53 protein-coding genes, 1 tRNA gene, 1 other RNA gene and 1 pseudogene (2 of these 56 cut by a window edge) are annotated in these 57,019 nt (G+C 71.2%); 48 read left to right on the top strand and 8 right to left on the bottom strand.

Annotated features, from left to right (window positions below; all coding sequences use genetic code 11):
- Positions 1–87: the end of a M56 family metallopeptidase gene (locus tag LIV37_RS26370; RefSeq protein WP_121824489.1), read on the top strand. The gene continues 861 nt to the left of window position 1, outside the view; the window shows 87 of its 948 coding nt (coding positions 862–948); the start codon falls outside the window, past its left edge; its stop codon occupies positions 85–87.
- An 88-nt stretch (positions 88–175) separates the two neighbouring features.
- Here the strand turns inward: LIV37_RS26370 and LIV37_RS26375 are convergent, their stop codons facing one another.
- On the bottom strand, positions 176–631 hold the full coding sequence (locus LIV37_RS26375) for a tellurite resistance TerB family protein (RefSeq protein WP_020870143.1): 456 nt from the start codon (positions 629–631) through the stop codon (positions 176–178).
- Between the two features lie 315 nt (positions 632–946).
- On the opposite strand from LIV37_RS26375, the gene LIV37_RS26380 reads away from it, so the two are divergent.
- The 10 genes from LIV37_RS26380 (at position 947) to LIV37_RS26425 (ending at position 14,094) form a co-directional block, all read left to right on the top strand.
- Positions 947–2,041 carry an acyltransferase family protein gene (locus LIV37_RS26380; protein ID WP_020870144.1) on the top strand — a complete coding sequence of 365 codons (1,095 nt, stop codon included), beginning with the start codon at positions 947–949 and terminating at the stop codon, positions 2,039–2,041.
- Positions 2,042–2,191: 150 nt separating this feature from the next.
- Positions 2,192–4,627 carry a terpene synthase family protein gene (locus LIV37_RS26385; protein WP_121824488.1) on the top strand — a complete coding sequence of 812 codons (2,436 nt, stop codon included), beginning with the start codon at positions 2,192–2,194 and terminating at the stop codon, positions 4,625–4,627.
- A 182-nt stretch (positions 4,628–4,809) separates the two neighbouring features.
- On the top strand, positions 4,810–5,109 hold the full coding sequence (locus LIV37_RS26390; protein WP_020870146.1) for a hypothetical protein: 300 nt from the start codon (positions 4,810–4,812) through the stop codon (positions 5,107–5,109).
- Positions 5,106–6,653, top strand: a complete 1,548-nt coding sequence (locus LIV37_RS26395) for a sodium:solute symporter family protein (protein WP_020870147.1) — start codon at positions 5,106–5,108, stop codon at positions 6,651–6,653. Before LIV37_RS26390 ends, LIV37_RS26395 begins: the two co-directional genes overlap by 4 nt.
- A complete protein-coding gene (locus tag LIV37_RS26400; protein ID WP_020870148.1) occupies positions 6,650–8,074 on the top strand; it encodes an amidase in 1,425 nt (474 codons plus the stop codon). Before LIV37_RS26395 ends, LIV37_RS26400 begins: the two co-directional genes overlap by 4 nt.
- A gap of 80 nt (positions 8,075–8,154) precedes the next feature.
- On the top strand, positions 8,155–9,492 hold the full coding sequence (locus LIV37_RS26405; RefSeq protein ID WP_148717797.1) for a PucR family transcriptional regulator: 1,338 nt from the start codon (positions 8,155–8,157) through the stop codon (positions 9,490–9,492).
- A gap of 546 nt (positions 9,493–10,038) precedes the next feature.
- The gene (locus LIV37_RS26410; protein WP_020870150.1) at positions 10,039–11,307 is read left to right on the top strand and encodes an NAD(P)/FAD-dependent oxidoreductase; all 1,269 of its coding nucleotides are present in this window, start codon (positions 10,039–10,041) and stop codon (positions 11,305–11,307) included.
- Positions 11,308–11,401: 94 nt separating this feature from the next.
- Complete coding sequence (locus LIV37_RS26415) at positions 11,402–11,860, top strand: SRPBCC family protein (RefSeq protein WP_020870151.1); 459 nt, start codon at positions 11,402–11,404, stop codon at positions 11,858–11,860.
- 181 nt (positions 11,861–12,041) lie between these two features.
- A complete protein-coding gene (locus tag LIV37_RS26420) occupies positions 12,042–12,821 on the top strand; it encodes an IclR family transcriptional regulator (protein WP_121824486.1) in 780 nt (259 codons plus the stop codon).
- Positions 12,822–13,035: 214 nt separating this feature from the next.
- On the top strand, positions 13,036–14,094 hold the full coding sequence (locus LIV37_RS26425; protein ID WP_167525795.1) for a PP2C family protein-serine/threonine phosphatase: 1,059 nt from the start codon (positions 13,036–13,038) through the stop codon (positions 14,092–14,094).
- A 64-nt stretch (positions 14,095–14,158) separates the two neighbouring features.
- On the opposite strand, the gene gdhA is transcribed toward LIV37_RS26425, so the two are convergent.
- Positions 14,159–15,505 (bottom strand): NADP-specific glutamate dehydrogenase, encoded by a 1,347-nt coding sequence (gene gdhA, locus LIV37_RS26430; RefSeq protein ID WP_020870154.1) that lies wholly within the window; start codon positions 15,503–15,505, stop codon positions 14,159–14,161.
- Between the two features lie 368 nt (positions 15,506–15,873).
- Here gdhA and LIV37_RS26435 point away from each other — a divergent pair, with 368 nt between their 5' ends.
- The gene (locus tag LIV37_RS26435; protein ID WP_020870155.1) at positions 15,874–16,650 is read left to right on the top strand and encodes an ABC transporter ATP-binding protein; all 777 of its coding nucleotides are present in this window, start codon (positions 15,874–15,876) and stop codon (positions 16,648–16,650) included.
- Positions 16,647–19,184, top strand: coding sequence for an FtsX-like permease family protein (locus tag LIV37_RS26440; protein WP_121824485.1), 2,538 nt, complete (start codon positions 16,647–16,649; stop codon positions 19,182–19,184). The genes LIV37_RS26435 and LIV37_RS26440 overlap by 4 nt, the downstream gene beginning before the upstream one ends.
- A gap of 171 nt (positions 19,185–19,355) precedes the next feature.
- Here the strand turns inward: LIV37_RS26440 and LIV37_RS26445 are convergent, their stop codons facing one another.
- A complete protein-coding gene (locus tag LIV37_RS26445) occupies positions 19,356–20,033 on the bottom strand; it encodes a response regulator transcription factor (RefSeq protein WP_020870158.1) in 678 nt (225 codons plus the stop codon).
- Positions 20,021–21,187, bottom strand: coding sequence for a sensor histidine kinase (locus tag LIV37_RS26450; RefSeq protein ID WP_020870159.1), 1,167 nt, complete (start codon positions 21,185–21,187; stop codon positions 20,021–20,023). The genes LIV37_RS26445 and LIV37_RS26450 overlap by 13 nt, the downstream gene beginning before the upstream one ends.
- Before the next feature lie 231 nt (positions 21,188–21,418).
- Here LIV37_RS26450 and LIV37_RS26455 point away from each other — a divergent pair, with 231 nt between their 5' ends.
- Positions 21,419–21,586 carry a hypothetical protein gene (locus tag LIV37_RS26455; protein ID WP_020870160.1) on the top strand — a complete coding sequence of 56 codons (168 nt, stop codon included), beginning with the start codon at positions 21,419–21,421 and terminating at the stop codon, positions 21,584–21,586.
- 17 nt (positions 21,587–21,603) lie between these two features.
- Here the strand turns inward: LIV37_RS26455 and LIV37_RS26460 are convergent, their stop codons facing one another.
- Entirely contained in the window at positions 21,604–21,834 is a 231-nt protein-coding gene (locus LIV37_RS26460) for a hypothetical protein (RefSeq protein WP_148717796.1), read from the bottom strand.
- Between the two features lie 291 nt (positions 21,835–22,125).
- Entirely contained in the window at positions 22,126–22,689 is a 564-nt protein-coding gene (locus LIV37_RS26465) for a helix-turn-helix domain-containing protein (RefSeq protein ID WP_020870162.1), read from the bottom strand.
- 61 nt (positions 22,690–22,750) lie between these two features.
- On the opposite strand from LIV37_RS26465, the gene LIV37_RS26470 reads away from it, so the two are divergent.
- The 4 genes from LIV37_RS26470 to LIV37_RS26485 all read left to right on the top strand — a co-directional run bounded on the left by LIV37_RS26470 (position 22,751) and on the right by LIV37_RS26485 (position 26,395).
- The gene (locus LIV37_RS26470) at positions 22,751–23,698 is read left to right on the top strand and encodes an alpha/beta hydrolase (protein WP_020870163.1); all 948 of its coding nucleotides are present in this window, start codon (positions 22,751–22,753) and stop codon (positions 23,696–23,698) included.
- A gap of 175 nt (positions 23,699–23,873) precedes the next feature.
- Complete coding sequence (locus LIV37_RS26475; protein WP_020870164.1) at positions 23,874–24,674, top strand: CPBP family intramembrane glutamic endopeptidase; 801 nt, start codon at positions 23,874–23,876, stop codon at positions 24,672–24,674.
- 369 nt (positions 24,675–25,043) lie between these two features.
- Entirely contained in the window at positions 25,044–25,496 is a 453-nt protein-coding gene (locus LIV37_RS26480) for a GntR family transcriptional regulator (protein ID WP_020870165.1), read from the top strand.
- Positions 25,493–26,395, top strand: a complete 903-nt coding sequence (locus LIV37_RS26485; RefSeq protein WP_121824484.1) for a phosphotransferase enzyme family protein — start codon at positions 25,493–25,495, stop codon at positions 26,393–26,395. The genes LIV37_RS26480 and LIV37_RS26485 overlap by 4 nt, the downstream gene beginning before the upstream one ends.
- A gap of 5 nt (positions 26,396–26,400) precedes the next feature.
- Here the strand turns inward: LIV37_RS26485 and LIV37_RS26490 are convergent, their stop codons facing one another.
- Positions 26,401–27,774: an NsdA family TPR-like regulatory protein gene (locus LIV37_RS26490; RefSeq protein WP_020870167.1), complete on the bottom strand. Its 1,374-nt coding sequence runs from the start codon at positions 27,772–27,774 to the stop codon at positions 26,401–26,403.
- Between the two features lie 737 nt (positions 27,775–28,511).
- Here LIV37_RS26490 and LIV37_RS26495 point away from each other — a divergent pair.
- The 18 genes and pseudogenes from LIV37_RS26495 (at position 28,512) to LIV37_RS26580 (ending at position 43,438) form a co-directional block, all read left to right on the top strand.
- Positions 28,512–28,811 carry a hypothetical protein gene (locus LIV37_RS26495; protein WP_121824483.1) on the top strand — a complete coding sequence of 100 codons (300 nt, stop codon included), beginning with the start codon at positions 28,512–28,514 and terminating at the stop codon, positions 28,809–28,811.
- A complete protein-coding gene (locus tag LIV37_RS26500; protein WP_020870169.1) occupies positions 28,808–29,137 on the top strand; it encodes a hypothetical protein in 330 nt (109 codons plus the stop codon). Before LIV37_RS26495 ends, LIV37_RS26500 begins: the two co-directional genes overlap by 4 nt.
- On the top strand, positions 29,134–30,081 hold the full coding sequence (locus LIV37_RS26505) for a hypothetical protein (RefSeq protein WP_243146162.1): 948 nt from the start codon (positions 29,134–29,136) through the stop codon (positions 30,079–30,081). Before LIV37_RS26500 ends, LIV37_RS26505 begins: the two co-directional genes overlap by 4 nt.
- Positions 30,081–30,464, top strand: coding sequence for an RRQRL motif-containing zinc-binding protein (locus LIV37_RS26510; RefSeq protein ID WP_121825257.1), 384 nt, complete (start codon positions 30,081–30,083; stop codon positions 30,462–30,464). The genes LIV37_RS26505 and LIV37_RS26510 overlap by 1 nt, the downstream gene beginning before the upstream one ends.
- Positions 30,465–30,489: 25 nt before the next feature.
- The gene (locus tag LIV37_RS26515) at positions 30,490–31,566 is read left to right on the top strand and encodes a hypothetical protein (protein WP_121824482.1); all 1,077 of its coding nucleotides are present in this window, start codon (positions 30,490–30,492) and stop codon (positions 31,564–31,566) included.
- A gap of 230 nt (positions 31,567–31,796) precedes the next feature.
- Positions 31,797–32,048 carry a hypothetical protein gene (locus tag LIV37_RS26520; RefSeq protein WP_020870173.1) on the top strand — a complete coding sequence of 84 codons (252 nt, stop codon included), beginning with the start codon at positions 31,797–31,799 and terminating at the stop codon, positions 32,046–32,048.
- An 87-nt stretch (positions 32,049–32,135) separates the two neighbouring features.
- On the top strand, positions 32,136–33,725 hold the full coding sequence (locus tag LIV37_RS26525; protein WP_254807117.1) for a hypothetical protein: 1,590 nt from the start codon (positions 32,136–32,138) through the stop codon (positions 33,723–33,725).
- Position 33,726: 1 nt separating this feature from the next.
- The gene (locus LIV37_RS26530) at positions 33,727–35,844 is read left to right on the top strand and encodes a hypothetical protein (RefSeq protein ID WP_020870174.1); all 2,118 of its coding nucleotides are present in this window, start codon (positions 33,727–33,729) and stop codon (positions 35,842–35,844) included.
- 222 nt (positions 35,845–36,066) lie between these two features.
- The gene (locus tag LIV37_RS26535) at positions 36,067–36,381 is read left to right on the top strand and encodes a hypothetical protein (RefSeq protein WP_020870175.1); all 315 of its coding nucleotides are present in this window, start codon (positions 36,067–36,069) and stop codon (positions 36,379–36,381) included.
- Positions 36,382–36,395: 14 nt separating this feature from the next.
- On the top strand, positions 36,396–37,190 hold the full coding sequence (locus tag LIV37_RS26540) for a deazapurine DNA modification protein DpdA family protein (protein ID WP_020870176.1): 795 nt from the start codon (positions 36,396–36,398) through the stop codon (positions 37,188–37,190).
- Between the two features lie 23 nt (positions 37,191–37,213).
- Entirely contained in the window at positions 37,214–37,660 is a 447-nt protein-coding gene (gene ssb, locus LIV37_RS26545; protein ID WP_020870177.1) for a single-stranded DNA-binding protein, read from the top strand.
- Positions 37,661–37,750: 90 nt separating this feature from the next.
- A pseudogene (locus LIV37_RS26550) lies at positions 37,751–38,272 on the top strand (DNA cytosine methyltransferase); the annotation flags it as partial.
- A 132-nt stretch (positions 38,273–38,404) separates the two neighbouring features.
- Positions 38,405–39,028, top strand: a complete 624-nt coding sequence (locus LIV37_RS26555) for a hypothetical protein (RefSeq protein WP_251983420.1) — start codon at positions 38,405–38,407, stop codon at positions 39,026–39,028.
- A gap of 89 nt (positions 39,029–39,117) precedes the next feature.
- Positions 39,118–40,041 (top strand): bifunctional DNA primase/polymerase, encoded by a 924-nt coding sequence (locus tag LIV37_RS26560; protein WP_020870179.1) that lies wholly within the window; start codon positions 39,118–39,120, stop codon positions 40,039–40,041.
- Complete coding sequence (locus LIV37_RS26565) at positions 40,038–40,412, top strand: hypothetical protein (RefSeq protein WP_020870180.1); 375 nt, start codon at positions 40,038–40,040, stop codon at positions 40,410–40,412. The genes LIV37_RS26560 and LIV37_RS26565 overlap by 4 nt, the downstream gene beginning before the upstream one ends.
- Positions 40,409–41,668, top strand: a complete 1,260-nt coding sequence (locus LIV37_RS26570) for a DUF3631 domain-containing protein (RefSeq protein WP_020870181.1) — start codon at positions 40,409–40,411, stop codon at positions 41,666–41,668. The genes LIV37_RS26565 and LIV37_RS26570 overlap by 4 nt, the downstream gene beginning before the upstream one ends.
- 184 nt (positions 41,669–41,852) lie before the next feature.
- Positions 41,853–42,071 carry an excisionase family DNA-binding protein gene (locus LIV37_RS26575; RefSeq protein WP_020870182.1) on the top strand — a complete coding sequence of 73 codons (219 nt, stop codon included), beginning with the start codon at positions 41,853–41,855 and terminating at the stop codon, positions 42,069–42,071.
- 80 nt (positions 42,072–42,151) lie between these two features.
- The gene (locus LIV37_RS26580) at positions 42,152–43,438 is read left to right on the top strand and encodes a tyrosine-type recombinase/integrase (RefSeq protein WP_020870183.1); all 1,287 of its coding nucleotides are present in this window, start codon (positions 42,152–42,154) and stop codon (positions 43,436–43,438) included.
- A 62-nt stretch (positions 43,439–43,500) separates the two neighbouring features.
- Here the strand turns inward: LIV37_RS26580 and LIV37_RS26585 are convergent.
- A tRNA-Ser gene (locus tag LIV37_RS26585) sits at positions 43,501–43,588 on the bottom strand.
- 475 nt (positions 43,589–44,063) lie between these two features.
- On the opposite strand from LIV37_RS26585, the gene LIV37_RS26590 reads away from it, so the two are divergent.
- The 12 genes from LIV37_RS26590 to LIV37_RS26645 form a co-directional block, all read left to right on the top strand.
- The gene (locus LIV37_RS26590; RefSeq protein WP_121824480.1) at positions 44,064–44,720 is read left to right on the top strand and encodes a CDP-alcohol phosphatidyltransferase family protein; all 657 of its coding nucleotides are present in this window, start codon (positions 44,064–44,066) and stop codon (positions 44,718–44,720) included.
- A complete protein-coding gene (locus LIV37_RS26595; RefSeq protein WP_020870185.1) occupies positions 44,717–45,565 on the top strand; it encodes a phosphatidate cytidylyltransferase in 849 nt (282 codons plus the stop codon). Before LIV37_RS26590 ends, LIV37_RS26595 begins: the two co-directional genes overlap by 4 nt.
- Entirely contained in the window at positions 45,562–46,893 is a 1,332-nt protein-coding gene (locus tag LIV37_RS26600) for a lysophospholipid acyltransferase family protein (protein ID WP_020870186.1), read from the top strand. The genes LIV37_RS26595 and LIV37_RS26600 overlap by 4 nt, the downstream gene beginning before the upstream one ends.
- Before the next feature lie 235 nt (positions 46,894–47,128).
- Positions 47,129–48,562, top strand: a complete 1,434-nt coding sequence (locus LIV37_RS26605; RefSeq protein WP_020870187.1) for an MFS transporter — start codon at positions 47,129–47,131, stop codon at positions 48,560–48,562.
- A gap of 192 nt (positions 48,563–48,754) precedes the next feature.
- Positions 48,755–48,851: signal recognition particle sRNA small type (ffs, locus tag LIV37_RS26610), an RNA gene on the top strand.
- 74 nt (positions 48,852–48,925) lie between these two features.
- Positions 48,926–51,589 (top strand): DNA polymerase III subunit gamma and tau, encoded by a 2,664-nt coding sequence (locus LIV37_RS26615; protein ID WP_121825253.1) that lies wholly within the window; start codon positions 48,926–48,928, stop codon positions 51,587–51,589.
- A gap of 128 nt (positions 51,590–51,717) precedes the next feature.
- Positions 51,718–52,053, top strand: a complete 336-nt coding sequence (locus LIV37_RS26620; RefSeq protein WP_020870188.1) for a YbaB/EbfC family nucleoid-associated protein — start codon at positions 51,718–51,720, stop codon at positions 52,051–52,053.
- Positions 52,054–52,275: 222 nt separating this feature from the next.
- Positions 52,276–52,875, top strand: coding sequence for a recombination mediator RecR (recR, locus tag LIV37_RS26625; RefSeq protein ID WP_020870189.1), 600 nt, complete (start codon positions 52,276–52,278; stop codon positions 52,873–52,875).
- Positions 52,868–53,536 carry a DUF5063 domain-containing protein gene (locus LIV37_RS26630; RefSeq protein WP_020870190.1) on the top strand — a complete coding sequence of 223 codons (669 nt, stop codon included), beginning with the start codon at positions 52,868–52,870 and terminating at the stop codon, positions 53,534–53,536. Before recR ends, LIV37_RS26630 begins: the two co-directional genes overlap by 8 nt.
- Before the next feature lie 369 nt (positions 53,537–53,905).
- Entirely contained in the window at positions 53,906–55,186 is a 1,281-nt protein-coding gene (locus tag LIV37_RS26635) for an aspartate kinase (RefSeq protein WP_020870191.1), read from the top strand.
- Positions 55,183–56,274 carry an aspartate-semialdehyde dehydrogenase gene (locus LIV37_RS26640; RefSeq protein WP_020870192.1) on the top strand — a complete coding sequence of 364 codons (1,092 nt, stop codon included), beginning with the start codon at positions 55,183–55,185 and terminating at the stop codon, positions 56,272–56,274. Before LIV37_RS26635 ends, LIV37_RS26640 begins: the two co-directional genes overlap by 4 nt.
- A 418-nt stretch (positions 56,275–56,692) precedes the next feature.
- Positions 56,693–57,019, top strand: the 5' portion of a protein-coding gene (locus LIV37_RS26645; RefSeq protein WP_037956857.1) for a SigE family RNA polymerase sigma factor. It continues 249 nt past the right edge of the window; 327 of the gene's 576 nt are visible here — the first part of the coding sequence; the start codon lies at positions 56,693–56,695; the stop codon falls past the right edge of the window.

Here is a 57,019-nt window from a genome sequence, read left to right on the forward strand (position 1 = left end):
GCGGTGGGCACCGCCGCGTCCGCGCTGTCCTCGGCGAACGCGGCGGTCGCCCTGGTCCTCGTCCTGCACGCCGCGACCCCGCTGTAGCTCCAGGCCGCGCCCTTACGGTTGGCGGGGCGGCCGTAAGGCAGCGGCTCGCGCCTTACGGTTTGCGCCCTACGGCTTTCGCCTCGCCTTACAGGTCGAACTCGGCCGGCGGGAGCTCCAGCGTGAAGCACGCCTCGCGGACCATGGCCTGCTCGGTCTTGTCGAAGTCGCCGTCCGCGCCACCGATGACGATGCCGATCTGGATCACGGCGCGTGCCTCGGCGGGCTTCTTCTTGGCCTTGGCGACCTCTTGCATCACGCTCACCTTGCCGAAGTCGAAGTCCGCGGTGAGCTTGTTGACGTAGTCGTTGAAGCGGCGCTGCAGATCGTCGGCCGGGAAGTTCTGCAGCACCTCGTTGGAGGCGATCAGCTGGGCGACGCGCTGCCGCTCGGACGGGTCGACCGAGCCGTCCGCCGCCGCCACCAGGGCACACATCGCCATGCTCGCGTCGCGGAAGGCGCCGCTCTTCAAGTCGTTCTTCTTCGAGACGAGCTGAGTCTGCATCGTCTGGGCGGACTCCCTGATGCGGTCCCACAGGGCCATGGCCACTCACACTCCATAGGGTCGTTAGGATCTACAGTTGTGTAGAAGCTAGCAGGCTGGGTCGGTCAAGGCCGGGCGGATCGGCCCCTCTTCATCACTCTGTGAACTGATCGGAGAGGTAAAGAAGTTCCCAAGTTGAGGAGGTGACGGATGCGCTGGGCTGGGCGTAAACCCTTGTACGCGAGAGCTGAGCCTTTTGGGGCGCGAACTCGGGAGCGCCACTATGGTGCGTGGAATGTTCCACTCCACAACCCTCCGCCGAAATCTGGAAAGAGGCTGGATTTTCCCCGCAGGTTCCACGGGAGGGCGTATGTGATGAACGTCTCGCACTTACTGCCGACACGGCCCGCGCGGCGCGCACCGGCGGCCCCGCCCCCCAAGGCGGCACCGGCTCCGCCCTCCGCGCCGAAACAACGTGACGCGTTCTTCGACAACGCCAAATATCTGGCGATCGTGCTGGTCGCGATGGGGCATGCGTGGGAGCCCCTGCGAGGCGGCAGCAGAGCGGCAGCCGCGCTCTATATGACCGTCTACACGTTCCATATGCCGGCGTTCATTCTCATCTCCGGGTACTTCTCGCGGAATTTCGATCTCCGGCCGGACCGGCTCAAACGGCTGATCACGGGGGTCGCCGTGCCGTACGTCCTCTTCGAGGTCGCGTACACCTTCTTCAAACGGTGGGCGGACGACGATCCGTCCTATCCGGTCAGTCTGCTCGACCCCTGGTATCTGACCTGGTTTCTGATCGCGCTCTTCGTCTGGCGGCTGACCACGCCGCTGTGGCGGATCGCGCGGTGGCCGGTGGCGCTGGCCCTCACCATCGCCGCGCTCGCCGCCTGTTCACCGAACATCGGTGACGACCTCGATCTGCAGCGGGTGCTGCAGTTCCTGCCCTTCTTCGTGCTGGGGCTGCACCTGCGGCCCGAGCACTTCCGGATGATGCGGCGGCGCGAGGTCAGATGGCTGTCGGTGCCGGTGGTCGCGGCCGCCGTGGTCTTCGCCTACTGGGCCGTGCCGCGGATGAACCCGGCGTGGTTCTACCGCCGGGACAGCGCGCAGGAACTCGGTGCGCCCTGGTGGGTCGGGACGGTCATGACGTTCGCCCTCTTCGGCTGCTCCATGGTGCTCACCGTGTGCTTCCTCGCCTGGGTGCCCCGGCGCCGGATGTGGTTCACGGTGCTCGGCGCCGGGACGCTGTACGGCTATCTGCTGCACGGCTTCCTCGCCAAGGGCTCCCGCTTCTGGGACTGGTACGACCACCCGTGGCTGCACCGGCCGCTGGGGGAGATCGCGGTGACGGCGGTGGCGGTGGCCGTGGTGACGGCCTTGTGCGCGCCGCCCGTACAGCGGGCGTTCCGGTTCGCGATGGAGCCGCGGATGGAGTGGGCCTTCCGGAGACGCGACGGATGATCGGCGGGCGCCGGTCACGGGAGTGCACTTGTGTGACTAATTGGGTCTTCGGATAGGCCGGTCGCGGTATGGGTAGCCCGTAGCCGACCCCGGTCCGTAGCCGGACGACGACTACGGGCCACCGTCGCACGGAGAGGTGCCGGCCCAGCAGTGACACAGCCCTTTCAACTCCCAGACTTCTACATGCCGTATCCGGCGCGGCTGAACCCCCATGTCCAGGCGGCACGGGAGCACTCCACCCGGTGGGCCCGCGAGATGGGCATGCTCGAGGGCTCGGGGATCTGGGAGCAGGACGATCTCGACGCCCACGACTACGCTCTGCTGTGCGCGTACACCCACCCCGACTGCTCCGACGCGGAGCTCTCGCTGGTCACGGACTGGTATGTGTGGGTGTTCTTCTTCGACGACCACTTCCTGGAGACGTTCAAGCGCTCCCAGGACCGTGCGGCCGGTAAGGCGTATCTCGACCGGCTGCCCGCCTTCATGCCGATGGACCCGGCCGCCCGGACCCCCGAGCCCACCAACCCGGTAGAGGCGGGGCTCGCGGATCTGTGGGCGCGGACGGTGCCCTCGATGTCGGCGGACTGGCGGGCACGGTTCCGGGAGAGCACCGAGAACCTGCTCAACGAATCGCTCTGGGAACTCTCGAACATCAACATCCACCGGGTCCCCAATCCGGTCGAGTACATCGAGATGCGCCGTAAGGTCGGCGGCGCGCCTTGGTCGGCCGGGCTGGTGGAGCACGCCGTGGGGGCCGAGGTACCGGCGGTGATCGCCGGTTCGCGGCCGATGCGGGTGCTGCGGGACGCCTTCGCGGACGCGGTGCACCTGCGCAACGACCTGTTCTCGTACCAGCGGGAGATCGAGGACGAGGGCGAGCTCAGCAATGGCGTCCTGGTCCTGGAGACGTTCCTGTGCTGCACCACCCAGGAGGCGGCCGACTCCGTCAATGAGCTGCTCACCTCACGGCTGCAGCAGTTCGAGGACACCGCCCTCACCGAACTCGGGCCGCTCTTCGCCGAGCACGGCCTGGACCCGGCGGCCTGCGCGGGGGTCCTCGGCTACGTCAAGGGGCTCCAGGACTGGCAGTCCGGCGGCCATGAGTGGCATATGCGCTCCAGCCGGTACATGAACGGCGCGCACGGTGCGGTCGGCCCGGATGGCGCGGACGGTGCGAACGGCACGCAGGGGGCGAGCGGCCCGGACGGTGCGAACAGCCCGGTCGGCCCGGAGGGTGCGAGCGGTGCGGAGGCTGCGAGCGGCGCGGACAAGGCCCCGGCGTGGTCGCCCTTCGCGCTCAGCGGCCTCGGCACCTCCGCGGCCAGCCTGCCGCTGACCACGGGCCGGGCGGAGGCGGCCCGTACCCGCAGGTTCAGCCATGTCCCGTTCCAGAGGACCGGGCCCTCCCTGCTGCCGGACTTCTTCATGCCGTTCGCCCTCCGGCTCAATCAGCATCTGCCCACCGCCCGCGACCACCTCGCCGACTGGGCACATCGGATGGGCATCCTCGGACCGCGGCCCGGCATCCCCGGTCCGCACGTCTGGGACGAGCGGCGGATGCTCGCCGCCGACCTGCCGCTGTGCGCGGCCGGCATCCACCCGGACGGCTCCCCGGACGAACTCGATCTGACGTCGGGCTGGCTGGCCTGGGGCACCTACGCGGACGACTACTACCCGGCGGTATTCGGCCGCACCCACGACCTGGCCGGGGCCCGGGTCTGCAACGCCCGGCTCCGGGCGTTCATGCCGCTCGACGCGGGCCCCACCCCGGCCCCGGCCAACGCGCTTGAGCGGTCGCTGGCCGACCTGTGGAGCCGTACGGCGGGCCCGATGGAGGACTCGGCACGCCGTGAACTCCGCAAGGCCATAGAGGACATGACCGCCAGCTGGCTGTGGGAGCTGGCCAACCACACGAAGAACCGGATCCCCGACCCGGTCGACTACATCGAGATGCGCAGGCGCACCTTCGGCTCCGACCTCACCATGAGCCTGTGCCGACTGGCGCGCGGCCGGCGGGTGCCGCCCGAGATCTACCGCAGCGGCCCGGTCCGGTCGCTGGAGAACGCCGCCATGGACTACGCGACGCTGCTGAACGACGTCTTCTCGTACCAGAAGGAGATCGAGTTCGAGGGCGAGGTCCACAACGGCGTCCTCGTCGTCCAGAACTTCTTCGACTGCGACTATCCGACCGGGGTCGCCGTGGTGAACGATCTGATGACGTCCCGGATGCGGCAGTTCCAGCATGTCGCGGAGCATGAGTTCCCGGTGCTGTACGACGACTTCGGCCTGGAGCCGGAGGCCCGGAGGGCGATGGACGGCTATGTGGAGGAGCTGCGCGACTGGATGTCCGGAATCCTGAACTGGCACCGCGAGGTACCGCGCTACCGGGAAGAGGAGCTGATCCGCGCCCACCGGCGGCCGGTGGGGGCAGGCGCCGGGGCCGTGCCCGTGACGGGCGCCGAAACGGGGACCGGGACCGGAGCCGGGGCGGCGCGGCCGGTGGCCCCGTGGCACGGGCCCACCGGGCTCGGCACCTCGGCCGCGCGGGTTCCGGTGCCCGCCGGAGCCGCCGGATCACATCCGTAAGGACCTCCGTAAGGGCCCGGGAAGCACCGTAAGGACTTCGGGAACGAGACCTCGGCCCGGCCGCCCCGCCTTTGTCCGCCGGGACAAGGCGGGGCGGCCGCTTGTTGGCCGTCCGGCACGATGCCCGGCGCACGGGGCGGCCTGTTGAATGCCGCGCAGTCCCCTCGCGCCCTGGAGGTACCGTGTCGGCCGCAGCTGAAGATCCCGGCAGCCCGGGCCCCGGCCCGGACCCCGGCGTCGCCCCCGCTTCCGCCTCCGCCTCCGCCGGGAGAAGAACGCTCCTCCTGCTGCCCGCCATCCCCGCGCTGGCCCTCCTCGCCTCCGTATGGCTGCCGTTCGTCAACGCCGAGCGGCTCTGGTTCGGGATGCCGTCGCTGTACGTCTGGATCTGCGCCTGGGTGCTCGCGCTCACCCCCGCACTCGCCGCCGTCGAATGGGGCCTGTGGCGCCCCCGCGAGCGGGCGGGCGGTGAGCGGCGGTGAGCGTCGTCCTCGCGGTCTCCCTGCTGGGCATGTGCGCCCTCGCCCTGTGCGGTTTCCTGGGCCGGACCGGCCGCACCACCGATCTCGCCGAATGGGCCGTGGGGCAGCGGAACTTCGGCACCCTCGCGATGTGGTTCCTGCAAGCGGGCGAGGTGTTCACCACCTTCAGCTTCCTCGGCGTCGCCGGGGTCGCGTACGCGGGCGGCAACGCGGCCACGTACGCGATGGTCTACCTGGCCCTGGCCTTCCTCCTGCTCTACTTCATCCAGCCCAGGCTGTGGCGGCTGGGCGAGCGGCACGGCTATCTGACCCAGGCCGACTACTTCACCCAGCGGTACGGCAGCCCGCTGTACGGCAAGGTCGTCGCCGTCATCGGCCTGGTCTTCCTGATCCCGTACCTCCAGCTCCAGATCACCGGGCTGGGCATGGTCGTCGGGCTGGTCACCGGCAGTACGGCCTCCGGGCGGCTGAGCATGGTGCTGGCCTCCGTGCTGACGGCGGCGTTCGTGCTGTGGTCGGGCATCCGGGGGCTCAAGAACAGCGCGTACTTCAAGGACGTGCTGACCCTCGGCGTCATGCTCGTCCTGGCCATCGCCGTCCCGCTGCACTACACCGGCGGTCTGGGCGAGGTGTTCCGGCAGGTGCACGAGGTCCAGCCGCAGATGCTGACCGTGCACTCCGGGGAGCGCGACCGGATGTGGTGGACGACCAGCGTGCTGACCTCGGCGCTCGCGGGCGGGCTGATGGCCACGCCGCACCACTGGCCGCCGCTGATGGCGGCGGGCGGGCCGAGGGCCATCCGCACCAACAACGTCTTCATGCCGCTCTACCAGATCGCGCTGATGGTCCCGATCACCATCGGGTTCACCGGGATGCTGGTGGCCCGGCCGGGCGGGGACGGGGCCGGGGACCCGGACGGGATTCTGCTGACGCTCGCCCAGGGCGCCCTGCCGGGCTGGGCCACCGGGCTGGTCGTGGTCGCCGCGGCGGCGTCCGCGATGGTGCCGGCCGGGGCGATGTGCGTCGGCATCTCGACCCTGGTGGCGCGGAACCTGCTGCCCGCCCGCCGGGAGGCGGCCCGGATGGTGGTCAACCACAGCGTGGTCGTCCTGGCCATCGGGCTCGCGCTCACCCTCGGCATCCTGCGGCCGGGGCTGCTGGCCGACCTCCAGCTGCTCACGGTGAGCGGCTTCATCCAGATCGTGCCGGGGCTGCTGGCGGCGATCGGCCGCCGGCGGCTGCTGACCGCCCCGGGGGCGCTGGCGGGCCTGGTGACCGGTGAGGCGGTGGTGACCTGGCTGACCCTGGCCGAGGTGGAGACCCACCATGTGAACGCGGGCCTGGTCGCGCTGGCGGTCAATGTGCTGGTGGCGGCCGCCGTGACGGCGCTCTTCCGCCGCCCGGCCGCTTCCCCAACCATGGATTCCGCCCCTGGGGCCCATGAGGACGGTGGGCTCCGTAAGGACAGCGGGCCCCGCGAGGACCCTGGTCCGAAGACCCGGACCAGCGCAGCGATGACCATCGAGGAAGGCGAGCGACCGTGACGACGACGGATGACGATCTCTGCTTCAGGACCGCACTGGACCTCAGCGCGCTGCTGCGCTCCCGCGAGCTGTCCGCGCGCGAGCTGCTCGAGGCCCATCTGGCCCGTATCGAACGGGTCAACCCGGCCGTCAACGCGATCGTCACCCTCGTCGCGGACCGCGCCCGCGAGGCCGCCCGGCAGGCCGATGAGCGGATCGCGGCGGGTGAGGAGCCCGGGCCGCTGCACGGGCTGCCCATCGCCCACAAGGACCTCCACAACACCGCGGGCATCCGCACCAGCCATGGCTCGCCGCTCGCCGACGGCGTGCCCGACCAGGACGATCTGCTGATCGAGCGGATACGGGCCGCCGGGGCGATCACCCTCGGCAAGACCAACGTGCCCGAGTTCGGGGCCGGTTCGCACACCTTCAACCCCATATTCGGCGCCACCCACAACCCGCACGACCTGGGCCGCAGCGCGGGCGGCAGCAGCGGGGGCGCGGCGGCCGCGCTGGCCTCCGGCATGGTCCCGATCGCGGACGGCAGCGACACCGGCGGCTCGCTGCGCAACCCGGCCTCGTTCTGCAATGTCGTCGGGCTGCGCCCATCGCCCGGGCGCGTCCCCAACTGGCCCTCCCTCACCGCCTGGGGCACCCTCGGCGTCAAGGGGCCGATGGCCCGTACCGTGGCCGACACCGCCCTGCTGCTGTCCGCCATCGCCGGGCCCGACGCGCGGTCGCCGATCGCCCTGGAGGAGCCCGGCGCCCGCTTCGCCCGCCCCCTGGACCGCGATCTGACGGGGCTGCGGGTGGCCTGGTCGCCGGATCTCGGGGGACTGGTGCCGGTCGAGCCCGAGGTGGCCGCGGTGGTCGAGTCGGCGGCGGAGGTCTTCACCGGCCTCGGCTGTGCCGTGGAGCGGGCCTGCCCGGACCTGACCGAGGCCGAGGAGGTCTTCCGTACGCTGCGCGCCTCGGCCTTCGAGGTCGCCTTCGGCGCGCTCATGGACCGCCACCCCGACGGGCTGAAGCGGGCGATCCGGGAGAACGCCGAGGAGGGGCGCAAGCTCACCGGGCCGGACGTCGGCCGCGCGGAGGTGCTGCACACCCTGCTCTACCACCGCGTCCGGGAGTTCTTCGGCCGCTATGACGTGCTGCTGCTGCCGGTGAGCCAGGTGGCGCCGTTCGACGTGGGTATCGAGTACCCGACCGAGATCGCCGGGGTGGCCATGGACGACTATCTGGACTGGATGCGCTCGGCGTATCTGATCAGCTCGACCGGCAGCCCCGCGCTGTCCGTACCGGCCGGGTTCACGCCCGGCGGGCTCCCCGTCGGGGTGCAGATCGTCGGGCCGCACCGGGCGGACTTCGCGGTCCTCCAGGTCGGCCACGCCTTCGAGCGGGCCACCGGGCACTGGCGGCGGCGCCCGGCGGGGATCGAGTAGCGCACACCCCTGGATAATCCGTGCCTTCGAGCATCAGAGTGAACGGGTCCGGGTAGTGCCCCCGGGGACCATTGGCGCTGATGAGCGGAGGAGCCTTGTACGACGACTCCTCGTACGACGACGCCTCGTACGACGACGCCTCGTACGACGACGCCTCGGACGGGCTGCTTTCGCTGGCCACCAGGGCCGCCGGGCTGGCCGGCGGCCCGGTCACCATTGAGGACGACGCGTCCGAGCTGATCACCTACTCCCCCGGCCAGGAGAACTCCGACGACGCGCGCATCGCCACGATCCTCAGCCGCCGGGTGCCCGACCGGTACCGCACCCTGCTGCGCACCGAGCATCTGGACGAGCGGCTGGCGGGCTCCTCCGGCCCGTTCTACGCGGATCTGCGCGGTGCCGGGATCCTGCCGCGCGCGATCATGCCGATCCGGGCCGGTGACACGGCCATCGGCTCCATCTGGGCGATCGTGCCCTCCTCGCCGTCCCCGGAGCAGCGGGCCGCTCTGGAGGAGTCGGCCGCGTTGCTCGCGCCCCTGCTCGCCCGGCAGGCCGAACGGCGGCTGGCCGCGGACGCGCGGCGGACCGCCGCCGTACGGGCGCTGCTCCGCGGCGGGGACGAGGCCGTCGAGACGGCCCGTGAGCTTCCGCTGGGGCCGGGACCGCTGGCCGTGGTCGCCGTACGCCCGCTGCCGTCGGCGCTCGCGCCCGGCCCCGGTCCGTACGACGGTCGGTGTCACGGCGCGTACGACAACCCGTACGCCAACCCTTACGACGATTCGTACGCCGGTTTGTGCGCGGGCCCGGGCGGCCCGCCCGGCGATCCGCTGCGCCGGGCCCTCGCCGACCTCGACCGCAGGCTCTCCGCGTTCCAGCCCGGTGGGCTCAGCGCGGAGATCGACGGTGTGGGCTATGCCGTGGTGCCGGTCGGCGACGAACAGCGGCTGCTGCGGGCCGTGGGGGAGCTGCCGGAGGTGGCGGCCGGCGTCGGCCGCACCGTCCCGGGGCCCGGTCGGCTCGGCCGCTCACGCGCCGACGCCGAACTGGTGGTCCGGCTGCTCACCCGGCTCGGCGCGACGCGGGAACGCACCGCCCATATCCGCGACGTCCAGCTGGACGCCCTGCTCATGCGGACCGTGGACCTGGCCGTCGAGGCGGGCCACGATCCGCTGGGCGCGCTCGCGGAGCTGGAGGAGTACGACCGCAGGCGCGGCACTTCACTGCTGGACAGCGTGGACCGCTATCTGGCTGCCGGAGAGGACGCCCGGCTGGCGGCCCGTCAGCTGCACGTCCACCCCAACACCCTGCGCTACCGGCTGCGGCGGGCGCAGGAGATCACCGGGCTCGATCTGAGCGACCCCGCCGCCGCGTTCGACATCCGGCTGAGGCTGCGGCTGCGCGCGCTGCGTCTGCCGTAGGCCCTGACCAGCGGAGCTCATGGAGTGTGAGGGAGCGTCCGACGGATCTTGACGCCTGCGGCGGGCTGCTTTCCCCTCCCCGCCCCTTCCCTCAACTGGGGCTCCGCCCCAGACCCCGGGGTAGGTCCAGGGGCGGAGCCCCTGCCACGGGGCGGAGCCGCATATCGATGTTGTGGGAAGGGGCGGGAGGGGGAAAGATCCACCGGCCGGCGCCTGGGCCATGACCGGCCGGCCCGGCCGCTCCACGGCGGACCGTCTGCCTCCGGCGCTCCACGGCGGACCGTCTGCCTCCGGCGCTCCACGGCGGACCGTCTGCCTCCGGCGCTCCACGGTGGACCGTCTGTCCCTGGCGCCCGGCGGACCCGTCAGCCCCCGGCGCCCGGCGGACCGTCAGCCCCCGGCGACAAGACTCCGTTGCTCCTGGCGGCAAGCCTCCGTTTGTCCCCGGCGACAAGGCCGGGCCGTGCGCTCTCGGCCTCCGGGCCAGTGCGGTGCCCGGCCCCCTCCCCCGATGATGGCGTTTCACCCATGGGAAGGAGCGCATCCGTGCCCACTGCCACCGGTCCGTCCCGCCCACCGCGCAGCGCCGTCGTCATCGGCGCGGGCATGGTCGGCCTCGCCACCGCCTGGTCGCTGCGGAACCACGGCGTCGAGGTCACCGTCGTGGAACGGCGCCACCCCGCGGCCGGGGCGTCCTGGGGGAACGCCGGCTGGCTGTCCCCGGCCCTGACGCTGCCGCTGCCCGAACCGGCGGCGCTCCGCTACGGGCTGCGCAGCCTGGTCTCCCCCGAGTCGCCCGTCTACATCCCGCCCCGGCCCGACCCCCGGCTCGCCCGCTTCCTGCTCACCTTCACCCGGAACTGCACCCCGCGCCGCTGGCGGGTCCTGGCCGCCACCTTCGCCACGCTGAACCGCCATGCGCTGGACGCGTACGACGCGCTCGCGGCGGACGGCGTCGCCGAGCCGACCCGGCCCGCCGAACCCTGTCTGATCGCGTTCCGCACCCCGGCCGAGCGCGCCGCGATGGTCGAGGAGTTGGAGCACGCCCGCGCGGCCGGTTTCACGATCGCGTACGAGCGGATCGACGGGGACCGGGCCCGTGCGCTGGAGCCCGCGCTGGGCGACGGCATCGGCGCGGCCGTGGAACTCCACGGCCAGCGCTATCTCAACCCCGGGAACTTCGTCCGCGCCCTCGCCGACGCGGTGCGCAAGCGTGGCGGCGAGATCCTGGAGCGGACGGAGGTGTCCGGTATCCGGGACCTCGGGCGAGCGGGCGTGGCCGTCACCACCTCGGGAGGCGAACTCCGCGCGGACGTCGCCGTCGTGGCCACCGGCGCCTGGCTGGATCCGCTGGTCCGCCCGTTCGGGGTCCGGGTGCCGGTCCAGGCCGGACGCGGCTACAGCTTCAGCGTCCCGGCCGAGGGCGCCCCCACCCGTCCCACCTATCTGGCCGCCCAGAAGGTCGTCTGCACCCCGCTGGGCGAGGGCCGGGTGCGGGTCGCCGGAATGATGGAGCTGGCCCCCGCGGACCGGCCGGTGGACCCGCGCCGCATACGGGCGATCATCGCGGCGGCCCGTCCGCTGCTACGGGGCATCGACTGGGAGGCCCGTACGGACACCTGGGTCGGCGCCCGTCCCTGCACCCCGGACGGACTGCCGCTGATCGGCCCGACCGGCTCGCCGCGCATCTACGTCAACGGCGGCCACGGCATGTGGGGCGTGGCCCTCGGCCCGCTCAGCGGACGGCTGCTGGCCGACGCCATCGCCACCGGCACCTCCCCGGCCGAACTGGCCCCGCTGCACCCGCTGCGCTGAGCGGATCCTCGCTCCCCGCCCGCTCATGTTTCGGCTCGGCGGTCCCGGAAACCCGCCGTGGTGCGCGACGCGACAACGTCGAGAGGAGTCACCGATGAGCACCGTGCGGGAGTCCGTCGAGGTTGGGGTTCCGCTCCACACCGCGTACAACCAGTGGACCCAGTTCACCGAGTTCCCGAGGTTCATGGAAGGCGTGGACCAGGTCACCCAGGTGGACGATCGCCATAACCACTGGGCGACCTCCATTGCCGGTGTGCACCGGGAGTTCGACACCGAGATCGTGGATCAGCTTCCCGATGAGCGCATCGCCTGGCGCACCACCTCCGGTGATGTCCAGCAGCAGGGTCTGGTCACCTTCGAGCCGGTGGACGAGCGCCACACCCGGGTCAATCTGGCCCTGGTCTTCGAGCCGAGCGGGATGGCGGAGAAGGCCGCGGACATGACCGGGACGCTCGACCGGCGGGTGAAGGGGGACCTGCGGAGGTTCAAGGACTTCATCGAGCACCGTGGTGAGGCGGAAGGTGCCTGGCGCGGCCGGATCTCCCCCGGCTGACCGCACCGCACCGAACCGAACCGATCCATAAGCCCGCGAGGGCACGTCCGCGAGGACGAATCCGCAAGTCCGTGAGGGCGCCGACCGCACCGGTCGGCGCCCTCACGCGCGTCTCCGTGGAGATCGGATCCAGCGAGATCAGATCTTGCTCATCCGGTCATACCGGGAGCAAGCTGGAGGTATGGGTGCTCAAACGGTGCCTACGCTGATCTCATCCGTTCAGCGGGCTTTCCGGCTGATGGAGGCAGTGGGCGCGCACGAGGGCGGTGCGCCGGCCAAGCGGCTCGCCCGGGAGACCGGGTTGCCGCTGGCGACCACGTACCACCTGCTGCGGACGATGGCCCACGAAGGCTATCTGTCCCGGCTGGACGACGGCGGCTTCGTGATCGGGGACAAGCTGCGCGCCCTCGAGTCCGGCAGCCGTGAGCAGGCGATGCTCGCCCGGGTCCGGCCCGCCCTGGCCGCGCTGCGCGACGAGCTCTCCGCCGCCGCGTATCTCACCTTCTACGACGAGGGCGAGATCCGGGTCGCGGACATCGTCGATGGCCCGCAGGCGCCCCGGGTCGATCTGTGGGTGGGGTGCGAGGACGCCGGGCACGCCACCGCGCTGGGCAAGTGCGTGCTGCGCGAGCTGGACGACGAGGCCCGCCACGACTATCTCTCCCGCCATCCGCTCGTCGATCTCACCCCGCGCACCGTCACCCGCTCCGACGACCTGCTGCGCCGCCTGGACTCCCCGACTGGAAGTCCCCTGGTCGCGGACCTGGAGGAGTACGCCCTGGGCACGGTCTGCTTCGCGGTGCCGGTCTACTACGGGGACCGGCTCGGCTCGCTCGGGATCTCGCTGCGGGCGGACCGGCTGGCCCGGCTGGCGGAGCTGGATCCGCACCGTGAGCTGTTCCGGACCCGCCTGGTGCCGACGGCGAGCCGGGTGAGCAGGAACCTCTCGCTCACTATCTGAAAACGCGGGCCTTGCCGAATCTATCGAATCGCTGTTTCTCTGGATGAAGCGGACATCCCCGGCGCCATCCCTGGCGTCGCCCGTCATCACCCCCCGGCACCACCCCGGCACCCCCGGTATCACTTGCCCCCGTGGAGAGAGAGCAGCGAAGCAGGTCATGTTCCCGGCCCGACTCCGCCCGTACGACCCGGACCAACCGGACAGCACTGGGCTCATGGCCCCCGCGGTCCCCGTCATCATCATCTGTGGTGTGGCCCTGCTCGCCCTCGTGACCTCGGAGGGGCTGGCCTGGCTGCCACTGCTCGCCGTCGGGCCGGCGCTCGCCGCCGCCCATTGCGGACCGCATGGAGTGATCCGGATCGGGGTGCTCGCCGTGGCGGTGGGCGCGCTGCTGGGCACCCAGGGCGACGAATCGGTGCGCACCCAGGCGATCATGCTGGCCACGCCCGCCGCCGTGGCCCTGGCGAGCTGTGGGGCCAGCGCCCTGCGCAGACGCCGTGAGCAGGTCCTCGCCGCCGTCCGCTCGGTCGCCGAGGCCGCCCAGAACGCCCTGCTCACACCGGTGCCCGCCCGGGTCGGCCAGTTCCAGGTGGCGGTCCGCTACAGCGCCGCCGCCGCGGAGGCACGGGTGGGGGGCGACCTCTATGCCCTGCTGCCCACCCCGCACGGAGTGCGGCTGATCGTCGGCGACGTACGCGGCAAGGGGCTGCCCGCGGTGAGCACCGCCGCCCTGGTGCTCGGCGTCTTCCGCGAGGCCGCCTACGACGAGCCGAACCTGCTCGACGTCGTCGCCAGGATCGAGCGCAGCCTGTCCCGCAACCTGGCGCCCGACGACTTCGTCACCGCCGTGGTCGCCGGATACCCCAGTGAGGGCCGTATGGAACTCGTCAACTGCGGACACGCCCCGCCGCTGCTGGTCGGCGAGACCGGGATCATCGCCGTCGAGCCCACCCGCCCGGCCCCGCCGCTCGGCCTGGCCTCCCTGGGCGGCGAACTGCCGAGCCTCCAGGTGGTGCCGTTCGCCGAGGGCGACCAACTGCTGCTCTACACCGACGGGGTCATCGAGGCGCGGGACCGCGGCCGGGAGTACTTCCCGCTGCTGGAACGGGTGCCGCGGCACATCTGCGACGAGCCGTCCCGCACCCTCGCCTCGCTCCACGACGAACTGCTGTCCCATGTGGGCGGCCGGCTCCACGACGACGCGGCGCTGCTGCTGCTCCGCAAGCCGGTGCTGGGCGCGGTGCGCAGGGCGGTGGACCTGCCGTCGGCGTGAGCGGATGTGCCGTCGGCGTGACCCCTGGTCCGTATGACCCGCTCAGCGCCTCCGGCGGATCGGCTCAGACGACGCCCTGGGCGGCCATCGCCTCCGCCACCCGCACGAATCCGGCGGCGTTCGCGCCCAGGGCGTAGTCGTCGGGGGAGCAGCCGTAGCGGTCGGCGGTGGCCCGGCACAGGGTGTGCACCTCGGTCATGACGGCGGCGAGGCGGGCCTCGGTCTGGGCGAAGGTCCAGCGCTCGCGGGAGGCGTTCTGCTGCATCTCCAGCGCGGAGGTGGCCACACCGCCCGCGTTGGCGGCCTTACCGGGGCCGAAGAGCACATCGGCCTCCCGGAAGATCTCGATCGCCGCCGGGGTGCAGGGCATGTTGGCGCCCTCGGCCACGGCCATCACACCGTTCTTGACCAGGGCGATCGCGCTCTGCTCGGTCAGCTCGTTCTGGGTCGCGCAGGGCAGGGCGACCTCGCAGGGCAGCTCGAAGACCGAGCCGCGGCCGGAGAAGACGGCGCCCGGCTTGGCGTCGGCATAGGCGGAGATCCGCTGCCGCCGGACCTCCTTGATCTCCTTGAGCAGCGCGAGGTCGATACCGTCCGGGTCGACCACATGGCCGGAGGAGTCGGAGCAGGCCACCACCCGGCCGCCGAGGGCGTGGACCTTCTCGACGGCGTAGCGGGCCACATTGCCGGAGCCGGAGACGACGACCGTAAGGCCGTCGAAATCCTTCTTACGGGTGCGCAGCATCTCCTGGACGAAGTGGACGGTGCCGTACCCCGTGGCCTCGGTACGCGCGGGTGAACCGCCCCAGGCGACCGGCTTACCGGTCAGCACACCGGCCTCGAAGCGATTGGTCAGCCGCTTGTACTGGCCGAAGAGGTAGCCGATTTCGCGGGCACCCACCCCGATGTCCCCGGCCGGTACGTCGGTGTGCTCGCCCAGATGGCGGTGGAGTTCGGTCATGAAGGACTGGCAGAACCGCATGACCTCGCCGTCCGAGCGCCCCTTGGGGTCGAAGTCCGCACCGCCCTTGCCGCCGCCGATGGCGAGGCCCGTCAGCGCGTTCTTGAAGATCTGCTCGAAGCCGAGGAACTTCACGATGCCCAGATCGACGCTGGGGTGGAAGCGCAGGCCGCCCTTGTAGGGGCCGAGCGCGCTGTTGAACTCCACCCGGAAGCCGCGGTTGACCTGGACCTCGCCGTCGTCGTCCACCCATGGCACCCGGAAGACGAGCTGCCGCTCCGGCTCGCACAGCCGCTCCAGGATCCGGGCCTCCAGATACTCCGGATGCGCGCCGAGCACGGGGGCGAGGGCCGGCAGCACCTCGCGCGCCGCCTGGTGGAACTCGGACTCCCCGGGGTTGCGGTGCACGATCTGCGCGTAGACGGCCTCGATACGGGCGGTGACGTTCATAGGTGCGTGATGCCTCTCTGTGGGCTTCTGTCTCATATGCCGGTCCTGCGGGGGTCCAGGATCTTGTCCCCGGCGGGGTTCACCATGGCGGCGCGCCCGGGGAGTCGTCCGCGAACCGGGAAGACCGGGGAGCGGGGTGGCGGAGACCGGGGGACAGACCGGGGCAGGGCCGGGGAAGGGCCGGGGGAGAACCGGGGAAGACCTGCGGAGATCGAGAGGTGGTGGAGCCAGCTCCACCCCCGGGCCGGAGTCCCGTACCCCTCCCGGTACGGGACCGCGCTCTCTCCCGCCCGACCGCGCCCGTTTCTAGCGTTCTTCGTGACCGGCGGACCCGTTTGATCCGCCCGGCGTGACGGAGGGGCGGAGAGATGAACCGGCACTGGCGCGGCCGTACGGCGGCCATCGCGGAGCGGACGGGGACCTGGCACCACGCGCTGACCCTGGACGGGGTCACCCGGGAGTACCAGCCGGGGCCCGTGGCGCTGCACCCCATCCATCTGACGGTGCCGCGCGGACGGTTCCTCGCGGTGATGGGCCCCTCGGGATGCGGGAAGTCGACCCTGCTGCAGTGCGCCGCCGGGCTGGACCGGCCGACGGCGGGCACGGTGCGCATCGGCGGCACGGAACTGTCCTCGCTGACCGAGGCGGCCCTGACCCGGCTGCGGCGGGAGCGGATCGGCTTCGTCTTCCAGGCGCACCACCTGGTGCCGTCGCTGAGCGTGGCGGAGAACGTCTCCCTGCCGCTGATGCTCGGCGGCCACAGCGTCGACGGCCGGGACCTGCGGGCCCTCGCCGCGGTCGGGCTGGCGGACCGGGGCGGCGCCATGCCGTACGAACTGTCCGGTGGGCAGAGCCAGCGGGTGGCGATCGCCCGCGCGCTGGTCACCTCGCCCGACATCGTCTTCGCCGACGAGCCGACCGGGGCGCTCGACCCCGCCGCCGCCGAGGAGGTGCTGACACTGCTGCGGCAGGCCGTCGACCGTGACGGCCATACGGTCGTCATGGTCACCCACGACCCGTTCGCCGCCGCCTGGGCCGACGAGGCGCTGTTCCTGATGCGGGGAAAGCTGGCCTGGCGGCAGGAGCGGCCGGAGGCGGCCGACATCCGCCGCGTCCTCAAGGACCTGGGAGGGCGGACGGTATGAAGGTGGCCGCCCTGTTGGCCGCGCGCGCCACTCGTGCCCACCGTAAGGCGTGGATCGCGGTCTTCGCCGCGCTCGCCCTCACCTCCCTGCTGCTCGGCGCCTTCGGGCTGACCCTCGTCTCGGCCTGGAGCGCGCATCCACGGGTGGAGCGGTACGCCGCTGCCGATCTCGTCGTGGCCGGCGACCAGACCACCCGCTTCAGCGCGACGTCCCTGGGCGAGCGCGAGACCGCGAGCGCCGGGCTCACCGAGCGGGTCCGGATCCCCCGGACGGCGCTGAGCGCGGTGCGAGGGGTGCCCGGGGTGCGGACGGCCGTCCCCGACGTGGAATTCCCGGTGGGCCTCGCGGACCGGTCCGCCACCGGCCACCCCTGGGAGACCGCCCGCCTGGCGCCGTACGCGCTGCGGACGGGACGCGCCCCGGAGCGGGCGGACGAGGTGGTGGTGGGCGCCGGGGCGGGTCGCCCCGGCGGGCGGCTGACGCTGCGTGTGGGCGGCCGGGACGCGGCGTACACCGTCGTGGGCGTCGCCGACGGCCCCCGTACGGCCGTGTGGTTCACCGGCGCCGAGGCTCGGCGCCTGTCCGGAAACCCGGAAGCCCTGGACGCCATCGGGGTCGTCGCCCGACCCGGCACGGACCGGGCGGAGCTGGCCGGGCGAGTGCGGAAGGCCCTGGACACGGCCGGTGTCACCGACGTCGGGCACCGCGCGGACGGCGACCCGGCCGCCGTGCGCGTCCTGACCGGAAGCGAGCGCGGCGAGGCCGAGTTCCTGGCCGCCGCGCCCGCCCGTGGCGAACTGCTGGCGGCGCTCGGCTCCGTGGCCGGAGCCGTCGTCCTCGTGGCGCTGCTCGTCGTGTCCTCGACCATCGTCCAGGCGCTGCGGCAGCGCTCCCACGAACTGGGCCTGTTGCGGGCGGTCGGCGCCACACCCTGGCAGTTGCGCGGTGCGGTGGGCCGGGAGGTGGGGCGGGTCGCGGCCTGGGCGGCGCTGGTGGGCGCGGCCGGGGCGGTCCCCGCGTACCTGGGGCTGCGCGCGCTGCTGGCCGCGCGGGGCGCGCTGCCCACCGGGCTCGAGCTGACGCTGCCCCCGCTGCTGTGGCCCGCGCCCCTGGTCACCGCAGCCGTCACCGTCCTGGTGGCCGGGACCGCGGCGCTCGTCGGCTGCTCCAGGACCGCCGCGGCGCGCCCGGCGGAGGTGCTGCGCGAACGGGCGCCCGGCAGGGCGCGGGGCATCACCGGGCTGGTGCTGCTGGGCGTGGGCGCGAGTTCGGCCGGAACGGCCGCCCTTCAGCAGGGCGCGACCGCGGCGGCCGCGGCCGGTGCGGCGGCGGTGACGATGGTGATCGCCTGTGCGGTGCTGGGGCCGTGGATCGCCGAGGGGGCGATGCGGCTGCTCGGCGCCCCACTGCGGCTGTTCGGCCCCGGCGGCCGCCTCGCGGCCGCCAACTGCGCCGCGTCCGCCCACCGGCTGGGCGCGGCGATCACCCCGATCGTGCTGGTCACCGCCTTCGCCGCGGTCCAGCTCTCCGGGGGCGCAACGATGACCCACGCGGGGGACGCCCAGGCCCGCCAGGTGCTGCGCGCCGACTTGGCGGTGCGCGCGGACGGCGGCCTTACGGCCGGTGCGGTGGAGCGGATCCGCGAGCTCCCCGGGGTGCGGGCGGCGACGGAGGCCGTCCCCGGCACGGTGCTGCTGGCGCGGAGCCAACTCGGCTCGCCCGAACTCGAACGGCTGCCCGTCTTCGGCGTCACCCCGGAGCGGCTGACGCGCACCCTCGACCCGGGCGTGCGGAACGGGGACCTCGCCCGGCTGCGGCCCGGCACGATCGCCGTCGGCGCCGACCGGGCCGACGCCCTCGGCGCCCGGCCCGGCTCCACGGTGACCCTGCGGTTCGGGGACGGCCAGGAAGCGCGGCTGCGGGTCGTGGCGACGTACGAACGCGCCATCGCGCTCGGGGACTTCCTCCTCTCCCGCGATGAGCTCCTGCGCCACACATCGATGCCCGACGCGGGGCGGATCCTCGTCGCGACCGCGCCCGATGCCGACCGTAAGGTGCTCACCAAGGCGCTGGCGCGGGCGGTTCCCGGGGCCCGGGTGGAGCGGGACCCGGCGCCGGTAAGGGGCGAGGCGGCGGGCCAGGCGCTGGCCGAGGTGGTGTCGGTGGCGGTGGTCGCGGCCATCGGCGCCTTCACGGTGATCGCCGTCCTCAGCACCCTCGCCCTCATCGCCACCGGACGCCGCCCCGAACTGCGCCTGCTGCGGCTCGCGGGCGCGGGCCGCCGCCAACTGCGCCGGATGCTGCGCCTGGAGGCGGCGGCCACGGTGGTGACCGGCCTGGTGGTGGGTGCGGCCGTGGCATCCGTACCGCTCCTGGCCTTCAGCGCGGCCACGGCGGGCACGCTGCCGTACCTGCCGCCGGTGCAGGCGGTGGCGATCGTCTCGGTGGTCGTGACCACGGCGGCGGCGGGCTCACTGCCACCGGTATGGCCAACGCTGCGGGGACGGTACGTTCCCAGCCCCTCCGGCGACTGATTTTCAGCCCCTCCGGCAGTTAACCTTCAGCCCCTCCGGCGATTGAGGAGCGGAGCCCCGGCGGGGTGAGGGGGCGGAGCCCCCTCTTTCGGGAAGGGGCGGGGCGGGGAAAGCCACGGCTCACGCGGCCGCGAACGCCGCCGGGGCCGAGGCCCCGCACCGGGCTCGGCCCTACCGCCTGTCCGCCGACTCCCCCGTGCCCGCCGCGCCCTTGTTGAGATACGCGAGGACCGCCAGCACCCGCCGGTGCCCGCTGTCGCTCGGCGGCAGGCCCAGCTTGGCGAAGACATTGCCGATGTGCTTGCTGACCGCGCGATCCGAGACCACCAGCGTCCGGGCGATGGTGGCGTTGTCCCGGCCCTCCGCCATCAGGTGCAGCACTTCGCGTTCGCGCGGCGTCAAGGAGTCCACCGGATCGTCCCGGCGCCGGGTCATCAGCTCCTTGACCACCTCCGGGTCCAGCGCCGTACCGCCCGCGACCACCCGTTCCAGCGCGTCCAGGAACTCCTCGACCCGCCCCACCCGGTCCTTCAGCAGATAGCCGAGCCCGCTCGCGCCGTCGGCCAGCAACTCGGCCGCGTAGGTCTCCTCGACGTACTGCGAGAGCACAAGTACCGGCAGGCCGGGCATCTCCCGCCGTGCCGCGAGCGCCGCGCGCAGCCCCTCGTCGCGGAAGCCCGGCGGCATGCGGACGTCGAGCACGGCCGCGTCCGGGCGGTGTTCGAGGAGGGCGGGCAGCACCTCGGGGCCGCTGGAGGCGACGGCCACCACCTCGTGACCGGCGGAGTTCAGCAGCAGGACCATGCCCTCCCTCAGCAGAGCGTTGTCCTCGGCGATCACCACACGCACGGCAGCTCCACTTCGATCAGCGTCGGCCCCCCGACGGGGCTGGTCATCTCCACGGTCCCGTCGAGCGCCGCGACCCGGCGCCGCATGCCGAGCAGCCCGCTGCCGCCCGAGGGATCGGCCCCGCCCCGCCCCTCGTCCCGTACCGAGACCCTCAACCTATCGGGCATCCGGACGAGGCCGACCGACGCCTGCCGCGCCCCGCTGTGCTTGGCCGCGTTGGTCAGCGCCTCCGCGATCACGAAGTACGCGGCCGCCTCGACCGCCGCCGGGGCGCGGGGCCCGTCCTCCACCCCGTCGTCCCGTACGGACACCTCGAGCCCGCTGCCCGCCGCGAGCGCCCGTACGGCGCCCACGAGTCCGCGGTCGGTGAGGATCGGCGGATGGATGCCGCGCACGACATGGCGCAGCTCGGTGAGGGCCTCCTCCGCCTGGTCCTGCGCGTCCGCCAGCAGCTTGTGCGCCGCGTCGGGGTCCTTCTCGTACGCGCGCCGGGCCAGCCCCACCCGCATCGAGAGCGCCACCAGGCGCGCCTGCGCACCGTCGTGCAGGTCCCGCTCGATGCGCCGCAGTTCCGCCCCGTGCGCGGCGACGGCGCCCGCCCGGGTCTCGGACAGCTCCTCCACCCGCTCGGCGAGCCGGGCACTGCGCAGCGCCTCCGGCGACGGCAGCAGCAGCGCCCGCGACCACGCCGCGTCGAGGTCTACGAGCCGCTCGACCAACGGCAGCACCACGGCCCGTTGCTTCAGCAGCCCGCACCACACCCCGTCGAAGAGCAGCCCGATCACCCAGACCGGCATCGCACCGCAGGCCAGCAGCCAGCCGTAACCCGCGTGGGCCACCAGCCAGCGCAGATCGCGGTACGTGGCCGGATCCCCGACCGCCGCCCGCGCCCGCGTGAACGCCTCCCCGTTCAGCGGCCGGTACGCCTCGGGCACCGGCTCCCCGGTCCAGGCACCCACCAGCCGACGCTTGTACCCGGCCGTCCTGCGCAGCAGCAGCACCGACTCGGGCAGCACCCCCGCCCCCACGACGGTGGCCATCGCCACGGCGGCGAAGATCACCACCCCGATGGACAAGTACGAGGCCAGGGCCAGCCCGGCCGCTCGCAGCAACTCGACCGAGGCCCACCCCGCCCGCCGCACCGTCTCCCGCATGGCCGTCAGGCTAAGCGACGGGCTGGGCCCACGGGAGCGGAGTGCGCCGTCCGGTAGGTGAATCGGTAGGGGTGTAGTCCGCTACACCCCGGATCCGGGGGCGCGGCCCATCGAGGCGGCGGCGCGAACCCGGAATCGTAGACCTCAGCAAACGAACCCCCGAACCCCCCGAACCCGCGAACCCCAGACCACCCACCGGCCCGCCAAGGGCCCCTCCGAAAGGAACCCCTCATGAAGTCCCTGCTCTGGCTGGTCCTGGCCATCGCCGCCATCGTCAACGTCGCCTCCAGCTTCGCCTTCGACGGCGTCGAGCAGATCCTGGTCAGCAGCGTCACGGGCCTCGCCGCGATCACCACCGCCACGGCCCTCTACCTGACCCGCGACCGCCGCACCGCCTGAACGGGTGCACCCGGCACCTATCTCACCTCGGACATCCCCCGCCACCACCGACTGTCCGGAGCGTCCACGCGAACGGTCCTGGCCCTCGCCGTGATCCTGGCGTCGAGGGCCCAGACGAGCACCCGCAGCTCGCGCGCGCTCTTCTTGGGCAGGGCGTGGAGCGCGGTCTCGAGGAAGTCGCGAAAAGATCCGGGATCGCAGCCACACTCGTACAGCTCGCACCGAGGCCCCCAGGAAGCGTCGGTCACACCTCTGAGGGGACCGTGGGCCAGGGCCCTCCAGTGCCAGAAGGCTTCCTCGATCGCCTCGGGCCAGAAGCGGGTGCGCTCGAGCCGACGCAGATCGGCGGCGCAGGCCCCCGAGAGCCGGTCGATCGGCGGATACCGCCGACGCCTCAGGAGACGGACCGGAATGTCGCCCCGCAGGGCTGATGGGCGCCTACGCGGCATGGCCCTTTCGACAGTTGGTCATGCGGATCAACGTACCGTCCCCGAAGGGCGGCCGACCAAGCGTTTTTCGGGGGTACGCGCCCGGGCGGCTCAGGCCCCGGCCGCCCCCGCGTCGGCGTCGGTCCCGGCGGGATCGTCGGGTACGAGCACGAAGCTGATGATGTGGCGGGTGCGGCCGTCACCCGGAGTGGTCTGGGCGCGGCGGGCCACGGCGGCTTCGATTTCTTCGACGAGTTCGGCGAATTCCTCGTCGGTCAGCCATACCGCGCCCTGCCGGTAGACGACACCTTCGCGGGCCGGATCGGCGTCGTCGCGGGAGAGATAGCGGTCGAAGTCGGCCATCAGGGCTCCGGTGAACACGGTGAACGCCTGCCGGTGATCGTCCTTGGTCATGGCGGTACGGGCGTCGGCGTCCACGACGGCCTTGTCCTGGCGTACCCGGTAGCTGCGTTCGACGGTGCCGCGAACCTGCCTTTCGTGGACCACTTCCAGGATGCCCGCCTGGGTGAGAGTCGCGATGTGCCGGTACATCGTGGCCGGCGGAACGTCGGGCAGCCGGTCGCGCAGCTGTGCGGTGGTCAGCTCGTCGGCCCCGACCAGGGCTTGCAGGATGCGCATCCGGACGGGGTGGAGGAGAAGGTTCGCGGTTGGCATGACTTCAATGCTCTCACATCTGATAACGTTCTCGTAGTTGAGAACAATGAGAGGCGGAGCCTTGCCCGAGATCGACATGACGGTCACCGCGGAGGACGGGACCCCCTTGGCCGGCACCCTGACCCTGCCCGCCGGCCCCGGCCCGCACCCCGCCGTCCTGCTCCTGCACGGCTCCGGCCCCCTGGACCGCGAAGGCAACACCCGTAAGGTCCAGATGAACCTCGGCCGACCACTGGCCGCCGCCCTCGCGGCGGAGGGTCTCGCCGTGCTGCGCTACGACCGGCGCGGCGCCGGTGCCACCCCCGGCGCCTGGCGGGCGACCGGCTTCACCGACAACTACAAGGACGCGGCCGCCGCCCTGCGCGCCCTGGCCGAGCACCCCGCCGTACGCCCCGACACCGTCGGCGTCATCGGCCACAGCGAAGGCGCCCTGCATGCCATGAGCCTCGCCGCGCGCCAAGACGTGGGGGCGGTTGTGCTGCTGGCCGGTTATGCCCGCCCGGGCGAGGAGGCCCTGCGCTGGCAGGCCCGCTCGATCATCCAGGGCATGCCCGCCCCCGTCCGCCTCCTGCGCCGCCCCCTGGGGGCCTTGGGAAACCGGGCCCTCGCCCGGATCAAGAGGACCCGCACGGACGTGGCACGCGTCGCCGGATTCCCGGTCAACGCCCGCTGGATGCGCGAGAACCTCGCCCACGACACCCGTGACGACCTGACCGCCGTCCACGCGCCCGTCCTGGCCGTCACCGGCGCCAAGGACCTCCAAGTGGACCCCGCCGACCTGGACGAGATGCACCGCCTGGTGCCGGGCGGGGCCGAGATCCACCGCATCCCCGACCTCACGCACATCCTGCGCCGCGACCCCGGCCGCCACACCCTCCGCGCCTACCGCCGACTCCTGCGCGACCCGGTCGACCCCGGCCTCCTGAACCTCATCACCGCGTGGCTCGCCCGCCAACTGGGCGCGGCCTCCGGGCAGATGCGCGCCGAAGGGCGAACGCTCCCCTCCTGACCCCGGCGCCCGCCCGCGCGAGCGCCCACCCGCGCGTACGCAAGACAACCAACGGACACCCGACACCGGAAGCTTTGGCATGCCTACATCAATTTTCTCGACACCCTCCACACCCTCCGCACCCTCCACAGCCCTCTCCGCCCCCAATCGCCACCGAAGCGACCTGACCCTTTTCATGGTCATCGCCTTCGGCGTGAGCTGGGCGTCCTGGTTCACGGCGGTCGGGCTCGGCGGATCGGCGACGCAGGCCCCCACGGTCCTGCCCTACCTCTTCGGCGCGTTCGGCCCGTTGATAGGCGCCCTGGTGATCCGGGTCCGCCGTGGCCGCCGCGGCGAGCCCGCCCCCGAGCATGTGGTCCGGTTCCGGCGGACCACCCTGTTCTGGGCGCCACTGCTCCTGGCGCTGGCCTCGGCGACCGTGCTGTCGGCCGCACTGCTGGCGCACGCGGCGAGCGGCCCCGCACTGAGCTGGGACGACGCGAAGGAAGTGATGCAGGACGCCGGCGGGCCCGCGGCGTTCCTCGTCAGCATGGTGATCTCCGGCCCGCTGTCCGAGGAGCCGGGCTGGCGCGGCACCGCCTACCCGAGGATGCGCGCGTCGATGGGGCGCTTCCGGGTCGGCCTGGTGCTGGGCGTCATCTGGGCCGTATGGCACCTGCCGCTGTTCTTCATCGACGGAACCGTCCAGAACGAACTGGGCCTGAAGTCCCCCAGCGGCGTGCTCTTCGCCGTCAGCGCCATCCCAATGGCCATGCTCACCGCCTGCGCCTACGAACGCGCCGGCGTCGTCGCGTCGATCGCGGTGCATTTCGCGGTCAACACGACGATGGTCCTACTGGACGTCAAGGCCCCCGTCACCCAGGCCATGATCATCGGAGTCCAGGCCATCCTGGCAACCCTCCTCCTGACCACCAACCGCCCCACCAACAAGCCCGCCACGTTGATCCCCACCCTCACCGATCACGGGGCTCACTGACCCCGGCCCGAGACGAAAGACCACGAAGGGCCCGGACCGATACCCGGTCCGGGCCCTTCGATTGCCCTCGCGGGCGGAGGCGGAGGATACGAGATTCGAACTCGTGAGGGGTTGCCCCCAACACGCTTTCCAACTGTCCGCATGACTGTACGGGGGCGTCCGTGGGCGTTCACGCAGCAGCTCAGAGGGGGCGCGCGTACGTCGGCGAACGGTGGTGTACGTCAGCGCACTGGACAAAGACCAGGACAACGGGCGGTGCCTGAGCGGAACGGGGGAGGCAAGCCATCGGCCGGTCGCACGGGGCGTGGGAAGCTGGAGGATGTGAGGCGCCACCGGGACGCCGGTGAGGTCAAGGAAAGGGGAAGCCACGTGCCGCAGCGCAGTCCGCGAGGTACGTACCTGGAGGTCTCGGAAGCTCTCCGCGAGAGGATCAGGAAGGGCGAGATCACAGAAGCGTTGCCGTCTCAGGCAGCGCTCATGAGTGAGTACAGCTTGAGCCGCAGCACCATCGAACGGGCTCTTGCTGCCCTCAAGGCTGACGGCGTAATCGAGTCCGTACAGGGCGCCGGGTGGTACGTCGCGGGGAGCGGCGACCGCCGGCCGTTGGTCGAGAAGGTGACCGACCTGTTGCGGGCCGATGGGGTCAAGGTCGGCGACCGCTTCCCCACCGAGAAGGAGCTGTGCGACCGGTTCGGGGCGTCGCGGACTGCCGTCCGTTCCGCCATCGCGCAGATGGAAGGGCAAGGGCTCATCGGCAAGGGTGCGGCGCGAGGGCGGGAAGTCCGAGCGTTGCCAGTTGGACAGGGGACCCAGACGGCATGACGACGACCGAGCTCACCGAGTTCGACGCGGACGCGGCAGGGGCCATTCTGCGTAAGGCGTGCGAGGTTGCCGACGTGGACCCGGACGGAATTGAGATGCTGCGATTCGGGGACCACGCGGTATTTCGAATTGACGGCGGTCGGATCGTCTCGCGGGTGGGGCGAAGTTCCGACCGACTTCCCTCTGTGCAAAGGGAAGTAGCGGTGGCGGGATGGCTCGCCGCTGAGGGATATCCGGCGGCACGACTTGTCACAGCAGCAACACAGCCGGTCGTCGTTCAGGGCCATCCGGTTACGTTCTGGGAAGGTCTCGCCGACGGAGAAAAGTACGCGAGTACGGGCGAGATGGGTGTACTACTGAGGCAGCTTCACGAATTGGAACCGCCGCATTTTTCTCTCCCGCCTCTTCAGCCTTTCGACAAGGTTGCGCAGCGTCTGAGTCGTGCCGCTATCCCGGATGCAACCCGCACTTTCCTCCGGTCCATGGCGGACGATTTGGAAGCGGAGTACAGTCGTCTCCGGTTCGCGCTTCCGGTGGGGCATCTGCACGGTGACTTCAATGTCGGCAACGTCTTGCGTGACGAGACCAGCCACCCCAAGGTCATCGACTTGGACGGGTTCGTCACAGGCCCGCGAGAGTGGGACCTTATGCAGACAGCCATGTACTACGACAGCTTCGGTTGGCATACAGAAGCCGAGTACGCCGATTTTGTCGCCGGATACGGGTTCGACGTACGGGAATGGTCCGGGTACGCCGTCCTACGCAGCATCCGCGAATTGCTGATGGTTACATGGCTCTCGCAGAATGCTGGTACTGATTCGCGTGCAGCGGATGAAGTCGAGAAGCGGGTGGAAACCCTCCGGTCGGGTGGCTCTCGCCGAAATTGGGCGCCTTTCTAGGCGCGTCAACCGGCCTGCTGCCAGAGGCGGAAGCCACGGGCCTTTTCCTCGAATTCGCGAAAGTCTGTGGCCCGCCTCATTCCATCCGTGACTCGCCCCTGGAACTCCCGTACGTACTCAATGCAGCGCGCAGACTTCAAGCCCTCACCAAGTTGTAGCGCGTTCAGCGCAATGCTGAAACCCTGGCCGATCTCCCCTTGGTTGATGTACGACTCAGCCTGAACCATCGTCGCAAAGAAGTCGCTGCGATTGTTCAGGCCATCGCCGAAGATGGAGCCCGTGCCCCGTTCCGCGGCTTCGGCGGAGCGGCCCAGGTCGCGGAAGCAGTGACCTATCTCGGCTGCAAGCTCTACTTCGTCGAAATACGCGATGTACGGCGGGTCGCTGTCTGCTGTCCGTTGGCCCAGCCTGCGTTCCGCCTCCGCAAGGGCGAGGTCACAGCCTCGCTCGTCCCCGAGACGGGCGAGGGCCCGTGCCTCCATCGCATGGAACTGGGCGTCCATCGTGGGCCCAAGGACGCCGGCGGGGCCCGTGTACGCAGCACGGGCGAGGGTGGCCGCGTCCTGGTATCTCCCCAGGAACGTGGCCTGATGGCTCATTGCGGACAGGACACTCCCGCCGAGAAGTCTGTCACCGGCCGCTTGCGTCATGCGTAGAGCCTGGATGAGGTAGCGCTGAGCAATCCCGTGTAGGCCGCTGTCGTACGACATCCAACCGGCGAGTAGGAGAGCTTCGGCGACAGCCGAATGCAGTTCTTTGCCTATGGCGTCGGAGTACTTCCCATCAAGCATCGGACGGACATCCGTATGCAGGTACTGGATCAGGGCCCGTCGCGCGTGACCGCCACCGAACTTTCCGTCAAGCATGCTGAACGCGTCGGCTGTCGAGCGCACCATGTCCACGTCCACGACGCCGACCGCGCGGTTTCCCAAACGCGTGAGTTCACCGTCCGGAGGGGCGACGATCCAACGCAGGGAAGCGGTGTTCCAGGCTGCGGAGTCCGGCTGTGCTCGTACCAGCGCCTGGGCGTCGGCGAGGTCGGCCCGCCAGAGGTCAGTCACGGTCTTGACCGTGCTCTCCGGCTTGTCCGCGAAGTTAAGACCAAGCTCCGGCTGTACGGCGGAGACCGCCGCGTTGCCCATCCCGATGTCATCGATCGTGAGTTGGCGGCCCACCTTGCGCCCCACGGCGTCGGCGATGAACTGGGGCAAGTTGCCGCGCGGTATGGAGCCCTTGAGCCATCTGGTGACGTACGTGTGGTCACAGGTGATGACCTCGCCTGACCGGGCAGCAGCAGCGACCACCGCGCGGGCAAGGGACTTGTGCGAGAAGTCGCCTTCCTGCATGAGCGCGGCCAGTCTGGCGTTCTGGTCTGCCATTGGACCCCCAGAGAGTGACCGTCGTGCCAGCTTGACTCATCGTCACTCTACGCAGGTCAGGGCGGGGGTGCAGCGACTTTGCACGTAGGAGTGCACGACTGCACCCCCAAGTGCACGCTCCCGAAGTTGCTTCCGCTTGGCGACAGTTGAATCACCACCGCACGGGAAGCAGGCCGGCGGTTCCGAGTCGAAAGCCATGGGTTGACGGCGCGGAATCCTTCTGCCACCGTAAGTGGTAGGTAATACACACCACGCAAGCCGGTGGATGTGTATGCCGTGCAGGCACACAGGGCGGAGGACGCTGCAAGACCGCCCGCTAAGGCCCAGGTGAAACAGGGTTTCGGCCCGTACTGGGGAGGTGGCCCGGCGACCGCGAGCAACGGCCGGAGAGTGGGGACGCGGTCCCCCTTGCAGTGCAAACACCCATGTCCACGGGGACTTCGTCCCCTCGCCAGATAGGAGTGCCTGGTGAATCAACGCCATATCGGGGCGCCGCCGTGACGGACCGGCACGGCGGCGCCTGTACGTGATCCCGGTCCGCTTCTTCCTGGTACCGCAGCGGTTTGCGCTGCGGCCGGCTGCCTCTTCCGCCCGTCCGGCCCCGTGCACATGCGGTCGTCGTACGGGCGGGGGTGCGGGGAGCCGGGCATGCCGGACTCCGGGCGGCGGGCGGCGCCGGTGTTGCAGCACCGGCGCCGCTGTTTTGGGTCCGTTTCCATCTGAGAGGAGCACGTCCCATGAAGTGCATCGTTGCTGGTCATGAGGCCGTTACCGCGAAGGATTTCGCGGAGTTGGCGTTCGGTATCGACTTGGAGCTGTTCACCGGTCCGGCCGCGGAGACCGACGAGGACCGTAGGGCGCGTCTGGACGTGGCCCGTGCGGTGCTCGCGGAGCTGCGTGAGTCGGACCCGGTGGCAGCGGCGTACGCGGCGGCGCTGCTGCGCACCGGTCCGATGAAGGGCAGGCGGCCGGCCGGTCGGCACCCGCGCCGGACGCCGGTGCGGCGCCCCGCGGTGCGGACGGCGGTGGCGGCATGAGCGAGGGTCTGGTGTTTGACGACCTGGTCGTGCCGCTGCGCACGCTGCGTCTGCTGGCTGCGGACTTCGGGCACCTTCCGGCGCCGACCGTGAGCGTCTCGCCCATCTACCCGAAGCGGTTGGAGCTGTCGCTCCACTCCGATCTTCCCGGTTTCGAGGCGTGGCGCGAGGCACTGGGCATCGCGCCGGAGGACGTGAGCCACCGGGTACAGCGTGACGGACGTACCCAGGTCCTGCGCACCGCCACCGCCTACGCGGGCGCTGAGCTGGAGCTGGTCGGCTACGGCGACGTTCCCGCCCCGGCGCCGGTGGGGAGTGCGGCATGAGCGGGTCGCCGACTCCCCGACTGCGGGTGCTCTCGCTGGGCGCTGGGGTGCAGTCCACCACGCTGTTGTTGCTGGCCGCGGAAGGCCGGTTGCCGAAGTGGGATGCCGCGATCTTCTCGGACACCGGATGGGAACCGGCCCGCGTCTACGAGCACTTGGACCGGCTGGAGCGTGAGGTGGCCCAGCCTGCTGGGATCCCCGTTCACCGCGTTCGTGTGGAGGGCGGCAATGCCCAGCGGGTGAGCGGCAATCTGCGCGCTGACTCCCTCAACCCTGGCTCGTTCGTCCGCATCCCGGTCTTCGTCATCGACCGTGCTGGGGAGCGGGCCGCGATGGTGCGGCGCCAGTGCACCGAGGAATACAAGGTCAAGCCCATCAAGGCCAAGGTGCGGGCCATGCTTGGCTACCCGCACCCCAAGCCTGTGCCGCGCGGGGTGTTCGTTGAGCAGGCCATCGGCATCAGCCGCGATGAGTTCGAGCGGGCCAAGGACGCGTCTGTGCGCTATCTGCGCAACGTCTTCCCTCTGCTCGACTTGGACGACGCCGCCGACGGCCGGGCGGGGTGGACTCGGAACGACTGCCTGCGCTACCTGCGTTCGCACGGGTGGGGCGAGACGCCGAAGTCGGCGTGTATCGGCTGCCCGTTCCACGGCAACCGGCAGTGGCGTGAGCTGCGGGATCACCATCCCGAGGAGTGGGCGGACGCGGTCGACTTCGACCGGCAGCTTCGCCGGACACAGCTTCGGGGCATCAAGGCGGCGCCGTACCTGCACCGCAGCCTGCTGCCGCTCGATCAGGCTCCGATCGACCGTGTGACCCGTAATGAGTGGGCCGACCGGCAGGGTGACCTGTTCGACGCCGTCGCCGACCAGGAAGCCGAGGATGGTGCCGCGCTGGGCTGTTCGCCGTGGTCCTGCCGCGGCAGCGGCCCGGAGGCCGCGTGATGTCCGCCGTGTTCGGCCGGTGCTACGACCCGACCGGCGCCTTGCACGGCGTGCCTACTTACCCGTGGCGCCTGGCTCCCGACGGGTTGGCCACCCGCCGACAGCTCCGTGCCCGGGGCTCACGGCCTGGCGGTCAGCCGATCGCGGCGCAGGTGATGCGGGTCAACCGCCGCACGGGGGAGGTGCGGGTGGCCTACCTCTACCGCGTCGACCGGGCCAAGCCGGTCCGTCCGATGACCTCCCGCAAGTGGGGCGCGCTCGCGCTGGCGATGCTCGCCCGCCGCACCTGCCCCCGCTGCCGGCTGGACGTCGGCTACTGCATACCGCGCTCGCGCGGCATCTGCGGGGTGTGCATCGCCACCGAGGAACAGGCCACCACCTAACCCCTTCGAGAACCAGGAGCTCCCCATGAGCGACACCCCGGAAAGGTCCCTGTCCAGGGGACAGACGATCGTTTTGTGCGCCGCTGCGGTGCCCATGGTCGCCTTCGGCGGTCTGGGCGCGGTCGGCACCTACAGCAACATCACATCCGTGTTCCACCGGTCGGCCACCGCGCTGGGCGTGGTCGCGGCCGGCGAGGGCGCGACGCTGGTCCTGGCGCTGGTCCTGGTCGGTTTGACCATGCTGGGGCAGTCCGCTCCGGCGGCCGTGCGGATCGGGCTGTGGACGCTGCCGGCGGTGGCCTCGGTGACCGGCGCCGCGGTCGCGAAGACCGTGACGGAGGCGGTGGTGTTCGCCGTCACCCCTATGGCCATGTGCGTCTCCGCGGAAGGCATGGGTCTGCTGGCCCGCCGGATCGTGGTCTACCGCACGGGCGTGGATGCCGAAGCGCAGCGCCGGAACGCGGCCGTGATGCAGCGGCTGGCCTACCACCGCGCCCGTGCCGCCAACCACCCCGACGAGAAAGCGCGTAACGGCTCGGAGCTGGAGTCGTGGAAGCTGGCGAAGAAGGTCGGTGCGGGGGATGCCCTGCTCGGGGCGAACCTGGTCGATGTCCAGCGCGGGCGGATGACGACCGGCGCGGACGCCGCTCTTGCAGGCATGTTCGCCCTGCCCGTCACACCCTCTGCCCACGGCGTCACGGACGCTCCGGCCCCGCACGCGGTCGAGGGCGCGGACGAGGCGGGCGTCACGCCCCCCGTCACGGGCGTCACACCCCCCGTGACGGATGAAGGCACGCAGGTCACACCCGAAAAAGAGCCCGTGCCGTCGCAGCCCGTCACGCCCGTGACGCCCCCGCCGGAGACGCCCGTGACGCTGGAGGAGATCGCGGCCGTGGCGGGCGTGCCCACGCCGGTGGTGGGGGAGCCGCTGAGTGATGCGCAGCTCGTGGTCGTCCTGCGGCACCTGCGCTACACCGACGACCCGCCGCTGTCCTACCGCCAGGCCGTGGCCGCCTTCCGCGAGGCCGGTTTCGTCGGCGGGGAGCAGCGGGTGCGCCTGGCGTGGGGCTCGCTGATGTCCCATGAGGAATCCGGCGCCTGACCAGTGTCCGGCACCACCAATGAGGGCCAGCCCACGGGAATTGGGCTGGCCCTCGTTGCGACTGCCGGAAGCAGTCGACCGCACCAGTGAAGCAGACCCGGTGAGCCCCGGCGAGCGGCACCGTCGCAGACCCGGAGAGCAGACCCGGCGCGCTGACCTCCACACGGACGCGGCCCACCAAGAGGCCGCGCGCCGCCCGATCAAACTCGATTCGACCAGGAGAGTCGCCCGTGACCACCCAGGCTCAGCAGACCACCGGCCCGGCCGCTCAGCAGCAGGGCTCGCACCACTTCGTCCTGACCCTCCAGGAGCCGCACGGTGGGGGCTTCATCAGCGCGACGTTCACCAACACCATCACGCCTCGCCCCGGCACCACCCGGGCTGACATCTACGAGGCACTGCGCGAGCAGGTCACCCGCGCGAACCCGGAGCTGGCGAACGCCAACGTCATGTTCTTCTCGCTGGAGCCCAACGGGCTCTGAGCAGCAAGTTTCAGCAGTGCCCGGACGCGGCCGGCCAAAGCGTGCGTCCGGGCGCTGCTCTCCCTTCAGACAAGGAGTGCTGTCAGCATGACCGACACCAGCACCGAAGCGGTAGCGGCCCCCCAGGCCGCTCCCGCGCCGCCGGTCGAGAAACCGCCCGAGCCGGCATCCGCCCCGGCCCCCACTCCGGCCGCGTCCGAGGTGGAGCACACCCCGGGCGGGTGGCCGGTGGTGCCGCTGGCTACGACCGGCGCGAACACCACGATCGGCGCGGTCGCGTCCGCCGGCCTGGTCGGCGGACCGGTCGGCGCCATGGTCGCCGCCACCGGCGCCGTGGTCCTGGCCACGGTGGCCGCCGCCCGCTCCCGCAAACCCAACCCCCGCCGGAACGCCCGGCGGACCGCCGCCCGCGCCGCCGGCCGTAGCGCTGCCCGCAGCGCGGGCCTGCACCGTAGCGGCGCGTTCGGTGGTGGCCGGACGGGAAGCCGTTCGGGTGGCTCTCGTGCGGGCCGCGCGGGCGGTATGCCGGGCCGGAACCGATCCGGCAACCGTCCCGCTGCTCGCCACGATGGTGCGTCCACCAGCGGCAGGACACTCGGCAAGGCCGGACACGGCGCGTCCAAGCACTCGCCCGGCGGCACGAGGAAGAGCGCTGGCAGGGTCGGGCAGATACGGGGTCTGCGGGCCTCGCAGCAGGCCGCGGCCGGATCCCGCGCGGACCAGCGGGCGCAGACCACCGCGGCCCGCCGCGCGGTCGCCGACGCCCGCCGCAACGCCAAAGCCGCCGCCGGCAACAACCGGCTGAGCAAGCGCGGGAGTTCCGGCGGTGGCCTGCTGGGCGGCGCCGTCCGCAAGGCCCGTGCCGGACGGGATGCGGCCATCGACAAGAACCGGGCCCGGCGCGATGCCAAGACCGGCGCCGATGTGGCGGCGCAGCGGGCGGCGGTCCGCAAGGCCCCGGCCCGGAAGGCGGCCCGGAGGGCGCTTCGGCGATCCGCGGCCCGCTTCCACGGGCGCCGCCTGATGGCGGCCCTGCTCGCCCTGCCCACAGGTCTGCTGGGCTGCCTGACCACTCCGATCGGGCGCAAGTTCGATATCCCGTGGCTGATGTACCCCGGGCGCCGCCTGTACTGGCGGATGGTCCGCACGGCCGCCGAGCAGCGCGCGGCACGGGACGAGACCACCCGCCAGAACCTGCGTGAGCAGGAGGAGGCCGCCGACGCGGAGGCCGCCGAGGACGGCACGGAAGACGTCGCGGACAGCGTGGAGCGGCCCGCGGCCAAGGTCCCCACCGGCACCACACCCCAGACCCAGGTGAGTGAAGGAGAGCACGTGTCCGGTTTCCAGTTCGAAGAGACCGCGGCCGAGATGGAACAGGCCGCCAACTCCTACGACCCCGACAACGCCATGGAGATCCTGGCCATGGTCGAGGGGCTCCCGGCCGCGCTGACCAGCGTGGCCAACGTGATGAAGATCCTCGCCGAGCGCTCCGACAGCGAGTTCCCGCTGGAGAAGGAAGTCGCGTCCGGCTTCAACGACATCTTCGGCGCCCTGATGAGCACCGTCGCCGTCGCCGAGGACATGGGCCCGCTGTTCCGGCAGGTCCACGCCCAGGACATCGCCCGCCACGAGGACCCCCGCAACGGCCACCAGGCCGAGAAGGGCTGGAACGTCTGACATGAGCGCCACCGCCACCGCCAAACAGCACAGCAGTGGCCCGGTGCTGGACTGGGCTGCCGGTCACGGACCCGTGACCGGCGCCCTGTCCGCGACCACCGGAGCCTTCGCCGTCGCCACCACCGGCGCCGCCACCTCCATGCCCCCCACCTGGGCACTCGCAGTCGGCGCCGCCGGCGCCCTCGGGCACACCGTCGTGGGCTTGCGGGTACGCAACGCCGGCCGCACCCTGGCCACCCGCGCCGCCTCCTGGCTCGTCGGCGCCGGCTGGACCACATGGGCCATGACCCACGGCCCCCTCACCTGGACCGCACTCGGGTCCCTGGCCACGATCGGGGTCGGGATCGGGGCCGCCGCACGGTCCACCGCCCTGTTCGAGGAGGCCCGCGAGGAGGAAGCCATCGCGGCCGAGCAGCGCCAGATCGCCCAAGAACTCTCCGCGGAGCGCCGGGAGATCGCCGCGGAATGGGTGGAGCGGATCCGGCGGATCTGCAACATCACCGTGCGCGTGCTCGGCGTGGAGAAGTGGGAGACCGGCGCCGGCTACTCCCTGGACCTGGAACCGCAGGGCGGCATCACCTACGACCGCATCGCCCAGTACTCCGTGCAGCTCTCCGCAGATGCCCGGCTGCCGCATGGCTGCACCGCCACCGCCGCCCCCGGCATCCACCAGGGCCGGACCATCATGGACGTGACCACCGTCAACGTCCTGGAAGAGGAGCGCACCTACCCGGCCGACTACGGGCCGCTGTCGGTGATGACGGGCATCCCGTGGGGCTACCGCACGAACGCCGAGCAGATCCGCGCGTACCTGCGGGAACAGTGCGCGCTGGTCGTCGGCCCGACCGGATCGGGCAAGACCAACATGGTCCACGCGATCCTCGCCGGATTCGCCCGCGCCGAAGACATGCTGACCTGGGTGATCGACCTCAACGCCGGGTCGGCGGGCCTGCCCTGGGTCCTGCCCGCCCTCAACGGCGAGATCAGCCACCCCGAGGGCAGGACGGTCCGGCCGGGGGTGGACTGGCTCGCCGGTACCTACGAGGAAGCCGTGACCATGCTGGACGCGGCGGTACGGGTCGCCAAGCAGCGCAAGATGGGCTACCAGGACCTGCTCGCCAAGGCGAACACGGACCTGCTGCCGATCAGCCCGGCCATCCCTCAGATCATGCTGGTGATCGATGAGGGCGCTGAGATCCTGGCCAGCGCCGACCGGCGGATGCGCAAGCTCGGCGAGAAGATCCTGGAAGTCATCCGGATCGCCCGCGCCATGGGCCTGCGCACCGTGCTGACCGCGCTCGGAGCCACCGGCAGCGTCCTGGGCAACCTGATGATCCGCCGGGAAGCCAAGGTCCGCGTCGCCCTCACCGGCGGCGAGACCGAGGGCATGGACCTGAGCAAGATGTTCCCCGGCACCCGCGGCCTGCGCGTGGACCAAGCCCCCTACAAGGGCTCAGGGTTCATGGGCACCCCGGAGTCCCCGGCCGCGCTGTTCAAAACCTGGCGCGTCCTGCCGAACCAGATCAGGGAGATCATCGCCGCCACATCCGACCGGCACCCCGTCCTGGACGACCTGTCGGCCAAGGCAGCCGGGCCCGCCTACGCCCGCCGCTGGGACGCCGACCGCATCGGATGGATGCGCGACCACACCCCCGGCACCGATGAGGGCACCGACAACGCTCCTGCCGGGGCGGGGCTGAATCTGTCCGCGCTGCAAGGCGAGCAGGACAGTGGGCAGGACTCGTCGGAGAACGAGATGCTGCGCCGTTTCCGGGCCGAGATCGATGCCCAGTTCGCCACCGCCCCCGACCCAAACGCCCCCGACTCGGACGCTCCCCCGGCCGAGGCGGGTGGGCTGAGGCTGTCCGCGCTGCGGGGTGAGCAGGACAGCCCGGCGCAGCGGGAAGCGCTCGCGCTGCTGCTCGCCGCTGGCACCGAGGGCACCGGAGCATCTGCCATCGCCCGCGCGCTCGCCGACACCCACGGCACGACCCGTCAGACGGTCGTCGGCTGGCTCAAGACCTGGGTGGAGAACGGCACTGCCGTACGAGTCGGGGAGGGCACCAAGGCCCGCTACGTCCACCGCCAACACGCCCCCGGACAGCCCCCCGAGAACTGATCGCTTGTCGCCTGTCGGCACCCACCGAACAACAGGCCCCAGGGACGGGCCAGGGGGCTCGGAAACGGCTTGTGACCTGCAAGGCGACAAGCGACAAGACAAGACAAGCGACAAGCAAGACGACAAGCCACACGACAAGAAAGACGACAAGCACACCACCCACCGCACGGGCCCGCGCCACCTATCGGCGCGGGCCCGCGGCACACCCTGAGGGAGCCAGAAATGAGCCAGCACACCCCGCCCGGCCAGATGGCCCCGCACATCCCCGCCGACGTCTTCCAGCGCGCGCAGGCCACCGGACAGCCGGTCGTCATCGTCGTCAACGACACCACCCCGCCCGGCTTCCCGTGGCAGCGCGTCCTGATCCCGTTCGCCATCGCCGGAGCGGTCGTCGCCGGCGGCTGGGGACTGGCCGCCGCCCTGTGCTGGCTGCTCGACGTCGCCACCCACACCGCGACCGCCATCGCCGGAGCCACCGCCGGACCCCTCGGCGTCGGCGGCATCACCCTCAAGCTCTTCCAGCCCAAGAACAAGTAGACGGGCGTTGATCGATGCGGTTCTACCTGACCACCCACAAGCGACACTGGGTGCGCTTAACCGAGGTGCCGCTGTTCCTGAAGTCGGAGCACTTCGTGAAGGCGGTCAAGCTCGACCCCGCTCACGGCCCGTACGCGGTGGACTCCGGTGGCTTCTCGGAGCTCCAGCGTCATGGCCGCTGGACCCGTGGCCCGCGTCAGTACGTCGATGATCTGCGCCGCATCCGGGAGTGCGTGGGCCCGTTCGACTGGGCCGCTCCGCAGGACTGGATGTGCGAGCCGATCATGGTCCAGGGCGGCACGGTCGGCGGACAGCGCTTCGTCGGCACCCACCTGAGCATCGCGGAGCATCAGCGCCGCACCGTGGCCAACTACCTGGAGCTCCGGGAACTGGCGCCGGACCTGCCGATCGTGCCCGTGCTCCAGGGCTGGGATCTCCCAGACTACGAACGGTGCGTGGCCCTGTATGAGCGGGCCGGGGTCGACCTGACCCGGGAACCCACCGTCGGACTTGGCTCCGTCTGCCGACGGCAAGCCACCCGCGAAGCCGTCGCCATCGTCACCACCCTCGCCGGACACGGGCTGAAGCTGCATGGCTTCGGCTTCAAGACCATCGGCCTACAGCGAGTCGGCCACCTGATGGCCTCCGCCGACTCCGCCGCATGGAGCTACCACGCCCGCAAGCGCCCGCCCATGCCCGGCCACACCCACAAGAACTGCGCCAACTGCCTGCCCTACGCGCTGGCCTGGCGCCTGCGCGTGCTCGCCGCGCTTCCCGGCTGGCAACAGCCCCTGCTCAACGCGGCCTAACCCACATCCAAGGAGAGATCAGCATGTCGTTCGGAGAGACCACGATCACCATCATCGGCAACCTGACCGCCGACCCCGAGCTGAAGTTCACCGACAACGGATCGGCGCTGGCGAAGTTCACCGTCGCCTCCACCCCGCGCACCTTCGACAAGGACTCCGGTCAGTGGCGCGACGGCACCTCCACCTTCTTCCGCTGCGCCGCCTGGCGCTCCCTGGCCGAGCACGTCGCCGAGAGCCTGACCAAGGGTTCCCGCGTGGTGCTCTCCGGCCGGATCCGTCAGCACAACTGGCAGACCCCGGAGGGTGAGAACCGGTCCATGCTCGCCGTCGAGGTGGACGACATCGGCGCCTCCCTCCGCTTCACCACCGTCGACATCAACGGCAAGCGCACCAACGGCCCCGCCCGCTCCGACTCCCCGTGGAACACCTCGGGCAACCCCGCGGAGCCGGGCAACGAGCCGCCGTTCTAACTGCGCCCGGGGCGACCGCCCGATCTCGCCAAAGACACGCGGTCGCCCCGGCCAACCAGTCCACAACCAACCTGTTGGAGGCACCCCAGCATGACCCGCCACCCCACCGAGCCGCCGGAGGGCGGCAACATCAGCCTGTGCACCGGATCCGGTGCGCTGGACCTGGCCGTGGAAGCCGTCACCGGCCTGCCCACGGTCATCGTCGGCGAAAAGGACCCGGCCGCCTCCCGGCTGCTGGCCACCCGCCTGCCCCACGCCCGGAACCTGGGTGACATCACGGCCGTCGACTGGCCGACGCTTTCCGCGGCGCTGCCGCGCCCGGCGGCACTGACCGCCGGCTTTCCCTGCCAGGACATCTCCAACGCCGGACCTCGGGGAGGGATCGCCGGTGACCGCTCAGGACTGTGGAAAACCATCGCCCACGCCATTCGCCATCTTCGACCCCGAATCGTCTTCCTGGAAAACGTCGCAGCCCTCCGAAGCCGCGGACTCGACGTCGTCGCAGCCGACCTGGCCGCGTGCGGGTACGACGCACGGTGGATGTGCCTACGCGCTGGAGATCCCGAAATCGGAGCCTGCCACCGCCGAGACCGCTGGTTCGCCATCGCCTATCCCGCTGCTGAAGACCCCCACATCCCAGCTGGGACGCAACGGCGGACCCCAGCACCCGGACAAACGCAAAGCGGGCGGACACGGGCCCACGCTGGAGGACGAAGTGGTCTTCTTGCTGCCCCCGACGGACGCATGAGCCTGCTGCCCACCCCCGCCGCCGCCGACGGAACCGGCGGCCCCGGAACCTCCCCCAAACGGCAGGGCGGCATGAACCTGCGCACCGCCGTCACCCTCCTGCCCACCCCCGCCGCACGCGACTGGAAGTCCGGCGCCTCCAACCTGATGGAGGCCAACTCCCGCCCGCTGAACGAAGTGGTGGTCAATCTGCTGCCCACCCCCAAGGCGTCGGACGGGCCGCACGGCGGGCCGAACCAGCGCGACAGGGCCGGAAACTACTACCTCCCCGGCCAAGCCGTCCGTCTGGACAGGCGGTGGATGGCCACCAACGGCACCGACTACGGGCCCGCCATCCGCCGCTGGGAAACAGTCCTGGGGCGCTCTGCCCCCGAGCCGACCGAACCGGGCACCAAGGGCAACCGCCGCCTGTCCCCGGCGTTCGTCGAATGGATGATGGGCGCCGATCCCGGCTGGGTGACCAGCCCGGATCTGGGGCTGTCCCGCTCCGATCAGCTCAAGATCCTCGGCAACGGCGTCGTCATCCATCAGGCCGCCCACGCCTACCGGGCACTGCTCGGCGCCCTCGTCCCCGAAGCCGCTGCCCCCGCCACGTCCCAGCTCGCCCTGGACATCGCCTAGAGACACCCGGGGCGACCGCCCGATCTCGCCAAAGACACGCGGTCGCCCCGGCCAACCAGTCCACAACAGACCTGTTGGAGGCATCCAGCATGACCCATCGCACCGCCACACGGCGAGTACACCTGCTCGCCGCCGCTCTGGCCGCCGCCGCACGCGGCTGGCACGTCCACCCGCTCCGCCCCGGCGGCAAAGGCCCCGCGCTCCACGGCGAACGCGCCTGCCCCCACACCGGCGAATGCGCCGACGGGCACGTGAAGTGGGAGCAGCGCGCCACCACCGACCCCGACCGTATCCGCGCCGCATGGTCGGCGGGCGCGTTCAACGTCGGCATCGCCACCGGCCCCTCCGGCCTGGTCGTCGTCGACCTGGACGTGCCCAAGGAGAAAGACGGGAAGGGCGGTTCGGACGCGCCTTGCGGCGCGACGTCCTTTGCGGCGCTCTGCGAGCGCGCCGGACAGCCAGTCCCCCTCACCTACACGGTGCGGACCCCCAGCGGCGGACTCCACCTCTACTACGCCACACCACCCGGTACCCACCTGCGCAACAGCGCGCGGACCCTGGCCCCGAACGTCGACACCCGCGCATGGGGCGGAAACATCGTGGCCGCGGGCAGCACCACCCCTCACGGCGCCTACGAGGTCATCAACGACGCCCCCGTGACGGAACTGCCCGGCTGGCTGCTGCACCAGCTCCAGACCCCGCCGAAGCCGACAACGGCACCCGCTCCCCTCGCCATCCCCGGGGAGGCCACCCGCCGAGCCACAGTCGCCCTGGAACGGGAAGCAGCCGCGGTCAGCGGCACGTCTGAGGGCGGCCGGAACAACCGGCTGCTGACCGGCGCCCGCGCCATGGGGCGCTTCGTCGCCTGGAGCGAGATCACCCGGAACGTGGTCGAAGAGGCTTTTCAGGCCGCCGGCGAGGCGGCCGGACTCTCCCCGGCCGAGTGCCGGACCACCATCCGCAGCGCCCTGGACTGGTCCATCCGCACCGCCCGGCCACGGGAGGCAGCATGACCACCACCCCCGCCCGCGCGGGCCTGAAAAGCCTCCCCGACACCGCCGATCGGCCGGATCCCGCCGACAGCGCAGCACGCCCGGTTCCGGAGTGCGGCCAGGAAGAGACCGCCCGTCAGGGCGTCCTTTCAGCCCTTCCCCCGGAACAGGACTCGACCACCCCGCCTCACGGTGACAAACGGTTCCCCGTGGCCTGGCTGCACATCCGCGCGCCCCACGGCGCCACCCCAACCGCCACCTCGAAGTGCCTGTGCGGCCGGGACCGCAACGCGGTCGGCCACCGCAAGGTGCTCGCCCTCATCGCCGACCACGAAGCCCACAAGAACGTCTGCCCGCTCCGGAGCTCCCAGGAAGGGAGGACCGCCGCATGACCAGCACCACCCCACCCGCGCCGTCCATCGACGGCGCCGCCCTGCTCAACGAGGTCGAGCAGCACCACCGGCGCTTCAACGTCTTCCCCAGCGAGCACGCGTACGTGGCCGTCACGCTGTGGGACGCCCACGCGCATCTCATCAGCGCCTTCGACTCCACCCCCAGGATCGCCTTCCTGTCCCCCGAACCCGGCTCGGGGAAGTCCCGCGCGCTGGAGATCGTGGAGACCCTGGTTCCCAACCGGCTCGTGGCCGCGCACGCCACCGCCAACGCCATGTACCGAGCCGTCGGCGACACCGACAACCTGCCCACGGTCCTGTTCGATGAGGTAGATACCATCTTCGGCCCCAAGGCCGGGGACAACGAGTCCCTGAGGGGCTTCATCAACGCAGGACACCGCCGGGGCGTCGGCGTCCTGCGCTGCGTCGGCGACGGCTCCAACCAGGAAGCGACTGAGTTCCAGACCTTCTGTGCCGTGGCCATGGCCGGACTCGGCTCGCTCCCGGACACGATCCTGACCCGCTCGGTCATCATCCGCATGCGCAAGCGCGCACCCAACGAGGACATCCAGTCCTACCGGCAGCGTGTCCACGAGAAGCAGGGCCACGCCCTGCGGGACCGGCTCGCCAAGTGGGCCGACCAGGTGCGCGACCAGGTGGAGAACGCTTGGCCGGAGCTGCCCGAGGGCATCAGCGACCGGCCCGCGGACGTCTGGGAGCCCCTGCTCGCCGTCGCCGACGCGGCCGGCGGCAACTGGCCCGAGCGGGCCCGCGCCGCATGCCTTGAGCTGGTCGCCGCGGCCAAGGAAGGCGACAAGGCGTCCGTAGGCGTGCAACTGCTGACCGACCTGCGGGACAAGGTGTTCTGCGGCGCGGACCGCATGCCCACCGCCGCGATCCTGGAATGCCTCCACGCGATCGAGGACGCCCCGTGGGGCGACATGGACGGCAACGGCAAGGAACTCACCCCCCGGGTGCTGTCCAAGATGCTGGGCGAGTACGTCACCGCAGCCAACAAGCCCATCCGGCCCCGCTCCATCCGCACGGCCGGCGGGGTGCCCAAGGGGTACTACGCCGAAGACCTCGCCGACGCTTGGTTGCGCTACTGCCCCCCGGCCCCGGAGAAGTCCGCTACATCCGCTACATCCGCTACACCGCAGGTCAGCAGGGGTGAAAACGTAGCGGATCCGCTTCCCGACATCCGCTACATCACCGACCGGCCCGCTACACCCGCTCTCGGCGTCCGTCGCGCATAGCCACCGCCGAAGCCTCAACCGCACGCTTCGCGTAGCGGCTCCTATCCGCTACATCCCGCACATCCGCTACACGAAACAGGCCCCTGACCTGCGATGTAGCGGATGTAGCGGATGTAGCGGATCCCCCGGAAGGGGAGCAACGCCTCCCGCAGCTCTTGTAGTGAGACGAAGGAGCGCTCCGCCCATGGACACCCCACAACTTGCTGAGGCCACTGATCCCACCCTCGTCCTGCTGACCGTCGAAGAAGCTGCCCGCCGACTCCGCATCGGCCGGACCACATGCTTCGCGCTCATCCGTGCCGGAGAGCTGGAGTCCATCCCGGTTGGCCGTCTTCGACGCGTCCCCGCTGACGCGCTCGCCGAATACGTCGCTCGCTGTCGCGCTCAGCAGCGCGCCGCCTGAACCACCTCACCTCTCTCGGAGCCCTGCCCCACGTGGGGCAGGGCTCCGCGCTTTCGCTGCACCCCAGAAGGAGCCTGCCTGTGGCAGAGAAAAAGAAGAAGGGCACCCGCCGCGCCAACGGCGAATCCGCGGTCTACCTCGGGAAGGATGGCCGTTGGCACGCTCGTGTGCCGATGGGCTACAAGGACAACGGGGAGCCGTACCGCCGACACGTGACGCGCCCGACGCGCGACGAACTGGTTGACGAAGTCCGGCGGCTTGAGAAGCAGCGCGACGCGGGTTCGGCGGCCCAACCCGGCAAGCCGTGGACGGTTGAGAAGTGGCTTTGGCATTGGGCTGAGAACATCGCCAAGCCGACCGTGAGCGAGAACACGTTCGACGGCTATGAGGTCGCCGTTCGCGTTCACCTCGTGCCTGGTGTCGGCAAGCACCGCCTTGACCGCTTGCAGCCCGAGCACTTGGAGAGTCTGTATCGCCGTATGCAGGCGAACGGCGCGCGCAAGGCCGGCACGGCTCACCAGGCTCACCGCACCGCCCGAACCGCTCTGGGGGAGGCGGTACGGCGCGGCTACGCGGCGAAGAATGCCGCAGCACTGGCGAAGCCGCCGCGGATGGAAGAGGACGAATCCGAGGTAGAGCCCTACTCCGTGGAAGAGGTTCAGTGCCTGTTGCTCGAAGCCAACAAGCGCCGCAACAGCGCCCGTTGGATGCTGGCGCTGGCGCTCGGACTACGGCAGGGCGAGACGCTCGGACTGCGCTGGTCTGACGTCGACCTGGACAACGAGTACCTGAAGCTGCGGAGGAACCGTCTGCGCCCCAGGTACGAGCACGGATGCCCGGAAGCCTCACCGTGCGGCCGGAAGGCTGGGTACTGCCCCGGCAAGGTGCAGGTCCGGCGCGAGACCAAGAACACCAAGTCCCGCGCCGGCCGCCGCGCCGTGCCCCTGCCCGGCCCGCTGGTCGCCATGCTCCGTGCGCACCGCGAGACGCAAGAGCGCGAGCGCAAGGCGGCTGGCGACCTGTGGACCGAGTCGGACTACGTGTTCACCAAGCCGCTCGGTGGCCCCCTGAGCCCGAACACGGACTATCACGACTGGAAGCGTCTGCTCGAAGACGCGAAGGTTCGGGACGGTCGGCTGCACGACGCCCGGCATACGGCCGCCACCGTTCTCATGCTGCTCGGGGTCCCGGCCCGCGTCATCGACCAGATCATGGGCTGGGAGCCGGGCACGTCCGCGAGCATGCGGGCGCGGTACCTCCACGTGCCGGACACCATGCTCAAGGACGTCGCCCGGAAGATCGCCGAAGCCATCTGGGGACCCCCGGACACACCCACTGTGGACAAAAACCAGGACAACGGGGTCTGAGGACAATGTCGAAGGGCCCCACCTCGCGGTGGGGCCCTTCGACATCGTGCCCGGTGAGGCACTGGCGGAGGATACGAGATTCGAACTCGTGAGGGGTTGCCCCCAACACGCTTTCCAAGCGTGCGCCCTAGGCCTCTAGGCGAATCCTCCGCGGAACACTCTACCCCACTTGGAGGGGTGCGCTGACACCGTCGACGGTGCATACCGGGTGCTCTGTGGGGCGCGCCACTTTATTGGCCGGGGGAGGGTCAATGTCCGGCGGAATCGAGATAAACCGGACGGGGTGCCGTGGCCGATGGCCGATGGCTGCTGGGAGTGGCTTCGGGTTTACGGCCGGTGGTCCTCGCCGGATGTGGGCTCGGGGGCGGGCGGATGGTCCGTCGCGGGCGTTTTCGGGGGAAAGTACGGGTCCTCGGGCCGAACCGGCTCCGCCGTCCATTCGGGATATGTCGGAGGATCGGGCCGGTGTGGGTCGGGAAATCCGATGCAGAAGCCGGTATTCAGGATGTCTCTAAAGCCTGGGCTCTGGTGTATTCACTAGCGCCGTAAGGCGCGCCTCTGGTGCATTTACTAGCTTCGGGGGTCGGCGCTGTCCTTTTGTTCACCTGCTTGTTACTGTCTCGCCATGAATGGGCTCTACGCGCTCAAACCGTGGTTTGCCCGCCGATTAACCCTGCTCCGGCGATGGTTGATCCGGAGCGGTGTCTCTCCGAATGCGGTCACCATTGCGGGGATACTCTGTGCAGGCGCTGCCGGGGCATCTTTTGCTGTGCTGCCCGCTCCCTGGGCGGTAGTTCCCGTGGTGGTATTTCTGACGGCTCGGTTGGCCTGCGCGAATCTCGACGGTTCCATTGCCAGGGAAACCGGGAAACAGACCCGCCTGGGCTCGCTGCTGAATGAAATTGGTGATCGAGCGGCGGATCTCCTGGTGATTCTGGGTTTTCTGCCGCATACATCGCCTTCGCTCGTACTCGGCGCGCTGCTGGCCAGTTCGGCGCCGTCATGGATCTCCATCGCCGGGGCCGCGGCCGGGGTGCGGAGAATCAACGGCGGTCCGATGGGGAAGACCGAGCGCTGCCTCGTTGTCGCGGTCGCCGCGGCGTCCGGGTGGTACACGCCCGCCGCGGTGGTGATGGTGGTCGGTTCCGGGGTGACCGCCGGTGTGCGGCTGTTTCAGGTCGTGGCCCTCTGCAACCGCCGTGACGGCGAAGGTGGTCATGTCGGCGAGAGCGGCCGTGCCGGTGAGGATCGTGACCACGATCCTCTGAGCGGTCGGCTGTGACCCCCTTCGCGGGGCCGCTTCCGCCGGAGATGGCGCGGGCCGTGCCGCTCCTCGCCGGGACGCTCACGGTGAGCGGCCTCGTCCTTCTCTTCGTCCGCAACGTCGAACTGCGCCGCCGCTGGCGGACCTGGTGCGTCACCGCACTGGTCGTCTGCGGGACGCTGGGCTTCGGCGCACCAGGAGCCGCCCTGTTCGCGGCCGGGCTCGCGGTGGTGGGCTCCGTCGAGTACGTGCGCCTGGTGGGCCTGCGCCGTGCTGACGGCGCCGTACTGCTGGGTGCCGGGGTACTCCTGCCCCTCATCGCCTGGCTGCGACCCGGGGTGCTCACGCTGCCCATGGCCGGCGTCCTGCTCTGCGCCGCCGCGCTGCCGGCTCTGTTGGACCAGGACGTGGCCCATGGCGCCGACCGCGTGGCCAGGACCACCTTCGGCCTCATCTGGCTGCCCGTTGCCCTCACCGGACTGGTGTCTCTGGGGGACCTCGCCATCGCGATCTGCGTCAGCGTGGCCTTCGCGGACGTGGGCGGCTGGTGCGGCGGGCGGGCACTGGGCCGCTCCGGGCCCCTGAGCCGTCCGCTGTCCGCGCTCTCACCGGCCAAGACGTGGGGCGGAGTTGTGGGCTCCGCCGCTTTTTCCGGTCTGGCGCTGTGGGCCATGGACGCCTGGACCCCGTTGCGCTGGCTTGCCGTGCTGTGCGGTTGCGCACTGGGCGACCTGCTCGAATCCATGATCAAACGAGGTGCCGGGGTCAAGGACGCGGGCCGTTGGCTGCCCGGTTTCGGGGGGCTCCTGGATCGCATCGACTCACTTCTCGTGACCCTTCTCCTGTTGGGAGCCATGCCATGACGAAGGACGCGGCGACCGGGTCGTCATTCATGGTGCGTAGCGATACGGAGGGCGATGCGCGGCCGGAGGGCGATGCGCCACCCGAGGGCGATACGCGGTCCGAGGGCGATACGCGGCCCGAGCGGCTTGTCGGCGGCGAAGCGGAGGTCCCCGGACGGCGAGCCAGGCCCGCGTTCCGACTTCTGGTGACGGCGTGGCTGCGCCGGCGGCTCTGGCGGACCGTCCTCCTCCTCACCGGTGGTCTCACGGTCAAGGGGAAGCTGCCGAAGGGCGGTTGTGTGGTGGTGGCCAACCACTCCTCGCACGCGGACACGGCGGTGCTCCTCGCCGCGCTCAGCGTCGCCCGTGCTCCCCGGGTGGCGGCAGCGGCCGACTACTGGTTCCGGAACCGGGTGCGCCGCCTGGTGTGTTCGGTCCTGGCCGCCGCCTTTCCCGTACGCCGCCACGGTGGCGGTTACTCCGACCTCCAGGCCATCGCCGGTCCCATGCTGCGCGCCGGACACGCCGTCGTCGTCTTTCCCGAGGGCACCCGGGGAGCGGGCCGCGTGGGCACGTTCCGCCGGGGCGCGGTCGACCTGGCCGTCTCCAACGGTGTGCCGGTGGTGCCCGTTGCCCTGTCCGGCACCGCGGAACTGCTGCCCAAACGCGGCCGGTTGCGTCCGCACGCCGTGCGGGTGCGGATCGGGCGGCCGCTGACGAGCCCCGACGCCGACACCGCCCGCACGGCGGTCCTCGAACTCCTGGCCGAGATCCGGCCCCGTGACAGCCGGGTCCGGCGTCGGATCGCCCGGCTGGCGGTGTCCTGGAAGGGCCTGGGGCTGGTCGCCGCCTGGTCCTTCACCGAGGCGCTGAGCTGGCCGCTGCTGCCGGAGCTCGCGCTCGCCGTCCTGTGCGTCGCCGCGCCCAGGGCGGGGCTGCGGCTGACCGTGAGCGCCGCCGTGGCCAGCGTCGCCGGAGGTCTGGTCGCACTCGCCCTGTACTCCGGGACTTCCGTCGACCTGCCGCAGCCGCTGACCACCACCCGCATGCACACCACGGCGCAGAAGGAGATCCGGTCGGAGGGTGCCCGCGCGGTACGGCACCAGCCCGCCAGCGGTATCCCGTACAAGGTGTACGCGGCCGAGGCGGGGCGAGCCGGGGTCCCCGCGGGCGAGTGGGCGCTGCGCTCCACGGCGGCCCGGGGGGAGCGCATCGTCGGCGTCGGCCTCGTGCTCACGCTGATCGGCGTGCTCACCCAGCGCTGGCGGCGCTTCTTCCCGCAGTACCTGATCTTCGTGGGGGTTGCCTTCATCGCGTTGTTCACGCTGGTCATCGGCTCGTGGCGGTGACCCGTACTTCCGTCGGACGGTCACCGCGCCCCCTGCCGTACGCCCTGCCGACGCGGCGTGCGCGCGCCGCCGGACCCGACAGCCGTGCGCGGGCCGCCGGACCCGACAGCCGTGCGCGGGCCGCCGGACCCGACAGCCGTGCGCGGGCCGCCGGACCCGACAGCCGTGCGCGGGCCGCCGGACCCGACAGCCGTGTGAGGACGACCCCGACAGCCGTATGAGGAGCCGCGCGCCCATGTCCATCCCGCCCATCCCCTCCACCCCGCAAGCGACGCCCCCGGCCGCATCCGCCCCGCCGGTAGCGGACGGAGATGCCCGCCGCATCCTGGCGCTGACCAGCCTCGGCGTGTTCATCGTCTTCCTCGACACCACAATCGTGAATGTCGCCTTCGACACGATCAGCACCAGCTTCGACGCCGGTATCACCCGCCTGGTGTGGGTCCTCAACGCCTACACCCTGGTCTTCGCCGCGTTCCTGATCCCGGCCGGGCAACTGGCCGACGCCTACGGCCGCAAGCGCCTGTTCCAGATCGGTCTCATGGGCTTCGCGGTCAGCAGTGCCCTGTGCGGTCTCGCCCCCGGGCTCGGCGTCCTCATCGCTGCCCGGGCGGCCCAAGGTGTCTTCGGTGCCATCATCGTTCCGGCCTCATTGGCGCTTCTCCTGCCCGCCTTTCCCCTGGAGCGCCGGGCCACGGCGATCAGCACCTGGGGTGCCATGGCGGCCGTCGCCACCGCGATCGGCCCGACCCTGGGCGCGCTCCTGATCGAATACACCACCTGGCGCTGGGTCTTCCTGCTCAACGTCCCCGTCTGCCTGCTCACCGCGGCCTGGGGTGCCCGCCTGCTGACCGAGACCCGCGGCTCCCGGAACGGCGGCTTCCCCGACCCTCTTGGCGTCGCCATGAGCGCCGCCGCGCCCGCCTTGCTCAGCTTCGCCGTCATCTACGGGCCGCACCTGGGCTGGGACGACCCGCGTGTCCTGGCGACCGCGGTGGCCGGTGTCGTCCTGATCCCGGTGCTGATCCGCCGGTCCCGTTACGCCGCGCGGCCGGCACTCGACCTGAGCCTGTTCCGGATTCGCAACTTCCAGGCGTCCAACGTCGCCACACTGGTCTTCTCCGTGGCCTTCTTCGCCGTTCTGCTCTCCAGTCTGCTGTTCCTGCAGAACGTCTGGCACTACTCCGTGCTGAAGTCCGCACTGGCCGTCAGCCCCAGCGCACTCGTCACCGCGCTCGTGGCCCCGCTGGCCGGCCGGCTGGCCGAACGATTCGGCTACCGCCCGGTCTTCGTCGTCGGCGCCCTCTTCTACGCCGCGGGCGCCGCCGCTCTCGCCCTGCGCACCGGCGCCTCGCCGCACTGGGCCGCGCACTGGCTGCCCACCCTCGTGCTCAACGGCATCGGGGTCGGCCTGGCCCTCTCCACTCTCAACAGCGCCGCGGCGAAGGCACTGCCACCGGAGCGCTTCGGTGTCGGCACCGCCATCAACAACAGCTTCCGGCAGCTGGGCGCTCTGCTCGGCGTCAGCCTCTTCGTGGCCGTCCTGGGGACGCCGACAAGCGCGACGATCCTGGGGGACTACCACCGGGTCTGGTGGGTACTGGCCGTGATCCCTGTGATCAGCGCCGGGACGTACCTCGCCACCCATCGCGAGCGGGAAGCCGCCGGATGACGCCGGAAGCCATAGCCATCGGATGACGCCTGCCGGGGGTGCCCCACTGGCCCACTGGCTGTCGGCCGAGCCCTGGCCTACCCCAGGCCGACCCCAGGCCGAGCCCTGGCCGAATCCTGGCCAAAAACGGTCCACGACCGGAAGGGGCACCCTCGGAGTCGTTCGCACCCCGGGCCATCCGCTAAGGTGGGGCGCAGCCCCTCACGTGGCGCTATCTCACCGAACTCCCCCAGGGCCGGAAGGCAGCAAGGGTAAGTGAGCTCTGGCGGGTGCGTGAGGGGCCCCTTGCGTCTTCGGGGGCCGCGGGGGTGTGGGGATGCGGGTGTGGTCCGGTTGTCGGCGGTCCCCGATATCGTCGTAAGCGTGTCGTCCCTCGCGCTGTACCGCCGCTACCGCCCCGAGACCTTCGCGGAGGTCATTGGGCAGGAGCATGTCACCGGCCCGCTGCAGCAGGCGCTGCGCAACAACAGGGTCAACCACGCGTATCTGTTCAGCGGTCCCCGCGGGTGTGGCAAGACGACCAGTGCGCGCATCCTGGCCCGCTGCCTGAACTGTGAGAAGGGTCCCACCCCGGCGCCGTGCGGCGAGTGCCAGTCGTGCCAGGACCTCGCGCGGAACGGGCCGGGGTCTATCGATGTGATCGAGATCGACGCCGCGTCGCACGGTGGTGTGGACGACGCCCGTGAGCTGAGGGAGAAGGCGTTCTTCGGGCCCGCGTCCAGTCGCTACAAGATCTACATCATCGATGAGGCCCATATGGTCACCTCGGCCGGGTTCAACGCCCTGCTGAAGGTGGTCGAGGAGCCCCCGGAGCACCTCAAGTTCATCTTCGCGACCACCGAGCCGGAGAAGGTCATCGGCACGATCCGGTCGCGTACGCACCACTATCCGTTCCGGCTCGTGCCGCCCGGGACGCTCCGCGACTATCTGGGAGAGGTCTGCGGGCGCGAGGCGATTCCGATCGAGGACGGGGTGCTTCCGCTGGTGGTGCGGGCCGGGGCCGGGTCCGTGCGGGATTCGATGTCGGTGATGGACCAGCTGCTCGCGGGCGCGGCCGACGACGGCGTGACGTATGCCATGGCGACCTCGCTGCTCGGTTATACGGACGGCTCGCTGCTGGACTCGATCGTGGACGCCTTCGCGGCGAGCGACGGGGCGGCGGCGTTCGAGGTCGTCAACCGTGTGATCGAGGGGGGCAACGACCCCCGGCGCTTCGTCGCCGATCTGCTGGAGCGGCTGCGCGATCTGGTGATTCTCGCCGCCGTGCCGGACGCGGCGGAGAAGGGGCTCATCGACGCCCCGGCCGATGTGGTGGAGCGGATGCAGGCGCAGGCGTCGGTCTTCGGCGGCGCCGAGCTGAGCCGCGCGGCGGACCTGGTCAACGAGGGGCTTACGGAGATGCGCGGCGCCACCTCGCCGCGGCTCCAGCTGGAGCTGATCTGCGCCCGGGTGCTGCTGCCCGCCGCCTTCGACGATGAGCGGTCCGTCCAGTCGCGGCTGGAGCGGCTGGAGCGCGGGGCCCTCGCGGGTGGCCTGGGCGGCGGAGCCGGTGCAGCCGGTGCCGGTGCCGGCGGTGTCGGTGGCGGGGTCGGCGGTGGTGGCGTTGGGGGGCCCGGGCCCGCCATGGGGTACGTACCGGGGCCCGACGCTCACGCTCCCGTCGGTCCCCCGGCCGGTGGGCCGTCCGGTCCGGCCGCCGCGCGTGCGGCCATGGCCGGGGGCGGGCCCGGTCAGGGGCCGGCCCCGGGCGGTCCGGAGAGTTCGGGGAGTGGCGAGGCGCCCGGTGGGTGGCCTGCCGGGGCGCGGCCCGCCGCGGACAGTGGCCAGGGCGCCGCCGTGGACAGTGGACAGCAGGGCGGTGCACCGGCCGCGCCCGCGGCCGACGGTGGCGGGCAGCGGCCCGGAGCGTGGCCGTCGGGTGCCCAGGCCCCGGCCGCCGAGGGCGGCGGATCGCGGCCCGGAGCCTGGCCTGCCGCCTCCGCGCCCGGCTCCGGGGCTTCCGGAGCGGGCGGACCGTCCGGTGCCGGTGCTGGTCCCGGTGGCGCGTCCGGTGCGGGCGGTGCCTCTGGTGGTGGCGGTGGACAGGGCGCCGGGGCGCCCGCCCGGCAGCCCGGCGGCTGGCCCACGGCCACCGCGCCGGGGCAGGGTGGCGGCCCCTCCGCGCAGACACCCGCGGCGCCCTCCGCCCCGACCACCCCGAGCGCCCCGACCGCGCCTTCCGCCCCCGCCGCGGGCCCCGCGCCCTCCGCACCCGCGCCGGGCGCACCGAGCATGGCGCAGGGCGCCGTCCAGGTGCGGCAGATGTGGCCGGACATCCTTGAGGCGGTCAAGAACCGCCGCCGCTTCACCTGGATCCTGCTGAGCCAGAACGCGACGGTGTCCGGCTTCGACGGCACCACCCTCCAGCTCGGCTTCTCCAACGCGGGCGCGCGCGACAGCTTTGTGGGCGGCGGCAGCGAGGACGTCCTGCGGCAGGCGCTCCAGGACGCCATAGGGGTGCAGTGGCGGATCGAGGCGATCGTCGACCCCTCGGGCGGCGCCGGGCAACAGGGCGGCGGCCCAGGTGGTCCGGGCGGCTTCGGCGGCGCCGGTGGTCCTGGTGGCCTCGGTGGCCAGGGCGGTCCTGGTGGCTACGGCGGGGGCAGCGGTTACGGCGGTGCCGGTGCCGGTGGCGGAGGTGCCACCGGTGGTGGCGGCTTCGGCGGCGGAAGCGGCCCCGGTTCCGGCGGTGGCTCCGGTGGTGGTTTCGGTGGCGGCGGCCAGTCCGCCCCGCCCCGCCAGTCCGCGCCCCGGCCCGCTCCCGCCTCCCCGCCCCCGGCCGCGCCCTCCGCGCCGTCCGGCTCCGCGGACGCGGGCCCGCCCCCCGAGGCGGCGGCGTACCGGGAGCCCGAGCCGCCGCGGGTCTCGATCGAGGACGACATGCCTGCCGAGGACGACCCGGACCTGGACGAGACCGCGCTGAGCGGGCACGACCTGATCGTCCGCGAGCTCGGCGCCACGGTGATCGAGGAGATCGTCAACGAGTAGGAGGCGGGGCCCCGCACCCGCGTCTCACGTCGCCGGTTCTCCTCCGTACGGCGTAGAGCAAGGCGCTCTGGGAGCACGTAGGCTCGGGCTATCGAAGAGAACGACTGTCGAGCGCCAGGAGCGAAGCAGTGATCCCCGGTGGTGGCCAGCCGAACATGCAGCAGTTGCTGCAGCAGGCTCAGAAGATGCAGCAGGACCTCGCCGCGGCCCAGGAGGAGCTGGCCCGCACTCACGTCGAGGGTTCCTCGGGCGGTGGCCTGGTGAAGGCGACCGTGACCGGTTCCGGTGAGTTGCAGGGCCTGGTCATCGATCCCAAGGCCGTGGATCCTGAGGACACGGAGACCCTCGCGGATCTGGTCGTCGCGGCCGTCCGTGACGCCAACCACGCCGCGCAGGAGCTCCAGCAGCAGAAGCTCGGCCCGCTCGCCCAGGGGCTGGGCGGTATGCCCGGGCTCCCGTTCTGACCTTCGGGTCCTCCGGAGACCTCGGGTTCTCCGGGGTCTCGGGTCCCCCGGGTTCTCGGGCCACCCGGGCCCGACCGTAGGAGTCGCGGCGACCGCGTAGGAGTAGGAGTTGCGGCGGCCCGGCCGCAAGAGCGTGACGCCCCCTGGCCGTGAGGGCACGGCGCAACCGAATATTCATGTGAAGTACGGCCACCGCGTGTCGGCGCGAGATTGGATGAAGGCGTGTACGAGGGCGTGGTCCAGGACCTCATCGACGAGTTGGGCAGGCTGCCCGGCGTCGGTCCCAAGAGCGCGCAGCGGATCGCCTTTCACATCCTGCAGGCCGAACCCACCGATGTCCGCCGTCTCGCGCAAGCGTTGACGCAGGTCAAGGAGAAGGTGCGGTTCTGCGCTGTCTGTGGGAACGTCGCCGAGGCCGAGCAGTGCCGCGTCTGCCAGGACCCCCGTCGCGATCCCGCGATCATCTGCGTGGTCGAGGAGCCGAAGGACGTTGTCGCGATCGAGCGGACGCGTGAGTTCCGGGGCCGCTATCACGTGCTCGGCGGGGCGATCAGCCCCATCGAGGGCGTGGGCCCGGACGATCTGCGGATCAGGGAGCTGCTCGCGCGGCTCGCGGACGGTACGGTCACCGAGCTCATCCTGGCCACCGATCCGAATCTGGAGGGCGAAGCCACCGCCACGTACCTCGCGCGCATGATCAAGCCCATGGGTTTGAAGGTCACCCGCCTGGCCAGCGGCCTCCCTGTCGGTGGAGACCTGGAGTACGCCGACGAGGTCACGCTGGGTCGTGCCTTCGAAGGGAGAAGACTTCTCGATGTCTGACGCAACGCTGCACGACGCCCACCCGGACCCGGACGACTTCGCGGTCCAGATCTCCGACCAGATCGAGAGCTTCATCGTCGCGGTCACCGAAGTCGCCAAGGGGGACGAGCCGGACAGCGCTGTGCCGTTCCTGCTGCTCGAGCTGTCGCAGCTGCTCCTCGCGGGCGGCCGGCTCGGCGCGCACGAGGACTTCGTCCCGGACGAGCGGTACGAACCGGACGTCGGCCCGGAGCCGGACGTCGACGAGCTGCGTGAGCGCTTCGCCCAGCTGCTGGAGCCGGTGGACATCTACTCGGAGGTCTTCGACCCGTACGTGCCGCGCAGCCAGCCCGTGGCCTGCCGGATCTCCGACGACCTGGCCGGGATCATCACCGATCTGCGGCACGGGATGGCGCACTACCGCGAGGGCCGGATCAGCGAGGCGCTGTGGTGGTGGCAGTTCTCATACCTCTCCAACTGGGGGACGACCGCCTCGGCGGCCCTGCGCGCGCTGCAGTCGCTGGTCGCGCACGTACGGCTGGACAGCCCGCTGGACGAGCTGGACGGTCTGGACACGGACAGCAGCAGCGCGGGCGGTGACGAGGAGCTCGCGGAGGAGGCCGGGCGGGTCATGGCGGCGGAGATCGCGGGACCGCTCGGACTGCGGTCGGGCCCGCACTGAGGAGCGCCGGAGACGGCCGCGGGGCGGACCCGCGGGAAGCCACGCGGAGCGGCCCGCGACACGGCCCGCGACACGCCCCGCGGAGCGGCCCGCCGGATGGTCTTCCGGACGACCGGCCAGGCCGCCCGATCCTGTGAGCTGGGTTACGTTCCCGTGTGCTTCGGCGGTAAGCGGGCAGGGTTCGTCGCTGAGCGGGTGGGAGGGATGCGGGGATCTCGCGTGTGCGTGGACGTTGCGCCGTGTGATGCCCCTCGTCCTCCCCTGATCACTTTGCGAGGCATTCGTCTCGCTATGTGATATTGGGAGGGCATATTCCGGCCGCTCGTTAGACTGAGCCGACCGCATTATTGAGAGCTGCGAGGAGCGCACGTGGGCCTTGTCGTGCAGAAGTACGGAGGCTCCTCCGTTGCCGATGCCGAAGGCATCAAGCGGGTCGCCAAGCGAATCGTGGAAGCCAAGAAGAACGGCCACCAGGTGGTCGTCGTGGTCTCCGCGATGGGCGACACAACGGACGAGCTGATCGATCTCGCCGAGCAGGTATCCCCGATTCCTACTGGGCGCGAGTTCGACATGCTGCTGACCGCGGGAGAGCGGATCTCCATGGCCTTGCTGGCGATGGCGATCAAAAACCTCGGTCACGAGGCGCTGTCGTTCACCGGCAGCCAGGCGGGAGTCATCACCGACGCGGTTCACAACAAAGCACGGATCATCGACGTCACACCGGGCCGCATCCGTGACGCGCTCGAACTCGGCGCGGTCGCGATCGTCGCGGGCTTCCAGGGCGTGTCCCAGGAGAGCAAGGACATCACCACCCTCGGCCGGGGCGGTTCCGACACCACCGCGGTCGCGCTGGCCGCGGCCCTGGACGCCGAGGTGTGCGAGATCTACACCGACGTGGACGGCGTGTTCACCGCCGATCCGCGCGTGGTGAAGAAGGCTCGCAAGATCAACGAGATTCCGTACGAGGACATGCTGGAGCTCGCCGCGAGCGGCTCCAAGGTGCTGCACCTGCGCTGTGTGGAGTACGCGCGCCGGTACACCATCCCCATTCACGTACGGTCGTCTTTCTCCGGTCACCAGGGCACCTGGGTGCGCAACCGGCCGGAAGCGGGAGAAGGAGAAGAAGGCATGGAGCAGGCGATCATCTCCGGAGTCGCGCACGACACGTCCGAGGCCAAGGTCACGGTCGTCGGGGTGCCGGACAAGCCGGGTGAGGCCGCGGCCATCTTCCGCACCATCTCCGACGCCGAGATCAACATCGACATGGTGGTGCAGAACGTCTCCGCCGCGTCGACCGGACTGACCGACATCTCCTTCACGCTGCCGAAGACGGACGGCCACCGGGCGATGGAGGCGCTGACCAAGTCCAAGTCGCTGATCGGCTTCGACTCGCTGCGCTACGACGACCAGATCGCCAAGATCTCCCTGATCGGTGCCGGTATGCGCACCAACCCGGGGGTCACCGCGACCTTCTTCGAGGCGCTGTCGAACGCCGGGGTCAACATCGAGCTGATCTCGACCTCCGAGATCCGCATCTCGGTCGTCACCCGCGCCGACGATGTGAAGGACGCGGTCGTGGCCGTGCACAGCGCCTTCGGCCTGGACAGTGAGACCGACGAAGCGGTGGTCTACGGAGGGACCGGACGATGACCGGCCATGGCGGTGCCGGCGGTGGCGACAAGCCCACCCTCGCGGTCGTCGGGGCCACCGGCGCGGTCGGCACCGTCATGCTCTCGATCCTCTCCGAGCGCGCCGACATCTGGGGCGAGATCCGGCTGATCGCCTCGCCCCGCTCGGCCGGCCGGAAGCTGACCGTCCGGGGTGAGCAGGTCGAGGTCGTCGCGCTGAGCGAGGAGGCGTTCGAGGGCGTCGACGTCGCGATGTTCGACGTCCCCGACGAGGTCTCGGCGCGGTGGGCGCCCATCGCGGCGAGCAGGGGCGCGGTGGCCGTCGACAACTCCGGCGCCTTCCGGATGGACCCCGATGTCCCCCTGGTGGTGCCGGAGGTGAACGCGCACGCGGCCCGGGTCCGCCCGCGCGGCATCATCGCCAACCCCAACTGCACCACCCTGTCGATGATCGTCGCGATGGGCGCGCTGCACGCCGAGTTCGGGCTGAGCGAGCTGATCGTCTCCTCGTACCAGGCGGTCTCCGGCGCGGGCAAGGAAGGCATCGACGCCCTGCGCGAGCAGATCGCGCTGGTCGCCGGTACGGAGCTGGGCACCCACCCCGGGGACGTACGGCGGGCGGTGGGCGACACCGGGCCGTTCCCGGCGCCGATGGCGCTCAATGTGGTGCCGTTCGCCGGTTCGCTCAAGGAGGACGGCTGGTCCTCCGAGGAGCTCAAGGTGCGGAACGAGTCCCGCAAGATCCTCGGGCTGCCGGAGCTGAGGGTCACCGCGACCTGTGTACGGGTGCCCGTGATCACCACGCATTCGCTGGCCGTGCACGCGCGGTTCGAGAACGAGGTGACGGTCGAGGCGGCGCACGAGATCCTGGCGGGCGCCCCCGGGGTGGTGCTGTGCGACAACCCGGCGGAGGGCGAGTTCCCGACGCCCGCCGACGCCGTGGGCACCGACCCCACCTGGGTCGGCCGGGTGCGGCGGTCGCTGGACGATCCGAAGGCGCTGGAGCTGTTCGTCTGCGGTGACAACCTGCGCAAGGGCGCGGCGCTGAACACCGCGCAGATCGCGGAGGTCGTCGCGGCCGAGCTGACGGGCGGGGCCGCCGCGCGCTGAGAGGCGGCCGGCGCGCTGAGACGGGGCCGGGGCGCTGTAACGTGAGCGATCGTCTTAAAGTGACGTTTCACCAGTGCGTCGTCCGGCAGATTGTGAATATCCTGTGCGCGTGTCACTGGCCTGGACCAGCTGAGCTGGGCCGTTGATGTGATCGACGTATTCGCTCCCCGTTCGCTGCAACCGGCAGCGGGCGGGGAGCGTCTTTCCAGCCGTCCCGCAGTGGGTGCTGGGATAACTGGGGCATTGGGGAAGAGTTGGTGCGCATGGGGGCATTCAACGCATCGTCAAAAGCGGTGCCTCACGCGTACAACCCTGACAGGGGGCGGCGTGTCCAACAGGCGTGGCAGAGGTATTCGGCATCGCAACGGTTCCAGGGCATGGCGGCGCGGCAGTACGCCCCCCGCGTGCCCCAGGTGGCATGCCGGTGATCGCGCCATGGCCGTCGGCCCGCCCCGCGCACATCACAACAGGGCGCGAGGACACTGACGACGCGATGGCAGCGGGCACCACAGTCGATCACCTCACCGAGACCTACCGCGCCCATTACCGGTCGCTGCTCGGTCTCGCCGCGCTCCTTCTCGACGACACCGCGTCCTGCGAGGACGTCGTGCAGGAAGCGTTCATCCGTGTGCACTCGGCGCGCAAGAGAGTCCGGGATCCCGAGAAGACCCTCGCCTATCTGCGGCAGACGGTCGTCAATCTCTCCCGCTCCGCGCTGCGCCGGCGCATCCTCGGGCTGAAGCTG

Origin of the sequence: Streptomyces rapamycinicus NRRL 5491 (assembly GCF_024298965.1) — a bacterium.
Lineage (GTDB): Bacteria > Actinomycetota > Actinomycetes > Streptomycetales > Streptomycetaceae > Streptomyces > Streptomyces rapamycinicus.

Excerpts from the sequence above, each read along its gene's own strand:
- LIV37_RS26375 (WP_020870143.1), bottom strand. The coding sequence starts at position 631 with ATGGCCCTGTGGGACCGCATCAGGGAGTCCGCCCAGACGATGCAGACT.
- LIV37_RS26380 (WP_020870144.1), top strand. The coding sequence starts at position 947 with ATGAACGTCTCGCACTTACTGCCGACACGGCCCGCGCGGCGCGCACCG.
- LIV37_RS26405 (WP_148717797.1), top strand. The coding sequence starts at position 8,155 with ATGAGCGGAGGAGCCTTGTACGACGACTCCTCGTACGACGACGCCTCG.
- LIV37_RS26415 (WP_020870151.1), top strand. The coding sequence starts at position 11,402 with ATGAGCACCGTGCGGGAGTCCGTCGAGGTTGGGGTTCCGCTCCACACC.
- LIV37_RS26420 (WP_121824486.1), top strand. The coding sequence starts at position 12,042 with ATGGGTGCTCAAACGGTGCCTACGCTGATCTCATCCGTTCAGCGGGCT.
- LIV37_RS26425 (WP_167525795.1), top strand. The coding sequence starts at position 13,036 with ATGGCCCCCGCGGTCCCCGTCATCATCATCTGTGGTGTGGCCCTGCTC.
- gdhA (WP_020870154.1), bottom strand. The coding sequence starts at position 15,505 with ATGAACGTCACCGCCCGTATCGAGGCCGTCTACGCGCAGATCGTGCAC.
- LIV37_RS26435 (WP_020870155.1), top strand. The coding sequence starts at position 15,874 with ATGAACCGGCACTGGCGCGGCCGTACGGCGGCCATCGCGGAGCGGACG.
- LIV37_RS26440 (WP_121824485.1), top strand. The coding sequence starts at position 16,647 with ATGAAGGTGGCCGCCCTGTTGGCCGCGCGCGCCACTCGTGCCCACCGT.
- LIV37_RS26450 (WP_020870159.1), bottom strand. The coding sequence starts at position 21,187 with ATGCGGGAGACGGTGCGGCGGGCGGGGTGGGCCTCGGTCGAGTTGCTG.
- LIV37_RS26455 (WP_020870160.1), top strand. The coding sequence starts at position 21,419 with ATGAAGTCCCTGCTCTGGCTGGTCCTGGCCATCGCCGCCATCGTCAAC.
- LIV37_RS26465 (WP_020870162.1), bottom strand. The coding sequence starts at position 22,689 with ATGCCAACCGCGAACCTTCTCCTCCACCCCGTCCGGATGCGCATCCTG.
- LIV37_RS26475 (WP_020870164.1), top strand. The coding sequence starts at position 23,874 with ATGGTCATCGCCTTCGGCGTGAGCTGGGCGTCCTGGTTCACGGCGGTC.
- LIV37_RS26485 (WP_121824484.1), top strand. The coding sequence starts at position 25,493 with ATGACGACGACCGAGCTCACCGAGTTCGACGCGGACGCGGCAGGGGCC.
- LIV37_RS26490 (WP_020870167.1), bottom strand. The coding sequence starts at position 27,774 with ATGGCAGACCAGAACGCCAGACTGGCCGCGCTCATGCAGGAAGGCGAC.
- LIV37_RS26495 (WP_121824483.1), top strand. The coding sequence starts at position 28,512 with ATGAAGTGCATCGTTGCTGGTCATGAGGCCGTTACCGCGAAGGATTTC.
- LIV37_RS26500 (WP_020870169.1), top strand. The coding sequence starts at position 28,808 with ATGAGCGAGGGTCTGGTGTTTGACGACCTGGTCGTGCCGCTGCGCACG.
- LIV37_RS26505 (WP_243146162.1), top strand. The coding sequence starts at position 29,134 with ATGAGCGGGTCGCCGACTCCCCGACTGCGGGTGCTCTCGCTGGGCGCT.
- LIV37_RS26510 (WP_121825257.1), top strand. The coding sequence starts at position 30,081 with ATGTCCGCCGTGTTCGGCCGGTGCTACGACCCGACCGGCGCCTTGCAC.
- LIV37_RS26515 (WP_121824482.1), top strand. The coding sequence starts at position 30,490 with ATGAGCGACACCCCGGAAAGGTCCCTGTCCAGGGGACAGACGATCGTT.
- LIV37_RS26525 (WP_254807117.1), top strand. The coding sequence starts at position 32,136 with ATGACCGACACCAGCACCGAAGCGGTAGCGGCCCCCCAGGCCGCTCCC.
- LIV37_RS26530 (WP_020870174.1), top strand. The coding sequence starts at position 33,727 with ATGAGCGCCACCGCCACCGCCAAACAGCACAGCAGTGGCCCGGTGCTG.
- LIV37_RS26535 (WP_020870175.1), top strand. The coding sequence starts at position 36,067 with ATGAGCCAGCACACCCCGCCCGGCCAGATGGCCCCGCACATCCCCGCC.
- LIV37_RS26540 (WP_020870176.1), top strand. The coding sequence starts at position 36,396 with ATGCGGTTCTACCTGACCACCCACAAGCGACACTGGGTGCGCTTAACC.
- ssb (WP_020870177.1), top strand. The coding sequence starts at position 37,214 with ATGTCGTTCGGAGAGACCACGATCACCATCATCGGCAACCTGACCGCC.
- LIV37_RS26555 (WP_251983420.1), top strand. The coding sequence starts at position 38,405 with ATGAGCCTGCTGCCCACCCCCGCCGCCGCCGACGGAACCGGCGGCCCC.
- LIV37_RS26560 (WP_020870179.1), top strand. The coding sequence starts at position 39,118 with ATGACCCATCGCACCGCCACACGGCGAGTACACCTGCTCGCCGCCGCT.
- LIV37_RS26565 (WP_020870180.1), top strand. The coding sequence starts at position 40,038 with ATGACCACCACCCCCGCCCGCGCGGGCCTGAAAAGCCTCCCCGACACC.
- LIV37_RS26570 (WP_020870181.1), top strand. The coding sequence starts at position 40,409 with ATGACCAGCACCACCCCACCCGCGCCGTCCATCGACGGCGCCGCCCTG.
- LIV37_RS26575 (WP_020870182.1), top strand. The coding sequence starts at position 41,853 with ATGGACACCCCACAACTTGCTGAGGCCACTGATCCCACCCTCGTCCTG.
- LIV37_RS26590 (WP_121824480.1), top strand. The coding sequence starts at position 44,064 with ATGAATGGGCTCTACGCGCTCAAACCGTGGTTTGCCCGCCGATTAACC.
- LIV37_RS26600 (WP_020870186.1), top strand. The coding sequence starts at position 45,562 with ATGACGAAGGACGCGGCGACCGGGTCGTCATTCATGGTGCGTAGCGAT.
- LIV37_RS26605 (WP_020870187.1), top strand. The coding sequence starts at position 47,129 with ATGTCCATCCCGCCCATCCCCTCCACCCCGCAAGCGACGCCCCCGGCC.
- LIV37_RS26630 (WP_020870190.1), top strand. The coding sequence starts at position 52,868 with ATGTCTGACGCAACGCTGCACGACGCCCACCCGGACCCGGACGACTTC.
- LIV37_RS26640 (WP_020870192.1), top strand. The coding sequence starts at position 55,183 with ATGACCGGCCATGGCGGTGCCGGCGGTGGCGACAAGCCCACCCTCGCG.